40 protein-coding genes and 3 pseudogenes (1 of these 43 running past the window's edge) are annotated in these 57,671 nt (G+C 70.7%); 17 read left to right on the forward strand and 26 right to left on the reverse strand.

The window, feature by feature from the left end; all coding sequences use genetic code 11:
• The 10 genes from ACNAW0_RS05305 to ACNAW0_RS05350 form a co-directional block, all read right to left on the reverse strand.
• A partial coding sequence (locus tag ACNAW0_RS05305; RefSeq protein WP_416286572.1) for a helix-turn-helix domain-containing protein occupies positions 1-489 on the reverse strand: 489 nt, incomplete at its 3' end.
• Positions 486-767, reverse strand: a complete 282-nt coding sequence (locus ACNAW0_RS05310) for a hypothetical protein (protein ID WP_416286573.1) — start codon at positions 765-767, stop codon at positions 486-488. The genes ACNAW0_RS05310 and ACNAW0_RS05305, both read right to left, overlap by 4 nt.
• A gap of 389 nt (positions 768-1,156) precedes the next feature.
• Positions 1,157-4,249 (reverse strand): alpha-mannosidase, encoded by a 3,093-nt coding sequence (locus tag ACNAW0_RS05315; RefSeq protein WP_416286574.1) that lies wholly within the window; start codon positions 4,247-4,249, stop codon positions 1,157-1,159.
• Positions 4,250-4,372: 123 nt separating this feature from the next.
• Entirely contained in the window at positions 4,373-7,192 is a 2,820-nt protein-coding gene (locus ACNAW0_RS05320; RefSeq protein ID WP_416286575.1) for an alpha-mannosidase, read from the reverse strand.
• Complete coding sequence (locus tag ACNAW0_RS05325) at positions 7,189-8,823, reverse strand: ROK family protein (RefSeq protein ID WP_416286576.1); 1,635 nt, start codon at positions 8,821-8,823, stop codon at positions 7,189-7,191. The genes ACNAW0_RS05320 and ACNAW0_RS05325 overlap by 4 nt, the downstream gene beginning before the upstream one ends.
• Before the next feature lie 195 nt (positions 8,824-9,018).
• The gene (locus ACNAW0_RS05330; RefSeq protein WP_416286577.1) at positions 9,019-10,074 is read right to left on the reverse strand and encodes a LacI family DNA-binding transcriptional regulator; all 1,056 of its coding nucleotides are present in this window, start codon (positions 10,072-10,074) and stop codon (positions 9,019-9,021) included.
• A 140-nt stretch (positions 10,075-10,214) separates the two neighbouring features.
• On the reverse strand, positions 10,215-12,125 hold the full coding sequence (locus ACNAW0_RS05335; protein ID WP_416286578.1) for a hypothetical protein: 1,911 nt from the start codon (positions 12,123-12,125) through the stop codon (positions 10,215-10,217).
• 18 nt (positions 12,126-12,143) lie between these two features.
• Complete coding sequence (locus ACNAW0_RS05340) at positions 12,144-12,875, reverse strand: aspartate/glutamate racemase family protein (RefSeq protein ID WP_416286579.1); 732 nt, start codon at positions 12,873-12,875, stop codon at positions 12,144-12,146.
• Complete coding sequence (locus ACNAW0_RS05345) at positions 12,872-13,774, reverse strand: hypothetical protein (RefSeq protein ID WP_416286580.1); 903 nt, start codon at positions 13,772-13,774, stop codon at positions 12,872-12,874. Before ACNAW0_RS05345 ends, ACNAW0_RS05340 begins: the two co-directional genes overlap by 4 nt.
• Positions 13,771-15,339 (reverse strand): FGGY-family carbohydrate kinase, encoded by a 1,569-nt coding sequence (locus ACNAW0_RS05350; protein WP_416286581.1) that lies wholly within the window; start codon positions 15,337-15,339, stop codon positions 13,771-13,773. Before ACNAW0_RS05350 ends, ACNAW0_RS05345 begins: the two co-directional genes overlap by 4 nt.
• 175 nt (positions 15,340-15,514) lie before the next feature.
• On the opposite strand from ACNAW0_RS05350, the gene ACNAW0_RS05355 reads away from it, so the two are divergent.
• Positions 15,515-16,405, forward strand: coding sequence for a DeoR/GlpR family DNA-binding transcription regulator (locus tag ACNAW0_RS05355; protein WP_416286582.1), 891 nt, complete (start codon positions 15,515-15,517; stop codon positions 16,403-16,405).
• Positions 16,405-17,727: a 3-oxo-tetronate kinase gene (otnK, locus tag ACNAW0_RS05360; RefSeq protein WP_416286583.1), complete on the forward strand. Its 1,323-nt coding sequence runs from the start codon at positions 16,405-16,407 to the stop codon at positions 17,725-17,727. The genes ACNAW0_RS05355 and otnK overlap by 1 nt, the downstream gene beginning before the upstream one ends.
• Positions 17,728-17,764: 37 nt before the next feature.
• On the opposite strand, the pseudogene iscB reads toward otnK, so the two are convergent.
• From iscB to ACNAW0_RS05375, 3 genes and pseudogenes are all read right to left on the reverse strand, one after another.
• Positions 17,765-19,179, reverse strand: a pseudogene (gene iscB, locus ACNAW0_RS05365) (RNA-guided endonuclease IscB).
• Positions 19,130-19,516, reverse strand: coding sequence for an HIT domain-containing protein (locus ACNAW0_RS05370; RefSeq protein ID WP_416286584.1), 387 nt, complete (start codon positions 19,514-19,516; stop codon positions 19,130-19,132). The pseudogene iscB and the gene ACNAW0_RS05370 overlap by 50 nt, the downstream one beginning before the upstream one ends.
• 256 nt (positions 19,517-19,772) lie before the next feature.
• Entirely contained in the window at positions 19,773-20,483 is a 711-nt protein-coding gene (locus ACNAW0_RS05375; RefSeq protein WP_416286585.1) for a DNA alkylation repair protein, read from the reverse strand.
• Between the two features lie 113 nt (positions 20,484-20,596).
• On the opposite strand from ACNAW0_RS05375, the gene ACNAW0_RS05380 reads away from it, so the two are divergent.
• On the forward strand, positions 20,597-21,040 hold the full coding sequence (locus ACNAW0_RS05380) for an OsmC family protein (RefSeq protein ID WP_416286586.1): 444 nt from the start codon (positions 20,597-20,599) through the stop codon (positions 21,038-21,040).
• A gap of 73 nt (positions 21,041-21,113) precedes the next feature.
• On the opposite strand, the gene ACNAW0_RS05385 is transcribed toward ACNAW0_RS05380, so the two are convergent.
• Positions 21,114-21,767: a TetR/AcrR family transcriptional regulator gene (locus ACNAW0_RS05385; RefSeq protein WP_416286587.1), complete on the reverse strand. Its 654-nt coding sequence runs from the start codon at positions 21,765-21,767 to the stop codon at positions 21,114-21,116.
• A 94-nt stretch (positions 21,768-21,861) separates the two neighbouring features.
• On the opposite strand from ACNAW0_RS05385, the gene ACNAW0_RS05390 reads away from it, so the two are divergent.
• The 8 genes from ACNAW0_RS05390 to ACNAW0_RS05425 all read left to right on the forward strand — a co-directional run bounded on the left by ACNAW0_RS05390 (position 21,862) and on the right by ACNAW0_RS05425 (position 37,099).
• Positions 21,862-22,698, forward strand: coding sequence for a class I SAM-dependent methyltransferase (locus ACNAW0_RS05390; RefSeq protein WP_416286588.1), 837 nt, complete (start codon positions 21,862-21,864; stop codon positions 22,696-22,698).
• Positions 22,699-22,834: 136 nt separating this feature from the next.
• Positions 22,835-26,539, forward strand: a complete 3,705-nt coding sequence (locus ACNAW0_RS05395) for a S8 family peptidase (protein WP_416286589.1) — start codon at positions 22,835-22,837, stop codon at positions 26,537-26,539.
• Between the two features lie 137 nt (positions 26,540-26,676).
• The gene (locus tag ACNAW0_RS05400; RefSeq protein WP_416286590.1) at positions 26,677-27,663 is read left to right on the forward strand and encodes a helix-turn-helix domain-containing protein; all 987 of its coding nucleotides are present in this window, start codon (positions 26,677-26,679) and stop codon (positions 27,661-27,663) included.
• A gap of 55 nt (positions 27,664-27,718) precedes the next feature.
• Entirely contained in the window at positions 27,719-28,315 is a 597-nt protein-coding gene (locus ACNAW0_RS05405) for an MBL fold metallo-hydrolase (protein ID WP_416286591.1), read from the forward strand.
• 156 nt (positions 28,316-28,471) lie between these two features.
• Positions 28,472-29,440, forward strand: coding sequence for a helix-turn-helix domain-containing protein (locus tag ACNAW0_RS05410; RefSeq protein ID WP_416286592.1), 969 nt, complete (start codon positions 28,472-28,474; stop codon positions 29,438-29,440).
• A 166-nt stretch (positions 29,441-29,606) separates the two neighbouring features.
• Positions 29,607-32,276, forward strand: coding sequence for a S8 family serine peptidase (locus tag ACNAW0_RS05415; RefSeq protein WP_416286593.1), 2,670 nt, complete (start codon positions 29,607-29,609; stop codon positions 32,274-32,276).
• 307 nt (positions 32,277-32,583) lie between these two features.
• Positions 32,584-33,429, forward strand: coding sequence for a DUF6528 family protein (locus ACNAW0_RS05420; protein ID WP_416286673.1), 846 nt, complete (start codon positions 32,584-32,586; stop codon positions 33,427-33,429).
• A 136-nt stretch (positions 33,430-33,565) separates the two neighbouring features.
• Complete coding sequence (locus ACNAW0_RS05425; RefSeq protein ID WP_416286594.1) at positions 33,566-37,099, forward strand: phosphodiester glycosidase family protein; 3,534 nt, start codon at positions 33,566-33,568, stop codon at positions 37,097-37,099.
• 128 nt (positions 37,100-37,227) lie between these two features.
• Here the strand turns inward: ACNAW0_RS05425 and ACNAW0_RS05430 are convergent, their stop codons facing one another.
• The 6 genes from ACNAW0_RS05430 to ACNAW0_RS05455 form a co-directional block, all read right to left on the reverse strand.
• Positions 37,228-38,730: an alkaline phosphatase D family protein gene (locus ACNAW0_RS05430; RefSeq protein WP_416286595.1), complete on the reverse strand. Its 1,503-nt coding sequence runs from the start codon at positions 38,728-38,730 to the stop codon at positions 37,228-37,230.
• A 141-nt stretch (positions 38,731-38,871) separates the two neighbouring features.
• Complete coding sequence (ggh, locus tag ACNAW0_RS05435; protein WP_416286596.1) at positions 38,872-40,215, reverse strand: glucosylglycerate hydrolase; 1,344 nt, start codon at positions 40,213-40,215, stop codon at positions 38,872-38,874.
• On the reverse strand, positions 40,215-41,300 hold the full coding sequence (locus ACNAW0_RS05440; RefSeq protein ID WP_416286597.1) for an ABC transporter ATP-binding protein: 1,086 nt from the start codon (positions 41,298-41,300) through the stop codon (positions 40,215-40,217). The genes ggh and ACNAW0_RS05440 overlap by 1 nt, the downstream gene beginning before the upstream one ends.
• 37 nt (positions 41,301-41,337) lie before the next feature.
• The gene (locus tag ACNAW0_RS05445; protein ID WP_416286598.1) at positions 41,338-42,165 is read right to left on the reverse strand and encodes a carbohydrate ABC transporter permease; all 828 of its coding nucleotides are present in this window, start codon (positions 42,163-42,165) and stop codon (positions 41,338-41,340) included.
• Positions 42,162-43,094, reverse strand: a complete 933-nt coding sequence (locus ACNAW0_RS05450; RefSeq protein ID WP_416286599.1) for a carbohydrate ABC transporter permease — start codon at positions 43,092-43,094, stop codon at positions 42,162-42,164. The genes ACNAW0_RS05445 and ACNAW0_RS05450 overlap by 4 nt, the downstream gene beginning before the upstream one ends.
• A gap of 2 nt (positions 43,095-43,096) precedes the next feature.
• On the reverse strand, positions 43,097-44,437 hold the full coding sequence (locus tag ACNAW0_RS05455) for an ABC transporter substrate-binding protein (RefSeq protein ID WP_416286600.1): 1,341 nt from the start codon (positions 44,435-44,437) through the stop codon (positions 43,097-43,099).
• 130 nt (positions 44,438-44,567) lie between these two features.
• Here ACNAW0_RS05455 and ACNAW0_RS05460 point away from each other — a divergent pair, with 130 nt between their 5' ends.
• Positions 44,568-45,791 carry an ROK family protein gene (locus tag ACNAW0_RS05460; protein WP_416286601.1) on the forward strand — a complete coding sequence of 408 codons (1,224 nt, stop codon included), beginning with the start codon at positions 44,568-44,570 and terminating at the stop codon, positions 45,789-45,791.
• Between the two features lie 196 nt (positions 45,792-45,987).
• Complete coding sequence (locus ACNAW0_RS05465) at positions 45,988-47,490, forward strand: PucR family transcriptional regulator (RefSeq protein ID WP_416286602.1); 1,503 nt, start codon at positions 45,988-45,990, stop codon at positions 47,488-47,490.
• Between the two features lie 23 nt (positions 47,491-47,513).
• On the opposite strand, the gene ACNAW0_RS05470 is transcribed toward ACNAW0_RS05465, so the two are convergent.
• The gene (locus tag ACNAW0_RS05470) at positions 47,514-48,908 is read right to left on the reverse strand and encodes an NAD(P)/FAD-dependent oxidoreductase (protein WP_416286603.1); all 1,395 of its coding nucleotides are present in this window, start codon (positions 48,906-48,908) and stop codon (positions 47,514-47,516) included.
• 274 nt (positions 48,909-49,182) lie between these two features.
• Here ACNAW0_RS05470 and ACNAW0_RS05475 point away from each other — a divergent pair, with 274 nt between their 5' ends.
• Positions 49,183-49,563 (forward strand): cupin domain-containing protein, encoded by a 381-nt coding sequence (locus tag ACNAW0_RS05475; RefSeq protein ID WP_416286604.1) that lies wholly within the window; start codon positions 49,183-49,185, stop codon positions 49,561-49,563.
• A gap of 170 nt (positions 49,564-49,733) precedes the next feature.
• Positions 49,734-51,227: pseudogene (locus ACNAW0_RS05480) on the forward strand (purine-cytosine permease family protein).
• 98 nt (positions 51,228-51,325) lie between these two features.
• Here ACNAW0_RS05480 and ACNAW0_RS05485 read toward each other — a convergent pair.
• Together ACNAW0_RS05485 and ACNAW0_RS05490 are read right to left on the reverse strand one after the other, a co-directional pair.
• Positions 51,326-51,934: pseudogene (locus ACNAW0_RS05485) on the reverse strand (LysR family substrate-binding domain-containing protein); the annotation flags it as partial.
• A 5-nt stretch (positions 51,935-51,939) separates the two neighbouring features.
• Positions 51,940-52,140 (reverse strand): LysR family transcriptional regulator, encoded by a 201-nt coding sequence (locus tag ACNAW0_RS05490; RefSeq protein WP_416286605.1) that lies wholly within the window; start codon positions 52,138-52,140, stop codon positions 51,940-51,942.
• Between the two features lie 109 nt (positions 52,141-52,249).
• Here ACNAW0_RS05490 and ACNAW0_RS05495 point away from each other — a divergent pair, with 109 nt between their 5' ends.
• Together ACNAW0_RS05495 and ACNAW0_RS05500 are read left to right on the forward strand one after the other, a co-directional pair.
• A complete protein-coding gene (locus ACNAW0_RS05495) occupies positions 52,250-53,212 on the forward strand; it encodes an FAD-dependent oxidoreductase (protein WP_416286606.1) in 963 nt (320 codons plus the stop codon).
• Between the two features lie 367 nt (positions 53,213-53,579).
• Positions 53,580-54,749: an MFS transporter gene (locus ACNAW0_RS05500; RefSeq protein WP_416286607.1), complete on the forward strand. Its 1,170-nt coding sequence runs from the start codon at positions 53,580-53,582 to the stop codon at positions 54,747-54,749.
• Between the two features lie 17 nt (positions 54,750-54,766).
• On the opposite strand, the gene ACNAW0_RS05505 is transcribed toward ACNAW0_RS05500, so the two are convergent.
• The 3 genes in view from ACNAW0_RS05505 to ACNAW0_RS05515 are tightly spaced (at most 12 nt apart) and all read right to left on the reverse strand, a layout consistent with a single transcriptional unit that may run on beyond the window.
• Positions 54,767-55,726, reverse strand: a complete 960-nt coding sequence (locus tag ACNAW0_RS05505; RefSeq protein WP_416286608.1) for an ROK family protein — start codon at positions 55,724-55,726, stop codon at positions 54,767-54,769.
• Positions 55,727-55,730: 4 nt separating this feature from the next.
• On the reverse strand, positions 55,731-57,200 hold the full coding sequence (locus ACNAW0_RS05510; RefSeq protein WP_416286609.1) for a M81 family metallopeptidase: 1,470 nt from the start codon (positions 57,198-57,200) through the stop codon (positions 55,731-55,733).
• A 12-nt stretch (positions 57,201-57,212) separates the two neighbouring features.
• Positions 57,213-57,671, reverse strand: the end of a protein-coding gene (locus tag ACNAW0_RS05515) for an ROK family transcriptional regulator (protein ID WP_416286610.1). 687 nt of this gene lie beyond the right edge of the window; only the last 459 of its 1,146 coding nucleotides appear in the window; its start codon lies beyond the right edge, outside the window; its stop codon occupies positions 57,213-57,215.

Consider the following 57,671-nt stretch of genomic DNA (forward strand, 5'->3'; position numbering starts at 1 on the left):
TGTGACGTGCCGCCGGTCCGGCTCCACCCGGATGGTGCCGGTGGTGAACCGGCAGGCGAGCCGGGCGGTGTGCTTGGACTTGCGCCGGGGCATGCCCACGCGTTTGCCTTTGCGCTGCCCGCGCTTGGAGGTGGCGTAGTTGTCGAACGCCGCCGCCGCGTTCGCCAGGCCTGTGTTGTACGCCTCCTTTGAGTTCTCCTCCCACCAGTCAGCAAAACGCGGGTCGGTCTTCTTGACCTCGTTGAACACCTTCCGCAACGCCAGCAGCGACCACGGCCGCCACGGCGTCAACTCTTCCTCGGCGATGCCGTACGAGGCCTCGGCCTTGCGCTGCCACCACGACGCCATTACCCAGGCCACGGCCCAGTTGTAGGCGGCGCGAGCCGCACCACAATGCGACCGCAGCCGCTGCTCCTGCCCGGCGTTCGGGTCCAACGCGAAACGGAACGCCTGGAGCACGAAACCGGGACGCGGCTCGAACTTCTTCACACCGACGGCTCCTCGGTGGCCAGGGCGCGGGCGACGCGATTCTTGCCTGCCCGCTGCCCGTACAGCCGGACACACATCGATATCAGCACGTCGGCCATGTCCTTGACCAGGTCGTCCGTGGACTCCTCTGAGCCGAGGATCACCAGACGGGGCCCGGTAGCAGCCAGTGCGGCCTGCAGATGCTCCACACCGAACCGGGCCAACCGATCCTTACGCTCGACCACGATCACGGCCAGCCGGGTCGGCGAGGACCGGGTACAGCTAGCGGCACTTGCCATCCAAGCCGGGCACCGACCTCGGTCACGATCTCCGCCACGGCGAAGCCCTGGGCGTTCGCCCCCTCCAGCACCCGCACCGTCTGGCGATCCAAGTCGCTCTTCCGGCCACCACAGGAGACACGGCAGTAGGCGACGACACGGCCCGTCACGGCCGATGCCTCCTCCATAATCCACGTACCAGACGGCGCCTGCCCGACAGGCACAGGCACAGGCATCCTGCCGTCCCTCACCCACCGCCAAGCAGTCTGATAGGCAACGCCCTGCCGTCGCGCCCAGTCCGACAGACTCACACGATCACGATAGATGACCACATGCGACACAGCTGCCCATAGAATCAGGAGCTGTTGTTGACCCCTGTCACAGCAGGGCCATGGCCCGGGGTCGCGGGATCAGCGCCGCGTCGGGCGAAGCCGGAGGGTGACGACCTGGAACGGTCCCAGGGCGAGATCCACCGCGTTGCCCTCGACCGAGACCGGGGCGAGCGCGCTGATCTCGGCGTTGTCCCGTTCGAGCAGGTCACAGACCCGCACCTCGGCGAGATCGAACGACGCGGTGAGCCGGGTACGGGCGCGGCCGCCGAGCGCCTCGTAGAGCCGGATGATCACGTCACCGGACCGGTCGTCGGCCAGCTTCACGGCCTCCACCACGACGCCGGGGTCGGTCACCTCGATCAGCGGAGCGACCGGTCGCGCGCCCAGGTGCCGGCGGATCGGCAGGTTCGCCTGGTAGCCCTCGCGTACCGCGTCGGCGATCTCCGCGCCGCAGACCAGCGCGTACCCGAAGCGGTGCGAGCCCTGGTCTGTGTTCGGGTCGGGGTAGCGGGGACCGCGCAGCAGGGAGAGCCGTACCGTGGTCGGCTGCGCCCCCAGCACGTCACCGGGGGGTTGGCGGGTCACGTCATGGCCGTACGTGCCGTCGTTGACCAGCGCCACGCCGTACCCGGGCTCCCCGACGTGCAGCCACCGGTGCGCGCAGATCTCGAACCTCGCCGCGTCCCACGACGTGTTGGTGTGGGTCGATCGCTGCACGTGGCCGAACTGGATCTCCGAGCTGGACTGCGCGGCCTGGACGTCGATCGGGAAGGCGACCTTGAGCAGTGTCTCCTGTTCGTGCCAGTCCACCTCGGTGGTGAACCGCAGCACGCGCTCGCCGGCCGCGAGTGACACGGTCTGGACGTACGCCGAGTTCCGGTCGTCGCGGGTCACCCGGACCTGGGCCTGCCGGGGATCGTCCGCCTCGACCACGATCTTGGTGACCTCGGTCAGGTCGCGGCGCCGGTGGCGATAGAAGTCCTCGATGTCCCACGCGTCGAACTTGTTGGGCGTGTCCGGGTGCAGTTGCAGGACGTTGGCCGCAGTGCCGGGCCGAAGCACGTCGCGGTCGGCGACCAGGTCGCGGATCGCGGACACCGTCCCGTCCGCGTCCAGGCGCACCCGGAGCAGGCCGTTGTCCAGCACCGTGCCGTCCGGTCCGGACCGCACCGACACGTCCGGGGCACCGCCGTCCTGGCCCGCTGAGACCCCGAGCGCCGGTACGCCGTCCCGCTCGTGCGGCGCGGCGTTCGCGCTCAACGGCACCGACCCGGGGCCGGTCAGGGCCGTCAGCGCCGCGTCGATCACCGCTTCCAGCCGGTCCGCCAGCTTCGCGTACGTCTGCCGCGCCTCGCGGTGCACCCAGGCGATCGAACTGCCGGGCAGGATGTCGTGGAACTGCAGCAGCAGCGTTTCCTGCCAGATGGCGTCGAGTTCGGCGTACGGGTACGGATGACCGGTCCGCAGTGCCGCGGCGGTGGACCACAGCTCGGCCTCCCGCAGCAGGTGCTCGGTCCGCCGGTTGCCGCGTTTCATCGCCGACTGGCTGGTGTACGTGCCCCGGTGGTATTCGAGGTACATCTCGCCGCTCCACACCGGGGCGTCCGGGTATTCCCGTTCCGCCTCGGCGAAGAACTCCGCGGGGGTGCGGATGGCGACCCTGGGCGAGCCTTCGAGGTCGGCCACTCGCCGCGCCGTTTCGAGCATCTCCCTGGTCGGGCCGCCCCCGCCGTTCCCGTAGCCGAACGGCAGCAGCGACACGCTGGAGCGCCCGTGCTCGGCGAAGTTGCGCACCCCGTGCGCCAGATCCTTTCCGGACAGCTCCGAGCTGTACGTTTCGGCGGGTGGGAAGTGGGTGAAGACGCGGCTTCCGTCGATCCCCTCCCACCAGAACGTGTGGTGCGGGAAGCGGTTGGTCTGGTTCCAGGACATCTTCTGGCTGAGGAACCAGCGGAATCCGGCCAGCCGGGCGAGCTGTGGCAGCGCCGCCGAGTAGCCGAACGAGTCGGGGAGCCAGACCTCCCGGGGCTCGACGCCGAACTCGGCGGCGAAGAACCGCTTGCCCTGGGTGAACTGGCGCACCATCGCCTCGCCGCCCGGCATGTTGGTGTCGGACTCCACCCACATGCCGCCGACCGGGAGGAATTGCCTGGTGGCCACCTTCTCCGCGACGCGGCGGTACACCTTCGGGTGGTGCTCCCGCAGCCACGCGTACTGCTGGGCGGAGGAGCAGGCGAAGACCAGTTCCGGGTATTCGTCGGCGAGCGCCACGACGTTGGAGAAGGTCCGGGAAGTCTTGCGGATGGTCTCGCGTACGGGCCAGAGCCAGGCCGAGTCGATGTGGGCGTGCCCGACGGCGGTGATCCGGTGGGCGCTCGGCACGGCGGGGGAGGCGAGCGCGCCGGCCAGGCGGGCGCGGGCGGCGGCGGCCCCGCCGGAGACATCGGCGACGTCGAGTTCGTCGAGCATCAGTTCCAGAGCCCGGCGGATCTCGTGGTGTCGGGGGTCCGTCTCGGCCAGCTGCAGCGCGAGCTGGTGCAGCACCTGTACGTCCAGGACGAGCGCGTGCACCTCCTCGTCGAGCACCGCGAGTTCCGCCTGGTCCAGCCGGTAGAGCGGGCGGGCGGGCACCGTCTCCGGATCGCCGAGCGGGGAGATGCTGCCGTCGAACCGGGGGTTGGCGGCCGCCTCGATGTACACCTCGACCCGCTCGCCACCGGCGGCGGGCCGGGCGATCGGCACGTACGCCGTCCGTGGCTCGATGCCCTTGATCGGCGTCCCGTCGGCCGTGTACGCGAGGCCCTCGGACCGGAATCCCGGCCCGGCCCGCTCGAAGCCGAGATCGACGAGAAGCTCGACCCGGCCGCCCCGCATCCGCGCCGGCACCTCTCCGGTGAACCGGAACCAGGTGGTGCTCCAGGCGCGTCCCCACGGCTGGCCCACTGCGAAGGGCGCGTACGCCATGGCCAGCCCCTCGCTTGCCGGCACCGGCTCGCCGGGCAGGTGTGCCGCCTCGACGTGCACGGGTTCGGCGTCCCGGTAGAGCGCCGGGACGAGTCGTTCGTTGAGAGCGCGTTCGATCCGCTCGGTCAGGTCGGACAGCGACCGGTGCATCCGGAACTCCGGGGGTGGGGTGAGGGCGGGACCCCGTTGGGGTGGGATCGCAACCATATCCGCACACCACGCTTCGTGGCCACGCCGATGCGCTCAGATATGGGTGCCTCGCCGCCCGTCGCTCGCCAATCCCGGTGACCTTTTCGCCCGCATGCCTGGTATCGATCCCAGAGGGCGGATCTAGCCGCCGCCGTCGCGTCGGCGTTGGCTCGGTGCCATCCGTACGGCCGGCGACGTCGCGGCGGACGAGTCCCGGTCGGGCTCCATGTCGCGCCGCCCGGTCGGCGCCACCGGCATCGGCGACTCCGTCAACGCCCCGTGCGGGGCGTCGGCGAGATCCCACTCGATCAGGTCGACCTCCCGGATGTCGCCACCGTCGACCGGTACCCGGAAGGTGCGGAGCTGGCTTGGGCCGAAGTCGGCCGTGATCACCCGGCCCAGCATCGGCAGCTCGATCCGGCCCCGGCCGGGCCGGCCGGTGCTCTCCACCGCGCGGACGATCAGGTCCGGGGTGCCGGTGCCGTCCTCGCTTCCCTTGACCGCGGTCACCAGGATCTGGTCACCGCCGTCGGACAGGTAGCTCTGCTCGGCGGGCAGCGGGCCACGGTGGAAGCTCTCCAGCATGGCCCGCACCGGCGAGCCCAGCTCGGCGGCCCGTCGCGGCAGGTCCGCGGCACGCCAGTTGCCCCGATGCGGTACGAGAAGGTAGCGGAACGACTGGATTCCCTGGTCCTGGTACGAGTAGAAGCCGTCCGGATCGAGCTGCCGGGGATCGTGCCAGGAATAGACGGGGCTGCGTACCGCGGTGATCCCGATGCTCGGGCTGTCCCCTCCCGCGGAGCCCGGGGAGCCCGGCGAGACGTCGTACCCGTGCTTGGCGTTGTTGACCACCGCGAGGCCCGCCGGATGGCCGCCCACCGTCCCGCTGATGTCCACCCATGACTGGGCCGGGTTCTCCCCACCGTCGACCGGCTGCTCGATGGACCCGAACGGGATCTCGTAGGTGGACACCGGATCGGCCACGGCCATCGGGAAGCAGAGCTTGAGCAGGTGGGCCTGCTCGCGCCAGTCGATCGTCACCCGGACCTCGAGCTGGTCGTCGCGGTGCCCGAGGATGAACTCCTCGACCATCGTCGAGCGGTGCCACTCCCGTTCCACGCGGAGCCGGGCCCGTAGTGGTCCCGCTTCGCGCAGTGTGATGCGGGTGGTCCGCATGGGGGCGCCGGGCCAGCGGTACGAGACGACGCGGTGGCCCCAGGTATCGGTCGGGTCCTGGCAGATCTGGGTGTGTTCGCCCCGGGCACCGGCCACCAGGTCCACGCCGGTCCGCTTGTCCAGCAGCGCGGTCAGCCACCCGGTCTCCGGGTCGATCTCGACCCGGAGCAGCTCGTTCTCCAGGACCGTACCGGTGGCGTGGAGGAAGCCCGCGGGCCGCTCGCTGACCGCCGCGTCCGCCGGCGCGGGGCCGGAGCGCAGCCGGTAGAGCCGGTAGCCCAGCGGCGGCACCACCGCCTCGAACACGGTCGCGCCGCGTCCCTTGTCGTCCGTCGTCGCCACGGACTGGGTTCGCTGGGCGGTGGTCACCCCGCTGGCGGCGTCGACCACGTGTACGCCGGTGGGCTGGGCACCGTACTGCAGCTCGACCTGGGCCGTCACCGGCCACGGATGCGGGTTGAAGACCAGCACCGGCTGGGTGCCCTGCTCCAGCGGGATGTCCACGTTGCGGGCGATCACGTTGTGGGTACGCGTGATGATCCGCTTCGCCACGGCCACCGCCTCGCCGAGCTGGTCGCGGGCGTCGTCGTAAGCGCTCTCGATCGCCGATCCGGGAAGGACGTCGTGGAACTGGTTGAACAGGATCTGCTTCCAGGCGCGGCCGAGGTCCTCCCTCGGGTAGTCCAGCCCGAACAGCGTCGAACCCACCACGCCCCACCGTTCCGCGGCGAGGATCGCGGCTTGGGCCCGGCGCTGCCAGAGCTTGATCCCGGAGTGCGCCGAGTAGCACCCCGGGGCGTGCATCTGCAGGTCGTCCCGCCACACGGGGAGCTTGGCGAGGCCGGCGTCGCCCCGGCTCTTGGTGAACTCCTCGAAGTAGCGCGCCGGCGACGAGATGACCATTCGGCCGAACGAGCCCATCCGGTCGTACCGGTGGATGGACTCGATGTTGGCCCGGGTCGGCCCGCCACCGTGGTTGCCGACGCCGAAAAAGATCATCAGGTCGCCCAGCCCGTGGTCCAGCACGCCGAGCGACTTGTCGGTCTGGCCCGCCACGTCGCCCGGCGGGCTGCAGTATTCGAACGGGATCCGGTACGCGAGCACCCGGGAGCCGTCCGGGGACTCCCACCAGAAGGCGGTGCCGGTGAGGCTGGTCTCGTGTGGGCCCGGCCGCAGGAAGCAGTACGCGTGCATGCCCTGGCCGCGGAGGATCTGCGGCAGCATGCCGTGGTGCCCGAACGGGTCGACGTTCATGCCGACCGTGGCGGTGACCCCGAACTTCTCCTTGAGATAGCGCTGGCCGTACAGGCCCTGCCGAACGAACGACTCGCCGGACGGCAGGTTGCAGTCCGGCTCGACCCACCAGCCGCCGACCAGTTGCCAGCGGCCGTCCGCGACCCGCTCGCGGATCCGGGCGAACAGCTCCGGGTCGGACTCCTCTACCCAGCTGAGCAGGACGACCTGATTGCAGGTGAAGACGAAGTCGGGGTACTCCTCCATCCGGTGGATCGCCGACCAGAAGGTTGCCCGGGCCTCCTGGTAACCCTCCTGCCACGGCCACAACCAGACCGGATCGAGATGGGCGTTCCCGATCATGTGCAGGGTGCGGTCCGGCGTGGCGGTGGGGCGGTTCGTGGGGTGCGGATCGGCCGGCTGGTCTCCGGACGGGGCGTTCGATACCGGCGCCACCGGCCGCTGCGGGGGCGCAGCCGGGTGGGCGGTCGCGCCGGCGTCCGCGGGGTGCGTGGTGCTGCCTTCGCCCGCCTGTCCTTCGAGCCTGGTCACGCCGTCGGCTCCTCTCCGGCGGCCCACGCGTCGACCATCTCACTGATCACGTGCAGCATCAGGGTGTGCATCTCCTGGATCCGCTGGGTGCTCCTGGACGGGACGAGCAGGATGCGGTCGGCGTGGCTTGCGGCCGGTCCGCCGTCGCCACCGGTGAACAACACCGTCGAGGCGCCCTTCGCCTGCGCGGCGGCGAGGGCCGCCAGCACGCTGGGCGAGCGCCCCGAGGTGGTGAAGGCGACGACCACGTCGCCCGGTCCAGCGAGCGCCTCCACCTGTCGCCGGAAGACGTCCTCGTACGAGTAGTCGTTGGCGATACAGGTCATCGCGCTGGCGTCGGTGCTCAGGGTCACCGCGGGCAGCGGACGGCGGTCGCGTTTGTAGTGGCCGACGAGTTCGCCGGTCAGGTGCTGGGCGTCGGCGGCGCTGCCCCCGTTGCCGAAGGTGTAGACGGTGCCGCCGCGGGCGAGCCGCTCGCAGACGAGGGCGCCGGCCGCGCGGATCTCTCCGGACAGTGTGGCTGTCGCCTCGGCGACGGCCACATGCTCGCCCAGTTGCGTCTCCAGCCAGTCAGACATTTGCTTCTCCACGTGCCGGTTCCGCGCCAGTTCCCGGTCTTGCTCGAGTTCGGTGGCCAGGTCTGCGCCGGTGAGCAGGTCATGGCCGATCGCCCCGGCGCCCACCAGGCAAACCAGGTCGCCGAGTTCGGCCCGGACGACCCGGGCGGCCCGGGCCGCCGGCGCCATGGCCTCCCGCGCGACCAGTTCGCGGATGGGATCGATCAGCATGTCGCCCGCGCGGGTGACGCCTCCTCCGAGTACGACCATGTCGGGCTCGAAGACGTTCACCAGGTCGGTGACCGCCGCGCCGAGCAGGTCCGTGGTTTCCGCCCAGACCTTGCCGGCAAGCGGGTCGCCGGCCGCGGCGGCCGCCGAGACGTCCGCGGCGGTCGGGGCAGCCGGCAGCACGGCCAGCGGCGAGGGCGCGCCGTCCGTCAGCGCCTCGCGGACCCGCTCGGCGATAGCGGTACCCGAGGCGTATGCCTCGACGCAGCCGCGCCGCCCGCAACAGCAGAGCCGGCCGCCACGGTGAACGGTCAGGTGGCCGAACTCGCCACCATTGCCGGCCGCGCCGCGGTGCAGACCGCCGTTGATGATTGCGCCACCGCCGATGCCCGTCGACACGGTCAGGTACAACATGGTGCTGGTGCCCCGGCCGGCGCCGAACCGGTACTCGGCGATGGCCCCCACGGTGGCGTCGTTCTGCAGCGCGAACGGCACGCCGAAGGCGTCCGCGGCCAGCGGGCCGATCGGCACGTCGATCCACCCGGGTAGGTGTGGTGGGCATTGCAGCACGCCGGACGGCGCGTCCAGGGGCCCGCCGCAGGCGATGCCCACGGCCCGGACCTTCCCGATGTTCGCTCGCTCGATCGCGCGACGGCCCAGGTCGAAGAGCCGTCGCGTCACCACGGGCCAGCCCTCCTCGCGCCGGGTTGGCTCCACCAGCACGCCGTGGGTCGAACCGTCCGCCGACACGACGCCCACGGCCAGCTTCGTGCCGCCGATGTCGAGGGCCAGGACCGGATCCGAGCCGCCGGCGCGCGACGAGGCGAACTGGTCAGGGTCGGTCATGCGAGTCCTCTCGTCGGCTCCGCCCGTGCTAAGGGGTCTCGGCAGGTCGCCGGTTGGGCGGCCAGCAGCAGGGTGCCGCGTGTGGGATCGATCCCAGACCGAGATTAGGAGCGACTCGGAGTGCCGTCAAGTAATCAGATCCCGCCGAGCTAGGGCAAAATGACCCCGACTGGGATCAATTAGCCAACATCGGCTCTAGATCGACGAAAAGGCGGTCGGGGGAGCCGTCGATCCGCGCGAGGCCACGGTGGCCGAGAGCAGGACGGTACGCACCGGCGCGTGCGGAGACTGGATGCGCTCGAACAGTTGGGAGATGGCAGCCTCGCCGAGGGCGACCGGATCCTGCGCGACGGCGGTAACCCCGGGACGGACCAGGCTCATCCACGAGACGTCATCGAACGACACCAGGCTGAGTTGCTCGGGGATCGCCAAGTTCAGTTCCGCCGCGGCCCGCCAGATGGCCTCGGCCAGGACGTTGTTGGCGGCGAAGATCGCCGTCGGTGGCTCCGCCCGGCTGAGCAGTTTGTGGGCCTCGATTCGCGCCGCGTCGACGTCCCAACCGGCAGCCACCACCAGCGAATCGTCCAGCGGGACACCGGCGGCGGCGAAGGCGGCGCGGTAGCCGGCCAGCCGGTCCCGGCCGGTGGTCCAGTGCATCTCGTCGATCACCAACGCGATGCGCCGGTGGCCGAGATCCAGCAGTTGGGTGGTGAGCCTCCGGGCCGCGTTCTCGTTGTCGATCAGGACGGCGTCGCAGGCGCCGGCGGAGAACTGCCGATCCACCTCCACCACCGGGATCTGCTGCCGGGTCAGATAGGTGCTGACCTCCGCCGACACGGGCGTCACGATGACGCCGGCGACCCGGAGCGCGACCAACGCCTCGGCCGCCTCCGCCTCCACCTCCGGTGAGCCGCCGTCGTCGGCCAGCATCATCGTGTACTGCCGCCTGCGTGCCTGTTGGCTGATGCCGGCGGCGAGTCCGGCGTAGAAGGGGTTGTTCAGGTCCGAAACCAGGACGCCGATCGACTGGCTGGCCTGCTGGCGCAGATGGCGGGCGGTCGCGTCGGGCACGTAGCCGAGCCCACGGGCCGCCTGACGAACCCGGTCGCGCACGGGCGGTGCCACGTAACCCTGGCCGCTCAACGCCCGGGACGCGGTGGAGCGGGACACCCCGGCCGCCTCGGCGACCTCCCGGATGGTCGCCCGGCGCGCCAAAGGCAACCCGTCGGATGCCGGCAACCCACTCTTCATTCGCGTCACCTGCTCATCTTCCGCGGGGCAACCCACTCACGCAGGATAGAGCAACATCGAACCCAAGCTGCTGGCCGCCCTCTGTGGCGAGCAGGTCGAGGTAGCGGTGGCCGTGCAGGTGACCACCTCCGGCCCGGCCGTCACGCGACCTCCACCGGTGGCGGACCGACCTGCGCAGGCAGGGCCGGCCGGTCAGGCCCGCCGGCCGCGAGAGCCCGTCGCGCCCGGTAGTCCCGCCAGGTCGACGCGACCAGCGCCAGGTCATGGTCGGTCAGCTCTTCGCCGGAGTGGTCGATGCGCTCGGCGTAGTAGAGCGCGGGAACGCCGAGCCGGCCCTGCGCCACCACATACGAGCGCCACTCGGCCAGGCCGGTGACGGGCCACTGGTCGGTGTCGACGAGGTGGTCGGGCAGGCTCGCCGCGACGACGGCGTGCCGGAAGGCGAGCTGGTCCACGGCGGGGACGACCACGCCGCGCGGGTCGCGTTCGAGGATGTCGTTGAGCCGGATCATGTCGCAGACATCGCCGAAGCCGGGATGCGGCGTGTGGGTGACCACCAGGGCATCCGGCTTGGCCGCCTTCGCCGCCCCGTACAGCGTGGCCAGCATGCGGTGCAGCGCCGCGATGCCCCACGGCGCGTCCGGCGTGGCCCCGGGTCGGCGCAGCCCGCGCCCGGCCGGCGCGCGCTGGGTGAAGTCAATCTTGAAGCCGTCCGCGTCCAGGCCGTCCGGACCCAGCAGCCGGGTCACCATCTCGGTCAGGTGATGGAGGTGGGCGGGACTGCCGGGATCGGTGGCGACGGGTGTCCCGGCCGGATCGGTCACGCACTCCGACACCGGCAGTCCGGTGGGATCCCACGCCTTCCACCACAGCAGGACGCGCTGGCCGGCGGCGTGCCGCCCGGCGATCCAGCCGCGCAGGTCCGGCCAGCGCTCGGGGTCCGGCTCGCCGGTCCCGTACGCCAGTTGCCAGCGGTCGTCGATGACCACCGTGCCCGGTACCACGTCGTGGTCGGCCAGCCGGCTCAGCCAGCCGTCGTACCGGTCCTGGCGAGCCAGGTCGAAGGCGACGGGCAGCGCGTCCGGCACGCCGGCCGGGCCGGGTTCCACCAGGTAGCCCGGGCGGGGCGCCGGCTGGCTCGGGATACGCGCGGCGGCGCACTGCGCCCCCCAGCCGCAGAAGATCGGTTCGCTCCACCAGCCGGCAGGCGCGGCGGCGGGCCGGGCCGGCGCGAAGCCGCGCTCCACCAGGTCCGCCCGGTACGTCGCCAGCCCGCGCCACGGGTCGGCGGCCGGCCGCAGCACCAGCGTGGGGCTGACGAACTCCCCGCCCACCGACGTGTGCCCGTCGTAGTCGAGTTCGAGCAGGAATCCGCCGTCCAGCGGGGCGTACCGCAGCTCGGTGAAGCGCAGGTCCTCGACGGCGGCCAGCACGCCGGCGGAGAGCCAGCCGCCGTCCGGTACGTGCGTGGCGTGCTCGGCCGGCTCGCGGCCGAACGCCAGGCACAGCGGCGGCGGGGAGAAGATGCCGTGCAACCGTCCGGCGGATGCGTCGCCGACGATACCGAGTGCCGCGCCGGCGGACGCGGGCCGCACCACCTGGACCGGCTCGGTCGGCGTCGGGTTGAACACCGAGGCGAACCCGATCGAGGAACGGAACATCCCGCACGCCCCGGAGGGCAGGATCGCCCGGCCGCCCAGCAGCCGTACCTCGCCGAGCGTGCCGGTGCCCTCGACGCGTACCACCGTCTCGATCCGGTCGTCGAAGCAGCGCAACAGCACCGACTTGGCCGACCACGCGGTGCTCCGGCAAACGACCTCGACCTCGACCACGTCCTCGCCGTTCCGCCGGCCCGTGGACACCCGCGGCTCGCCGATGTCGAACGACTCGTCCGGCAGGTCGGCGCGGTCCACCGAAGCGAGCAGGCTCAACCGGGACCAGATCCGACCGTCCGGATCGGCGAGCATCGCCGCAGGCTGCCCGCCGCGTAGCTGTAACAGGTAGCCGGCCGCCGTGACGGTGTGGGTGCCGGGCCCGTGGGTGAGCTTCATGGGGGTGTCTGCTTCCGATTACTTGCTTTCATGATTTGCCCTCTGTCGCGGCCGCTCTTCGAGAGCGCGCAGCAGCGACGCCACGCCACCGGCCGGGGAACTGAGCACCGGCACCGAAACGTCGGAGAGCGCCGCCGCCCGGGCCATCGACGCCTGGGCCAGCACGACCACGTCCGCGTCGGCCGCGGCCCGGGAGACGGCGGCGGCGACCAGCGTTTCCACGCGTTCCCGGTCGCCCCGGTCGTGCGCCTCGGCCGCGCCGGCCACCAGTTCGGCGGTCACCTCGACGGAGCGGTGCGCGGCGGTCGCGGCCCGCTCCACGAGCCGCCCAGTCGGCCCGAGCGTCGAGGACAGCGTGGCGAGCACGGCGATCCGGCCCCGCGCGCCCCGCCCGGAGGCGATCGTCACCGCCTCGCCCGCCATCGCTGCGTCCACCCGGATCACCGGCACGCCCACCCGCTCGGCGGCAGCCTCCGCCGCCTCGCCGATCGAGGAGCAGGTGACCAGCACAGCCGCCGCCCCGGCCGATTCGAGGTGCCGGACGTGCGCGGTCACAGCATCCCGTACGGCTGGGGTGACCCCGTCGCGACGGGCGGTGTCGAGCAGCCAGGCGTCGGCGACGTGAATCGGCCGCACATCGGCGGCCGAGGCGCGGATCAGGTCGTCGAACGCGGTGGCGAGCGCCGGCACGGTGTGCAGCAGGCCCGCCGTCGCGGGCGTGCGCCTTCCCTGCCCGGCGTGCCCGGTCATGCCTTCCACCACGGGGTTGCCTCGCGGTCGACCACCTCGACGAGCCGATCGAGCCGGGGTACCGAGACCTCGGCGAGCGCCCGGTCCACGTCCGGCCGGCCGACCACGTCGCTCCACAGCGCCCGGCCGGCCAGGAATCCGCTGGCGCCGCCCTGGCAGGCCGCGCGTACCGCGGTGAGGAAATCGTCCCGTTCGACGCCCTGGGAAAGCACCACCCAGGGACCGGCGATGGCGCGGCCGAGGGCCTCGGCGGCCCGCCGGAGTTCGGCAGGAGTGCCCTTGCCGCGGCGCGGCACCTGCGCCTTGTAGAGGCTCGGCCGTAGCGGGGAGAGTTCCCGGGCCGCCTCGATGATGGCCGCGTCCTCGTCCCATCGGCCGGCCGACAGTTCCTCCGAGGTCGCCCGGACCACCGGTTCCAGCACCGACAGCACTTGCCGCTCGGCGGCGAGCGCGACGAACCGGCGGGCTAGTTCGACGCGCTCCTCGCGGCGGGCGTCGCGGCGCCAGAGCAGGAGCAGCTTGATTGCCCGTACGCCGGTGAGGTCGAACTCGGGCGCGGCGACGACCTCGTCCATCCAGGTTTCCTCGACCGGCTGGCCGGGTTCCTGGTCCAGGGCGTCCGCCGCGAGGATCAGGCCGCAGTCGTCGGGCAACATCCCGTCGCGGATCTGTTCGAAGCCGAACATCCGGTCGATGAGGAACCCGGACGCGAGCGGGCCGAGCGCGCGGGCGACGGCCGTCTTGAAGGCGATCATCTGGTCGTCGTCCGGCCGACCGGAGCCCGCGTCGGCGAACATCGTGCGCAGGCTCTCCCGCTGATCCATGGCGACCATCGCGAAGCCGCCCGACGGCCGGGCGATGGCGTCGAGCGTCGGGGGTGCGCTATCGGATCCGGTCACGTGACCTCTCCTCCTGTTCGATCGCTCGCCGCCGCAGTGCCAGCGTCGCGGCCGCCCGCCGCAGTGCCGGCGTCGCTGCCGGTTGCCGTCGTGCTGCCGGCGTCGCTGCCTGTCGCGGCGGTGCCGGAATCGGTGCGGGTGGCCGCCGCCACGAACCGGGCAAACGGCTGGTCGAAGTCGGTGCCCGCGCCTGCCACGGTCGGCCCGGGCCGCCAGCCCAGCGCCGGCACCACCGGTCCGATGCGGTGCGTCCGGGCCGCCGCGACGAGCGCCGCCCCGGCCGCCACCGGCTCTTCCGCCGGCACCACCCGCAGCTCGTCACGGAGGACGTGGGCCTTGACCCGGACCCACGCCGGGTTGGCCCCGACCGCCCCACCGAACAGGGTCACCGTCGTCGGCGCCGTACGCCCGGCGAGCCGGGCCTGCTCGGCCAGCATCCAGCGGGTCTGCAGGCACAGCCCTTCGAGCATCGCCCTGGCGAGATCGGCGGGGGTGTGCGCCGGGTGCCGCCCGAGGACACGCAGCCGGGCACCGGGGTCGGGCACCGGGGCCTGCCGCCCGGACAGGTACGGCAGGACGATGACGTCGCTCGGCCGGTCGCCTGACGCGAGCACCAGACCGAACAGCTCCGCTGCCGTGGCTCCGCCCGATTCGTGCTCCAGCCACCAGCCGATGGTGGCTCCGGCGCTGGACGACCCGGCGAGGATCGCCCGGTGCTGGCCGCTGACCGGGACGACGCTGCTCATGCCGGCCCGGGCCACCTCGATCGGGTCGGGCGTACCCGCGACGAGGGAGAGGACCGCCTCGGCCGTACCCAGCGAGTCGGCGACGTCGCCGGGTTCGCGGACGCCACAGGCGTACGCGCCGACGGGATGGTCGTGGCCGGCGACCACCACGGGTGTCCCGGCCCGCAGCCCGCAGGCGACGATGTCGGGATCCCGGACCGGCGCGGCGACCTCGTCCGGCGGCACGACGGCGGGCAGTTGCTCCGGGCGCAGCCCCACCTCGGCCAGCAGGTCCGCGTCGAAGGCGTCCGGCACCGGGGCGCCGGGACCGGGCAGGCGGTAGGCCATCGTCCGTCCGGCGAGCGTGTGGTCGGTGCACAGCCGGCCGGTGAGCAGGAGACAGACCAGGTCCGCCGCCCCGGCCCACGCTGCCATCTCCGCCCACTGGTCCGGCCGGTTGGCTCGCAGCCACATCCAGGTGGCCAGCGGCACCTTCGCGCTGGGCCGTACGCCGGTGGCCGCGACCAGATGCGTCCAGCCGAGCTGTCCGGAGAGCACATCGGCCTCGGCCCCGGCCGGATGCTTGTCCCAGCGTAACCATGGACCGAGCGGCTCGCCGGACGAGTCGAGTGGTACGCCCGTCTCCGCCATCGACGCGACACCCACGGCGTCCGGCGCCGGTGAGGCACGCAGCACCTGCCGGAGCAGTGCGAGCAGCACCGGCTTGACCGCGCGTGGCTCCGGCGTGGGGGCCGAGGCCAGGGCGCGTACCCGTACGCCGGCCTCGTCGACCGCCACCAGGGCGACCTTGGTGTTGGTCGTCCCGAGGTCGATGCCCACGCTGAGACAGGACGATCCCGCGCGTCCGGGCGGGTCGGCCGGCCGACCAGCAGCGGTTGCGCCGGGATGACGTAGGCCCCCACTCACCGGGCCATTGTGTTCGCTATCGAACGAACCGGCAACCCTGACTGTGCGGATATTGACAGACTGGCGGGCGCGAGGATTTCATGGACGGGTGCGCTACACCCAGGCACCCGAGCGCCGCCGAGAGCTGCTGCGCCGGGTAGGCGAGGCCGGCTACGTCTCCTCGACCGAAGCGGCAGCGGCGCTGGGTGTCTCGGAGATGACCATCCGCCGGGACCTCCGGGAGCTCGCCGCCGAAGGGCTGGTGAACCGGGTCGCCGGCGGCGCGAGCGTACCGGCCCACGCGGCCGGCGTGCCGTTCGAACAGCGCCGGGTGGCGGCGGCGGCGGAGAAAGCGGCGGTCGCGCGGGCAGCCGTGCCGCTCCTCTCGGCCGATGCGGTGGTGGCGCTCGACGCGGGGACCACCGTCGCCGCCCTCGCCACCCGGTTGCCGGGCGGCCGTACCGTCGTGACCCACTCCGTCCCGGTGATCGTGGCCTGCACCGGACGCGACGACATCGAGCTGATCGCCTTGGGCGGCGCCTACCACCCGCAGACCCGCTCCTTCACCGGTCCAGCCACCCGTCGCAGCCTCGACGACCTCGCGGTGGACGTGGCCGTGCTGTCCGCCGCGGCGGCGGGACCGGGAGGTGTCTACTCCGCGACCGCCTCGGACGCCGACACCAAGCGGGCCATGGCGCGCATCGCCCGCCGCGTCGTCCTGCTGCTCGACCACCGCAAGCTCGACGGGCGCGCCCCGATGCGGTTCCTCGACCTGGCGGCGGTCGACGTGGTCGTCATCGACGCGGGCGCGACCGCCGAGCAGCTGGCGCTGCTCCGCGCGGCGTGCCGACAGGTGGTGGTGGCGCCGCTCGACCCGGCTTGTTGTCCACCGCCCGGGGTGGGTGCGGTTGCGAACGAGCGGCCCGCCGACGACCACGCGGCAGGTGCTCGCCCGGTGGCCGCTCCCCGCGATCCGGCTACCGCCCCGGTCGGTTGTTGATGACCGTCCCGTGGCTCGGAGTGGTGGCCGACGACCTCACCGGAGCCTGCGACCTGGCGGACGCGGTGAGCGAACACGGCGAGTCGGCGATCGTCGTCGTGGGAACTCCCGGCGAGCCGCCGCCCGACTGCGACTGCACGGTCGTCGCGCTGAAGTCCCGTACCGCGCCGCGCGCCGAGGCCGTCAAAACATCGCTCGCCGCGGCGCGCTGGCTGTTCGAGGCCGGTTGCACCACGATCTACCAGAAGTACTGCTCGACGTTCGACTCCACCGACGACGGCAACATCGGCCCGGTGGCCGACGCGTTGGTCCAGCTCGTCGACGCGCTGCGCGAACGGTCACCGGGGGCCAGCCTTCCCGTCCTGAGCGTTGGCACCCCGGCGACGCCACGCGTTGGTCGTACCCTCTACCAGGGGCACCTCTTCGTCGGCCGGCGACTCCTGTCGGAATCCCCGCTGCGGGACCACCCGCTCACGCCGATGCGCGACTCCGATCTCGTCCGGGTGCTCTCCCGGCAGACGCGGGCCACCGTCGCGCTCGTCGGCCATGACGTCGTCGCCGCCGGTCCAGCGAGCATCCACGCCGCGATCGACGCCGCCCGGCGGGCCGGTGCCGGACACGTGCTCGTGGATGCCCTCACCGACGCCGACCTGGACAACCTGGCGGCCGCGTTGCTGCGGGCGCCCACCGGCAACGCCCCGCTCGTGTTTGGCGGCGCCGCCGGGCTGGCCGCCGCGTTGGCCCGTGGGCGGGGCGCCGCCGAGCGTGCTGCCGGGCCTGGCGCGCGCACCGTCCGGGCGGTGCCGAACGGCCGTCGCCTGGTCCTGTCCGGAAGCTGCTCGGCCAGGACCCGGCAGCAGGTGGACGCTTTCACCGGCCCGCGCGTCTCCCTCTCGCCGGTGGACCTTGACGCCGACTTCGGGCGTACCGTCGACGCCGTCCTGTCCGTCGTCGCCGAGGCGTACCGGGCGACCGACGAGCCCGTACTCGTGTCGTCCTCGGCCGATCCGGAGCAGGTCGCGCGGTACGAATCCCTCCTCGGGCCCGGGCGGTCCGCGGAACTGCTGGAGGCCGCGACCGGCGAGATCGCCGCCCGTGCGGTCACGGCGCTCGGGGTCCGCCGCCTGCTGGTCGCGGGCGGGGAGACCTCGGGTGCCGTGGTACGGGCGCTCGGGCTCGGCGCGCTCCGGGTGGGCCCGGCGGTCGGTCCTGGCCTGCCGTGGGTGGTTCCCGATCCGGGGCCGCCGCTGGCCCTGCTCCTGAAATCCGGAAACTTCGGCGAACCGGACCTCTTTAACGCGGCCTGGAAGCTTGCCCCCTGACTATGTCATCGGCGTTGCGGCGTGGAAGCCCGGCCGTTCAGGGTCGGGAGGAAACGCCGCTCCTCCTCTCGTGTGTAGGCCCATCCGTCGGCGCGTTGCAGCAGCCGGACGTGCCGGTGATGGATGCCCTGCATGAGGCCATGGCTGGTGCGGATGTTGAAGCTTCCGGTGGTTCGCACAGCGACCCGGCCAGTGTGCCGGCCCTTGTTCTTGCCGGCTGGTACGACAGCGTGCACCAGGTCGCCGGTTGGAACCCGTACACCGATTTGTTCCTTGGCATCCGCAGCCGGGGAAATCCGTATCGGTCGCAGCGTGTACGGGCGTACGAGCCGCGCCCGGTCGCGGTGGCCACGAGCACCTGTCCTGGGCAGGACCGCACGCCAGCGAGGACGCCGACGTGTAGGGCGTCGAGGGTGTGGGTTTTCGGCGCGCCGGTCTGGTGCCGGTTCCATTTGGTGCGCCCGCCGGTGCCGACCTCGACCGGCAGGCCGGTGGCGGCCAGCGCTTGCCACAGCGCCCGCCGGGTTGCCGACACGGCCGCGGCGTCCCGCAGCGGCAGTTTCGCTTGGCGTCGGATCCGGGCCAACACAGCGGGCCGGTCCGCGAGGAAGACGTCGACCGACATGGAACCCTTAGCCAAGTTGCACGGGGCGCAGGCCAGGGTCAGGTTCGACACCCGGTCCGAGCCGCCCCGCGAACGCGGCACGATGTGGTCGATGTTCAGCGGCACCCCCGTGGCGCCGCAGTAGGCGCACTCGCGCCCCCACGCGGCGAGGAGATACTCGCGTACCTCGTACCCGTGCAGGGTGCCGTGCTGGTACTCGACCCCGGCGATGTCCAGGTTCTGCAACAGTTGCGTGTCGAACGCGACCCGCTCCACATGCAGGCCGGTCACGGGGGCCCACCGACACAGCCGCTGGACCCAGGACATGAAGTTGTCGACCCGGTGCCGCAGCGACGGCGCCAACCACCCGTCCGGCTTGCGGCGGTTCAGGAAGCGGGGTGCCCGGTGGCGCAGGCCCCGTGACCGGCGGCCACGGCGGGCGCAGCGCGAGCGATCAGCTTGTCGCGGATCTGCCCGCCCCGATGGCGGACTTCGATCGCGAACAGGCCGGCCCGCACCGTGCTGTCGGCGCGGAAGACCGCGATACCGGTGAACTTCGAACCCGGGTCGATGCCGAGATCCACCCCGTCCACCTGCGAGTCGGCGACGTCACGGTCTTTGAGTCGGATCACGAACGGGGTGTGCCGGTGCACTACGGCACGCCCGGAGGCGAGCAGCTTCCGGGCACGGGCCGGGGAACACGGCTGCAACGGCCGGTGGTGCCGGTCGACAACGAACACCACCGGATGGGTGTGCGGAACCCGAGCGATCGGGAACCGGAGCGGGCCGTGAGGCCCTTCAGGGCCCTTCACGGCGAGAAGTTGACTGGTTTCGGTCAGCCATTGCACCCGGTCCCGGGGAGGTCAGCGGTCCACTGCATACGTGGAAGTGCGGATGTTTGGAGTCCTGGTACCGGCCGAGGTTGGTCAACACCCGGCAGGCACCATGCTCCCGCTCCACTTCGGCGGCGACCTGGCGGACCACCTCGATGACGCGATACAGGAGATCCTCGCTGGCCTCGCCCAGGTCCACCAGGGATGGCACGTGACGCTTCGGCACCACGACGATGTGTACTGGCCAGAAGGGCCGGGTGTGCTCGAAGGCAAGCACGTCCTCGGTCTCCATCACCACGGTCACCTTGGTGCGGCCGCTGAGCGCCTCGTCGCAGTAGAAGTCGTCGGTCATCGCGCCGGTTTCCCTTGTGAAGTCTGGTACTGCAGTTCGCCTTGTCGATCTTCACGCTAACACCGAGCATCATCCGGATGTACTGGCCGTCATACGCGCGAGGTCCTTTGGCTCCGTACCCGGCGCTGTAGCAGTTCCACGCGGCCGCGCACAGCGTGAGGCGACCTGGTCGCCGCGCTGCGGCCCGACGGCCGGGCAGGACCTCGACCGTCAACGGCGCGCCCGTCCACGGAGCCATCCGGCGAGCATCGATCATCTAGACCACGCCGGACAGGTACTCCCTACGTCGCTGCGGTTCGAACTTTTCGATCGCGTACCGCAGCATGACCCGGGGCATGACCCGGTAGCGTCGGGCCAGGAACTCCTCCTCCGCCGCTCTGTCACGGTTGCCCACCTCGCGCAGCATCCAGCCCACCGCCTTGTGGACGAGGTCGTGCGGGTCGTGCAGGAGCCGCTCACTGAGCCGGAAGGTCCAATGGAAGTCGCCGGCTTTTATGAACGCGAGAGTTGCCATGATGGCGATCCGTCGGTCCCACACCAGGCTCGACTCGGCCAACCGATCCAGTACGCTCCGGTCCTTGTCGATCAGCCAGGGGCCCACGATGTACGGCGCGGATGAGTCCACCAGGTCCCAGTTGTTGATGCGGCTGGTGTTGGCCAGGACCACGCTGAAGATCCGGCCCCGTTCCTCCTCGTCCCCCTTGACGAACTTCCGCACCAGGATGAAGAGCGACGTCAACCTCTCCTCGTGCACGCTGCTCGTCAACAGCGTCGCCGTTTCGGCCAGGGAGAGGTCACGCCAGTACCGGCCGGCCACCCCGCGCTGTTCTGGCACGGAGACGCCGATGGCCCGGTCGCCCTCGCCATACCCGCCTGGAAACATCTGCAGAAACCGGCTCACGCCCTCCGCCCGGCGATGGTCGGCGAGGCCGGCGAGTTCGTGACGGACGTCCGCGGTCGTGGCCATGATTGTGCAACCTACCCCGACCGAATGCCTGCTGTGCCGCGTCTACTTACGGGTCGCGCTGGTCGGCCAGGCCGGTGGCTCGGGGATCAGAAGACCTGGGTAGTTTCCCTGCCATGAGTGAGGACACCTTCCGCTCGGTGGAGATCGAGCGCACCAGCCTGGGAAAGTACGTTGTGCGGAACGTCCGCGGCGGATCGTTGTCGATGGGCACGGGCGAGGACGACAGCTTTACGCCGGTGGAACTGCTTCTGGCGGCCATCGGAGGCTGCACCGCGATCGACGTGGACCACATCACCAGCCGCCGTGCCGAGCCGGTCCGGTTCTCCGTCGAAGTCACTGGCGACAAGGTTCGGGACGAGGTCGGAGGAAACCGGATGCGGAACCTCAGGGCCGAGTTCACCGTGACCTTTCCGGAAGGCGGGGACGGCGACAGGGCGCGCGAGGCGCTGCCCCGGTCGCTGCAGCAGTCGCATGACCGTCTCTGCACCGTCTCCCGTACCGTCGAACTTGGCACTCCCGTCTCGATCGTCGAGGCTTCCGGCTCCGCCGGGGACTGAGGTTTCCGGGCATCACCCAGGGTTCCGGGGCGGGCGAGGCGTTCGATCACCCCCGTGGGCGAAGTGCTGGTGCTTACCGTGCCGCCGGCGGCCCCTGCTCCGAGCAGAGCTGGGCGTGCAGGGTCTGCCAGGTCCATTGCTCCCAGCGGTCGATCGGCCAGCCGCGGTCGCGGACGAACAGCAGGTAGAGCTCGGGGCTGAGCAGGCCGAAGAGGAGGTCGGCGGCGTGTTCGGCCGTCACTCCTCGGCGGATGCCCGGTTTGGTCACCAGGGCTCGGGCGGCGGCGGCGTGGGCGGCGAACCGGGGGTCGGCGTCCAGGTCCCAGAGTTCCGCGATCCCGGGGTCCGCCGCGGCGGCGGCACGCAGCATCTCGATGATCGGGGCGATCCGCTCCAGGATTCCTCGCGTGCCTTGGACGTGGAGGCGCAGTTGGGCGCCGGCGTTCTCGGCGGCGAGGGCCTCGTGGAACCACGGCCGATCCATCGTCGCGATCGGCTCGTGGTCGCCCACGATCGACACGTCGACGAGCTCCTTGAGTAGCGTTCGCTTGTTGCCGAATGTGAAGTAGATCGTCTGCACGGCGACGCCGGCCCGGTCGGCGATCTCCTGAAGCGCCGTCGCGCCGTATCCACGCTGGACGAACAGCTCGCGCGCGGCCTCCAGCATGCGCCTGCGCGTCTCCCCGGCCTTGCTGGCCCGCTTGTCCTTGCCCTTGACCTCACTCATGGCTATAGCCTATCTCTAGATCTCTGCTATAGAGTTCAACTCTAGTCATTGGTCGCCGTGAGTGGCCGTGACACGAGGCGCAGGAGGAGGACCCATGCACGGCATCGCCAACACCCAGCACGCGGAGGCGTGGAATGGTTGGGAAGGCGCCCACTGGGCGCAGAATCCCGCTCGTTACAACGCGATCGTCGCCGCCTTCAACGACGACCTCTTCCGAGTCGCCGCGATCGATGCGGACGACCGTGTCCTCGACATCGGCTGCGGTACGGGGCAGATCACGCTGCTGGCAGCGCGCCAGGCGTGCCGAGGGCACGTCGTCGGCGTCGACATCTCGGCGCCGATGCTGGAACGCGCCCGAGCCGACGCGGCGGAGCAGGGCGTCACCAACGTTCGGTTCGAGCAGGGCGACGCCCAGGTCCACCACTTGCCCAACGGCGGCTTCGACGTCGCGATCAGCCGTGGCGGGGTGATGTTCTTCGGCGACCTGGTGGCCGCGTTCGCCAACATCCAAGGAGGGCTGCGGCCAGGTGGGCGGCTAGTGTTCATGGGTCCGCAGGGCGGCACCCCCGACAGCGACTACGCCCGTGCCACCGCGGCGCTGGGGCCGCTGATGCGCGAACCGTCGCCCGCCGTGAGGGGGATGGGATCGCTGGTCGATCCGGCCCGCATCCACGAGGTACTGGGTGAGGCCGGGTTCGCCGACGTGAGCGTCGCTCCCGTCGAAGCGCTGATGGACTACGGCCGCGACGCCGCCGATGCGGCGGAGTTCATCCTCAGCCAGGGACCGGTGCGCTTCAACCTGGTGGGGGTCGACCAGGCCGTCATCGAACGGACGCGAGAGGAACTCCGGGAGGGGCTTTCGGTGTACGAGACATCGGAGGGCGTCCGTATCCCCGGAGCCGTCTGGGCGGTGCGGGCCGTCCGCCCCTGACCGATCTGGTTGAGCTACGCCCAGGTGCGCCCGCCGTCCAGGGCCGGCGTCTGCCTGTGGCGGAGTGGTGCCGTGGCGCGACTCCGCCAGCGCCAGCTATTCACCTGGCTGTTACGGCGGGGATAGAACGTTTCGCATGTCATTCCCCTTGCAACCCTCTGAGTTTGGCCGGGCGCGGCGCCGGTTGATCGCGGCGGCGGCAGCGGCGGGACTGGTCGCTGGCGGACTCGCCGCGATCCAGACGCCCGCGGTCGCGGCGAGCCCCGGTACGGCCCCCAAGGCCGAGACCAGGTCCACGCACACCATTACTCTGATCACCGGCGATGTGGTCACGGTGACCAGTTCCGCCGACGGCGCGGAGACGGTCGATGTCGACCGGCCCGACAACGCCACCGGCGGCGTTCACCTGCAGGAGAGCGGCGGCGACCTGTTCGTCCTGCCCGACGAGGCCCTGCCCCTGTTGTCCACCAACAAACTCGACCGGCGACTGTTCAACGTCACCGATCTCATCGAGATGGGGTACGACGACGCGAAGACCGCGAGCGTCCCACTGATCGCCACGTACGCGCCGGCGAAGACACGCGCGGCCAAGCCGGCCGTTCCCCGGGGCACGAAGCTGGTCCGCGACCTGCGGCAGGTCGACGCCGCAGCGCTGGCGGCGGACAAGAAGCAGGTCCGCACCTTCTGGACCACCGTCGCACCGGCCGCCTCCGGGTCCAGCCCCACGCTCGGCGCCGGGGTGGCGAAGCTCTGGCTTGACGGGCGGGTGTCCGCCAGCCTGAAGGAGAGCGTGCCGCAGATCGGCGCGCCCGAGGCGTGGGCGGCCGGGTACGACGGCCACGGGGTCAAGGTCGCGGTGCTGGACACCGGGGTCGACGCCAGCCACCCCGACCTGGTCGACCAGGTCGATGACAAGGTCAGCTTCGTGCCGAACGAGGACACGGCCGACGTCAACGGGCACGGTACCCACGTCGCTTCGACGATCGTGGGCACTGGCGCGGCCTCCGGCGGCACGTACAAGGGCGTCGCGCCTGGCGCGGATCTCATTGTCGGCAAGGTGCTCGGCAACGACGGTTACGGCCAGGATTCCTGGGTGCTCGCGGGCATGCAGTGGGCGGCCGAGTCCGGCGCGGATGTGGTCAGCATGAGTCTGAGCGACCCGACGCTGTCCGACGGGACCGATCCGATGGCGGTCGCGGTCGACACGCTGTCGGCGCAGTACGGCACGCTGTTCGTCATCGCGTCGGGTAACGCGGGGCCGCAGAGCATCGGCACGCCCAGCTCCGCGGCGAGCGCGTTGACTGTCGGCGCGGTCGACAAGCAGGACCGGTTGGCGTCTTTCTCCAGCACCGGGCCGTTGGTGCGTAGCGGTGCCCTCAAGCCGGACATCACGGCCCCCGGCGTCAACATCACGGCCGCGCGTTCGCAGCAGATGACCACCGGCACCGGCTCGTACTGGACGATCAGTGGTACCTCGATGGCGACTCCGCACGTGTCGGGTGCCGCGGCGATCCTGGCCCAGCGCCACCCTGACTGGTCCGGCGCGCAGCTCAAGGAAGCGCTGATGAGCAGCGCGAAGGGCTTGGCCGCGGGGTACACGCCGTATCAGGTGGGCACTGGCCGGCTCGACGTCGCCGCCGCCGTCCGCACGGGCGTGCGGGCGACCGGCTCGGTGTTCTTCGGCAACTTCAACTGGCCGCACGAGTCGACCGACACCCCGGTGACCAAGCAGGTGACGTTCACCAACTCGGGCAGCACCGGCGTCACCCTCAACCTGACCATGACCGGAAACGGCCCGTTCTCGTTGGGTGCCTCCTCGGTGACGGTGCCCGCGGGCGGCAACGCGACTGTCCCGGTCACCGGCGATCCGACGAAGCCGGGCACCGGCCAGTACACCGGCTACCTCGTGGGCACCGACGCCGCCACGGGCACCGCGGTCACGCGTACCTCCCTCGGTCTGCTCAAGGAGGACGAGCGTTACGACCTGAAGGTCAAGCTGGTCGGCCGGGACGGCAAGCCCGCCGCCTCGACCGTCGTGATCAAGAAGGCCGGCGAGTTCTATCCGTGGCTGCTGAACGTCAACGGTGAGACGACGCTGCGGATGCCGCCGGGCACCTACACCGTCGAGTCGACGCTGGACGTGCCGGGGGAGCGGCCTGACTCGCTCGGTCTCGCCCTGCTGGTGGACCCCGAGACCGTGCTCAAGGACTCCGGTGCCGAGGTGGTGCTGGACGCGAGCAAGGCCCGCCGGCTGGACACCACCACGCCGCAGCGCAGCCAGGACCGGCAGCGCAAGCTCGACTACACCGTCAAGTACTCCACCGGCGACAGCTTCCGCGAGGGGTTCGCGGTGCCGGTGATGTACGACGACCTCTACGTCACGCCGACCGACCAGGTCACCCAGGGGTCGTTCACGATGGTCACCCGGTGGCGCAAGGGCGAGCCGCAGTTGAGCGTGGACGTCCCTGGCCTGCCGTCGGCGGACGTCACGGTCCAGCCGGGGAGCACGCTCACCGCAGGCAGAGAAACTCTTTCCATGGTCTACGCGGGCACCGGTGCGGCGAGCGATTACGCCACGCTCGACGCGAAGGGCAAGGCCGTGGTGGTGACCCGCAGCGACGCGGTCAGCGCCAAGGATCGTGCCGCCGCCGCAGCGGCCGCCGGGGCGAAGCTGCTGCTGGTCGTCAACGACGGCGTCGGCGTGCTCAACGAATGGGTCGGCACGTCCCCGATCCCGGTCGCCACCGTGCACCGCGACGCCGGCGCCCAGCTGATCGCTCTGGCCAAGGCCGGCACGTTGCCGCTGATCACCAACCAGGTGCCGTACGCGAGCTACGTCTACGACCTGACCCGCAACTACTCCGGACAGGTGCCGGACCGGCCGCTCAGCTACCACCCGAACCGCCAGGAGCTCGCCCGGATCGACGCGCGCTACTACAACATCACGCAGGGGATGGAGGGCGGCGGCTACCGGTACGACATGACCTTCACCCCGTCTCTCGGAGGCCATGAGCGGGAGTGGCACCCCGCCACCCGCACCGAGTGGGTCACGCCGGACCAGGCCTGGCACGAGTCGCACGATCAGGGCAGCTGGACGGACACGGCCAACCGCAACACGTACGCCCAGGGCAGCACCACCCGGCAGGACTGGTTCGCCCCGGCGATCCGCCCGGCGTTCAACCGGGCGTTCGCGGTGCAGAACAGCCGCTACCGCGACAACATGACCATCAACATCCAGGCGTGGAGTCCGTCCGGGGACGGTTTGGAGCACGGCGGCAACCTGGACTGGGGCTCGGTGCCGGAGAACATGAAGCTCTACCAGGGCGACCGGCTGCTGTATGAGAACAGGTTCTCGTCGAGCATGCAGTGGCAGTCGGTGCCGGCCGGCACGCTTCCCTACCACCTGGTGCTGGACGCGTCCCGCCCGGCGGAGCAGTGGCGGTTGTCGACCCGTACGCACACCGAGTGGGACTTTGTCTCCAGCTCCAACACGTCGGACAGGTTCGAGCCGTTTGCGTTGCTGCAGATGGAGTACCGCCTCGACGCCGACCTGCACGGTGACGTGAAGGCCGGCACCACCGAGCAGATCCGCCTCAAGCCGATCCCCCAGGCGGGCGGCGGCCCCAGCACGGGCAACGTCACCTCGGTGACCCTGGACGTGTCGTACGACGACGGCGCCACCTGGCAGCAGGTGACGCTCAGCAAGGACGCCGGCTGGTGGAGCGGCGCGCTCAAGCTGGCGAAGCAGCCGGGCGGCTTCGTTTCGGTGCGAGCCACCGGCACGACCGACGCCGGCTTCAGCATCAAGCAGGAAATCATCCGGGCGTACGGCCTGCGGTGAGACCGCTCGAAGGGCCCCGGGACGGCAACGTCCCGGGGCCCACCCCGTCCCACCACCCGCCATCGGCAACCTTCCAAGATCACTCAGGGAGGCGCATACTCGTACCGCAGCGACGGGTCGAGGGGAGGCGTCCGCCGATGCTGGGTGCGCTGGGACTGAGCACCGACGAGGAGTGCGTCTACCGCAGGCTGGTCGGGCGTACCGCGGCCAGCCTGGCCGAACTCGCGGATACCACGCAACTGCCCGAAGGGACGGTCCGCGCGGCGCTGTCGCAACTGATGGCGGACGGGCTGGTGAAGCGCACGCCCGACGGCGAATTCTCGGCCGCGCCGCCCGCAGTCGCGCTCGGCGCGCTGATCAGCGAACGGCGGGACGGCCTGCACACCGCCGAGCTCGCACTCGTCACCCTCGCCGAGGAACACCGCGTGGCGATGGCAGGACGGAGCATCAGCGAACTGATCGAGGTGGTCACCGGAGTCGACGGCATCCAACACCGGTTCGCGCAGGTGCAGCACGCCGCCCGGACCCAGGTACGAAACTTCGTCACCGCGCCTTTCGTCGCCGTGCCCCCAGGCGCCAACACCCTGGAAACAGTGATGATGGACCGCGGGGTGGAGTACCGGGTCGTGCTCGAACGAGCCGCGCTCGCCGAACCCGGCATGATCGCCGAGACCGTCGCATCACTGCGCCAAGGCGTCCAGGTACGGGTGGTCGAGTCGCTACCCATCAAACTGATTCTGGCCGACGCCGAACTGGGTCTGGTGCCGCTGACCGTCGAATCCGGCGGCGAGCCCGGCGCCGTGCTCCTGCACCGCAGCGGTCTGCTGTCCGCCATGGACGCGCTGTTCGAAATCGTGTGGCGCCACGCCCACCCGCTCGACGCGTCGGCACTGGACGCGCTGCCCGATGACGACGCCACCGCAGTGGACGCGGGTGTCCCGACCGCACTCGACCGGAAGATCCTGGCACTGCTCCTGGCCGGACTCACGGACCAGGTCGTCGCCAGCCAGCTCGACGTTTCCTTGCGGACCCTGCAGCGTCGTCTGCGCCATCTGATGGACCTCGCCGGCGTCAAGACCCGAATGGAGTTGGGCTGGTACGCCGCCCGGCACAACTGGGCGTGACGGGGCCGCGCGAGGAATGACTCCCGGGCGGGCGGCCGGCGTACGTTTATACGCCATGCGGATCACCAAATTCACCCACGCATGTGTACGGATTGAGCACGACGGCCGGGTGCTCGTCATCGACCCCGGCACGTGGAGCGAGCCAGCCGCCCTGGCCGGCGCGGACGCGGTGCTGGTGACTCACGAACACACCGACCATGTCGACGTCCTTCGCCTGGCCGGGCTCGGCGTGCCGGTCTACGCTCCCGCCGAAGCAAACATTCCGCGCCTGGAGGTCACCGGCGTCTCCTCCGACGAGGACTTCACCGCCGCCGATTTCCGCGTACGGGCGGTCGGCGGCCGTCACGCATTCATCTACGGCGGCCAACCGGACTGCGCGAACCTCGGCTACGTCATCGACGAGGCCGTCTACCACCCCGGTGACTCGCTGTACGTCCCCGAGCAGCCGATCGAGACGCTGCTGGTCCCGGCCCAGGGATCGTGGATGAAGATGGCGGAGGCGATCGACTTCGTCAAGGCGATCAAACCGCAGCGGGCGTTCGCCATACACGACGCCCAGGTCAACGATCGCGGGCTCAGCAGCATCAACGGTTGGCTCACCGAGGAGACCGACAACGGCTACCGGTACCTGGCGCCCGGCCAGTCAGTCTGAGACCAGCGCCCGGGTGCCGCCGGTTCGTTCCCGCCGAACGCCGGACCGGTGGTCTCGCCCGTGCGGACGGGACGTTGGCATACGCGCAATGCTGGCTAAACTGCTGCCCATCCACAACTTGCCCATGATCAGGGCACGCGGGGTGGAGGTAACCGGATGCTGGAGGCCGTCGGCGTCGAACCCGGCGAGGAGCAGGTCTACCTGGCGCTCGCCGCCGGGCCCGCGGCCGACGTGGCGGAGCTGTCCCAGCGGACCGGGTTGCCCGAACAGGACGTACGCCGAGCACTGGCGGGACTCGTGGCCAAGGGGCTGACGGACCTTCCGGCCGACCCGGCGGGCGTGATCCGGGCGGCGCCGCCCGACCCCACCCTGAAACTCCTGGCGTTGCGCCGGATGGACGAACTGCGCAAGGCGCAGGCCGTCATCGCGGAGCTGACCGAGCGCTTCCAAGACCGAGACTCGACCTGGCGCGGTGCCGGTGCCGTCGAGATGGTCGAGGGACCCCGAGCCATGGCCGAGCGCTACGGCATGCTGCAGCGCGAGGCCACCCACGAAATCTGCTCGCTCGTCAGACGGCCGGCTGTCGCCGTACCGGCCACCGACAACGTCGGCCAGCGGGACGCGCTGCGGGCCGGGGTTCGCTACCGCGTGGTGTACGACCGCGACCTGCTGGACCCGGGTAGCCCGCAGATCCCGTTGCTGCTCGAGGAATGGGCGGCGCTCGGCGAGGAGATGCGGGTGGCCAGTGTTCCCTTCAAGCTGTCCGTCTTCGACCGGCGGCAGGCCATGATCGCCTCATCCGGTCCCGCGTCCGAGCAGCCCATGCTCCTCGTGATCCACGCCCGCCCCATCGTGGACTGCCTTGCCTGGATCGCAGATCGGATCTGGGAATCGGCGCTTCCGGTGCCCGCCGCGCTGTCCTCGGCAGCCGACGGACCGCTGGCAGCCGAGGACCGCCAGTTGCTGGCGCTGCTTCTGGCCGGCTACACCGACCAGGCGATCGCCTCACAGCTGGGGGTGAGCATGCGTACGGTCCAGCGCAGGGTGCACCGACTCCTCGCCATCGCCGGCGTGCATAGCCGGATCCAGCTGGGATGGCAGGCCGCCCGGCGAAAGTGGATCTAAAGACCCGACCTCCGGGCCGCAGCGGCGTGTGACAGCACAACGACCTGCCCAGCAGGTGGCGCATTTGTGTCATGGCAATGAACCGCCAGCTCAGGCCCTGATGATCGATGGCCTGCGATGGCAGTGTGTCCGGCATCAGCACATCCCGCCGCTGAAAGGACCCAAAGTGACGTCCCCTGTCGTACCCATATCGCGGCGTGCGCGACGCGCCGTCGCGGCACTGGCCGCCACCCTCGTGGTGGGCGGACTGTCGTTGTCCGCCGTTCCGGCCCACGCCGACCCCACGGCCGCCCCCGTCGCCGACAAGCTGGGCAGCCACGACCGGGCCCTGATCGCCAAGTACGCCGCCCAGCACCGGGCCCGGGCCGTCCCGGCCAGGGCCAGCCAGCCGGCCCCCGACTTCGTCACCCTGATGCTTGCCGTGAAGTCGGGCACCACCGAGGCGGCGGCCCAGCAGCTCACCGAACTCGGTGCCGACGTCACCCGGACCGACCCGGAGATCGGCTACGTCAAGGTGAACGTGCCGTTCGCCCTCGTGGACCAGGTCGTCGCCCTGGACAACGTGCTCCGGGTGGACGCCGACGAGCTTCTGAAGCTGGAGGAAACGACACCCGATGCGGGCACCGAGGGTGCCGGCGCCGGCTCCGGCGGCCTCCCGGCCGCCCCGACCGCATCGACGCCGGACAACAACCCGTACATGCCGACCGGCGAAACCGGCTCGGTCGCCTTCAAGACCGAGCATCCCACCTATGACGGCCGGGGCGTGACCATCGGCATCATGGACACGGGGATCGACCCGACCCATCCGGCGCTGGCCACCACCACGACCGGTGAGCGCAAGCTGGTGGACACGGTCGTCGGCACCGATCCGTTCAATCTCATCGACTTGCTGTTCATCGAGAACACCTGGACGCTGGTCAACACGTCGGGCACGTCGAGTGACCGGGTCACCGGGCCGACCGCCGTCAAGCAGAACATCACCTGGACCCTGCCGGACGCCGGCTGCGCCGACATGTACCTGAAGACGAGGCTCTACAGCGGCATCCGCCTCGCCGACAAGACCCTCACCGGCTACCAGGGCATCGCCTTCTGCGCGACGGACGGCTCCGTCTGGGTGGACACCGACGACGACCACGTCTTCGCCCCGGACGAGCTGATCAGGCCGTACCGCGTCAACCACCAGATCGGCTACCTCGGCACCGACAACCCGGCCACCCCCATCGACGAACGGCAGCCGTTCACCGTCGAGGTCAAGCAGCTCAGGCCGACCTACATCGGCATCAACATCAACACGATCGAGGTGGACCACGGAACCCACGTGGCCGGCATCACCGCCGCCAACGGAATGTTCGGCGGGCGGATGAACGGCCAGGCACCCGGGGCCAAGCTGGTCTCGATGCGGGCCTGCACCAGTGGCGGCTGCTCCTCCGCCGCCCTCACCGACGGCATGATCGACCTCGCCACCAAATACGGCGTGGACGTCATCAACATGTCCATCGGCTCCAGCCCCGCCCTCAACGACGGTCAGAGCGCCATGGCCCTGCTCTACAACCGCCTGATCGATCAGACCGGCGTCCAGATGTTCATCTCCGCCGGTAATTCCGGGGCCGGCACCAACACCGTCGGTGACCCGGCGCTCGCCGACAAGGTCGTCAGCGTAGGTGCGTCGGTCTCCAAGCAGACCTGGTGGGCGAACTACGGATCCTTCGTGCACCGGGTCAACGCCGTCTTCCCCTTCTCATCACGTGGCCCCCGCGAGGACGGCGGCTTCAAACCGGACATCACCGCGCCCGGCGCGGCCATCGCCACCGTCCCGCGCTGGATCGACGAGCCCCCGGTCGCGAGCACCGGCTACACCCTGCCGGTGGGCTACGCCATGCTCCAGGGCACCTCGATGGCCTCCCCGCAGGCCACCGGTGCCGCCGCGCTGCTGCTCTCCGCCGCCAGGCAGAACGCCATCAGTGCCACCCCGGCTGAGCTGCGCAACGCCATCTACTCGACCGCCGACTTCAACAAGGACGAGCCGGCGATCGCACAGGGCCGCGGCCAGTTCAATGTGATCCACGCGTGGCAGTACCTCGCCAAGGGCGTCGCGGACACCGACACCGTCACGGCCTCCGCGCCGGTCTGCACCACCCTCTCCGGTCAACTGGTCCAGCCGAACACCGGCAGCGGCCTGTTCAACAACTGCGCGCCGGGTAGCGGCGGCCAGGCGGTCGGCGAGTCCCGTACGTACGAGGTCACCCTGACCCGCACGAGCGGTCCGGACGCGGCGCTGTCCTACAACCTCGATCTGAAGGGCAACGACGGCACCTTCACCGTGCCGAAGACGGTCACCCTGGGGAAGAATGTCCCCACTGTCGTCCAGGTGGCCGCGGCCCCGGCCACTGAGGGCGTCCACAGCGCCGTGCTCACCGTCGACAACCCCAAGACCCAGGCCGTCGAGCGGTCGGTGATGCTCGCGGTCGCGGCCGCTGCTCCGCTCGTCGCCGGCAGCACCTGGTCGGCGGAGGGCACCGTCAACCGCAACGACACCATCGTCTACAGCGTCGCGGTCCCAGCCGGCACCAACAGCATGACCGTGAACCTGTCCGGCCTGGCCGCGGACAGCCAGACCCGCTGGTGGGCGTTCACGCCGGAAGGCGTCAACGGCGAACGGTCGGGCGCGGGCACCATCTACTGCTACGCCAACTATCTGGACGGCTACGGGTGTAACCCGCTGAGCCGTACCTACACCAACCCGAAGGCGGGCGTCTGGGAATTCGTCGTCGAGGCGCGCCGTACCAGCCCGCAGTTCGCGAACCCCTACCACCTGGAGGCGACCGTCACCCGGTGATGATGCCGCTATCCGCCGGAGGCCCAGGTCGACGCGTCGACCTGGGCCTCCGGGCTTTGCAGTCAGAGCATGCCCGTCGCTACGACATCGATCGATCGCCGGGCATGCATGTCGACAAGCGGACAAGGCTGTTTGAGGTGGACGCTGCTGGAGCTACCGTTCGGGGTTGGTTTAGTCAAATCGCCCTGATTGGGCACACGGGAGGACTGACGCCAGCATGGAGATCAACGAGAAGTGGGCTCATCGGCTACGGAAGCTGGGCCTCGTGGCCTTGTCATGCGCGGTCGGGTTCGGTGGCGCCGTCGCCATGCCAGCATCGGCCCAGGCAGCGACCGGACGGGTCGCCATCGTGGATCAGCGGAGCGGCGTGAAGATTTTCAGCCTCGGCTCCAGCAGTTGGAAGGGCAGTCCACTTTGGTCCTGGAGCCCGGCGCGAACCGCTGCCTGGTCGAACCTGTCGGACGTGAAGTTCCGATCGTACGGCGGCCGCAACGTCGTCCTGGTCACCGCATCCGGTGGTCGAGCCGCGATCATCGACTACTCGACACGGAAGACCAGGTGGACGGCGAGCCCCGGCGGTAATCCGCACGCGATCGAACTGCTGCCCAACGGCGCGGTGGTGGTCGCCTCCTCCTCGGGCAGGCTCACGGCGTACGGCAAGGGGAGGACGAGCGGCCGGACGTACTCGTTCCCAAGCGCGCACGCCGTGCTCTGGGAACCGGGCACGCGCCGACTGTGGGCGCTCGGCGGTACCCGACTGTGCAGCTACAAGGTCGGCGGCACCGCGACCAGTCCCACGCTGACCAACAAGTCCTGCCGGACCACGCCTTCCGGCGGCCACGACCTCTCGCCGGTCTACGGCACCTCGGCGGAGCTGTGGCTCAGCACCACCAGTCACGTCTACACCTACAACATCAACCGTGGGACGCTGCGCCGGGCCAGCGGCTACATCGACAACTCGCAGATCAAGAGTGTCGGCAACCACGCTGGTGGCCTGGTGGTCACCACCAAGGTGACGAAGAAGAACTCGGACGGCACCTGGGGCAACGGTAACGTCTGGCTCTACAAGCTGAACGGCTCGTACGTCGGCAATCGCTACCGCCCCGGCGCGGCCATCTACAAGGCGCGGCCGGTGGTGTGGAGCTACCGGTAAAGCGTTTCGCGGCACGAGCACCTGAAATCAGTGGGCCGCGCTGTTGCTGTCGGAGATGGCGTGGCCCCACCAGAGAGATCAAACTTCGCCAAGAGTTTCGTATGACAAGAGTGAATGGGGGCCTAATGTTCCTGGCATGGCTCACCATCCCTCGTACCGGCGGTTAGGCCGTCCTGTCGGGCTGCTCGCCGTATTCGCCGTCGTCGCCGCGCCACTGAGCGCACCTCCGAATGTGCTGCCCGGCGCCGGCCCACTGCCGGCCTCTGCCAACGGCTCCGACGTCGACCACGATCACGAGCACGAGAAGGGAGGACATCGCCCACCCAGCGGCCCGGTCGTACCCGTACCGCCCGAGGACGGTGCGATGCTCGCCGCCGCCGCCGCCGCACCGCCCGCTACGGACTCCGCCTGGCTACCGGTCAGCCACGGAGTCGAAAAGCTCGCCCCCGGAGTTGCTCTCAGCCGCGACCGCAGCTACGACAGCGCCGGCTTCGTGGACAGCTTTCTGCTCACCACCGACCTCAAGGGCCCGACGAAACCGAAGCTGCTCGCGGAGAGCGTCAGCGGCGCAATGGTGCCCACCGAGCTGGCGGACGCCTCCCGCGCGGTCGCCGGCACCAACGGCGACTTCTTCGCCATCAACGGCACCAACGCACCGATCGGCGGTGCCGTCCAGGACGGCGAGCTGATCAAAGCGGACCGTTCCGGCGGCACCATGGTTGGGCTCGACGCGGCCGGCGTCGGCCAGATCACCGACATGTTCCTCGAAGGTAGCGCCACCGTCGGCACCCGTACCTTCGATCTGGGCGGCCTGAACAGCAACGGCGTACCCGCCAACTCGGCGGTGTTCTACACGCCGAAGTGGGGCCCGGGCGACCGGGGGTACGTCAGCAGCAGCGGCTCGGTCGTCGAACTCGTCATCGAGCAGGGCAAGGTCACCGAGGTGCGCCGGGCCAAGACGGCCGAGCCCGTACCGAGCGACGGGTACGTGCTCCTCGCCGCCGGCAGTCTCGCCAACGAGCTCGCCGGTACCGCCCTCGATACGCCGGTCACGGTCGACTACCACGCTCGTTCCGACGCGCCCAACCCGTACTCGCTGGCGCTCGGCGCGCACCTGGTGATCCTGCGGGACGGCGTGACCCAGCCGATCAACCCGGGCGACACCAACAATCCTGCGCTCAAGCCGCGTACCGCCGTCGGCTGGACCGCCGACGGGAAGCTGCTCGTGTACGTGGCGGACGGCAGCTCCAGCCGCTCGCGTGGCCTGACCGCCTGGGAACTCGCCGACCGGATGAAGGCGGTCGGCGCCGTTGACGCGGTGATGCTCGACGGTGGCGGCTCGACCCAGCTGGTGACCCGCCGCCACGGCGATTCGCAGGTCAGCGTCACCAACGTGCCGTCCGACGGCAACATGCGCCCGGTGCCGAACGGCATCGGTCTGATCCCACCGGAGGGCTCCGGTGAACTGCGCGGCATCGACGTGCGGCTGCGCTCGGACCGGGTCTTCCCGGGCCTGTCCCGCGACGTCGCCGTGGCCGGCTACGACGAGACGTACGGGCCGGCGCCGCTGGACGACGTGAAGTGGCAGTCGGTGCCGGCCGACCTGGTCAAGCCGGACGCCGAGCGGGGGCTACGCGGATTCCACAGCGGAAGCGGCAAGCTGTTCGCCCAGTACCGCAGCGTCCGGCAGGCGGTCGACCTGCGGGTGCTCGGTGACCTCGACCAGCTCGAGGCCGACGTGCAGGCGCTCGCCCTCGAGCCCGGCGACCACCGCGACATCACCGTCACGGGCGTCGACGCGGAGGGTTTCCGCGCTCCGATCGAGCCGCGCGACCTCACGTTCGACTACGACAAGTCGGTGCTGACGGTCAGCCCGCAGCCGAACGGCACGGTACGGATCAGCGGCCTGGACGCCGCCGACGGCAGCGGCACGATCGTGACCGCGACCGTGCAGGGGCACGTGCTGCGCATCCCGGTGACGATCGGCCTCAAGGACGTACCGCTGTCGTCGCTGGCCGACGCCACCCAGTGGTCGTCGGCGGCGGTGCTCGCCACGGCCGGCGTCGCCTCGGTCGATACCAGTGACCGTCCTGGTGCTGCGCCCGGCGAGAAGGGCCTGCGGCTCAAGTACGACTTCACCAATCAGCGGGCGGGCACCTCGGCGGCGTACGCGGTGGCGAAGACGCCGCTGCTGATCCCGGACGGCGCGCAGCGTCTCGCCCTGTGGATCAAGGGTGATGGGCACAAGCACTGGATGCGGGCCACCATGGCGTCGCAGGGCTCGACGAACGTGCCGTTCACCTTCGCGACCGAGGTCGACTGGACCGGATGGAAGCGCGTCGAGGGCCCGATCCCGACCGGGTTCAGCGCGCCGATCACGCTCAGCCGCATCTACGTGGTGGAGACGGACACCAACAAGCGGGACGTCGGCCAGCTTGACCTCGCTCTGCTCGACGCGCGAGTCGGCGTGGCGCTGGACGTGCCGGACGTGCCGGACCAGCCGGACCCGGCGGTGCTGGAGCAGACCGACGGGCAGGCGGGGGAGGGCCGGCGCGGATGGCGCTTCGCGATCCTCTCCGACACGCACGTCAACGCCGACGGCGGCACCACGTCGTACGCGTACCGGCAGACCGGCCGGGCGCTCGACGAGATCGTGGCGGCCAAGCCGGACTTCGTGCTGCTCTCCGGAGACGGGGTGGACAGCAACCGGCCGCAGGACTTCGCCCTGTTCCAGCAGCTGCTCAGCGAGCACCTGCCGGCGGACATCCCGCTGCACTGGGCGGTCGGTAACCACGAGTCGGGTTCGACGGCCACCGGCACCCTCGACCAGTTCGCCGCCTCCACCGGGCGCCCGACCCGGCAGGTCTTCGACCACGCCGGCACCCGGTTCATCCTGCTCAACAGCACGCTCGCCTCGCTGCGGCGGTCCGACTGGTCGCAGGTGCCGTGGCTGCGGGAGCAGCTCGACGCCGCCGAGACGGATCCGTCGATCTCCTCGGTGGTGGTTTCGACGCATCACCCGGTGCTCGACCCGACCGGCACCGGCTCGTCGCAGCTGTCCGACCCGTACGAGGCGGAGCTGCTGGAGCAGTGGCTGGCCGAGTTCCGGGCCAGCTCCGGCAAGCAGGTCGCGCTGGTGACCGGCCACGCGCACACCGCGCACGTACGGCGCGCCGACGGCGTACTGGAGTTCAACGCGCCGGTTGTCGGCAAGGTTCCGTACGGCGACGCCGGCCATGGCGGGTTCGCTGCCTGGTCGCTGGTCACGATCGACCCGAACCGGGCGAAGGTCAACCCGGATCAGCCCGACCCGCAGGGCTTCGGCTGGTTCCAGGCGGACGTGCGGCCGGTGCTGACCCGGGTGGAGTTGCACGCGCCGGAGCAGGTAACGGTCGGTGAGACCGCGCGGGTGACGGCCAACGCGATCGACGAGGGTCAGGGCGGGCGTAACGTGCCGCTGCGCTACCCGATGTCGGCAACGTGGGCCGGCGACATGAACCTGGCGGTCGTCGAGGACGACAAGGACTTGTCGCAGGCGCTTAAGAGCCCCAAGGTCGTCGCCGTGCTCGACATACGGTCAGGAATGCTGACGGGTGTCCGCACGGGAACGGTGCAGATCGCCGTGCAGGCGGGGGCGATGGGCGCTACCGCCACCGTCACGGTGAACTGACGGCACCGTATTCGGCCCCCCACCCTGCAGCAGGGTGGGGGGCCGATCTTGTTTCGTCCGGCCGTATCCGGCCAGGCCGTGTACGGGCATCTGTGCCGAAGGGTGCGCCGGAATTGGCACGGGCGGGGCTAGACCAGCTTTACACCGGGGCGTCCGGCCTCGATGTAGAAGCTCTGCGCGTCCCAGGTCGGGGCGTCCGGCCGGGTGACGAACTTGACGTTCCGCTGAGTCGCCGTCGCGCCGGTCGGGGTGAAGGTGGTGCGGATGAAGCCGCGGTAGCCGTCGACGTACCGGATCCACGGACGCTTGAGCCAGTTGTCCTTCGTGGCCTGGTCGCCGGGACCATCGCCGGTCGAGGTGATCGATGTGACGATGAACTCCGTGCCGACGATCGCACTGGTGGGATCCGGGACCGAGAGAAGTGAATCCTGGACGAGGGTCCAGTGCAGGTCCCCGGAGAAGATGACCGGGTACACCTGGCGGTCGTTGTACGCGCGGTAGATCCGGTTCCGGGTGGGGCTGTTCTGGTTGACGCCACCGAGCTGCTGGCCCTGCGCGAACACGTGCCACGTCGCGCCGGTCGAGTTGATGCCGTCGATCAGCCACGCCTCCTGCTCGTTGCCGAGCTTCGAGACAAGCGGGTCGTTGTCGCCGATGCGGTACTGACGGCTGTCCAGGAGGTCAAGCTGCGCGAGGCTGCCGATGGTGAACCGGCGGTAGATCCGCTGGTCGGGGCCGACGGGCGGAGCGCAACGCGTGGGGGTGTTCTCCCACCACGCCTGGTAGCCGGCGGCGCGTCGGGCGAGCTGCTTCTGCCCGTGGTCGATACCGCCGGCGTAGTCGTTGGTGACCTCGTGGTCGTCGCGGGTGATGGCCCACGGGAACGCGGCATGTGCCGCCTGTAGGTCAGGGTCGAGCTTGTACAGGGAGTAGCGCAGCCGGTACTGGTCCACGGTGTTCGCGGCGGCGCGCACCTCATCGGGCACGAAGGTTCCGCCGCGGGGCGCGGCAGCGGTGATCGCGCCCTCGTAGATGTAGTCGCCGAGGTGCAGGACGAGGTCAATGTCGTCCTGTGCCATGTACCGGTACGCCGTGAAGTAGCCGGTCTGCCAGGTCTGGCAGGACGCGTGACTGATAGTGAAGGAGTTGACCTGGGCGCCGGCGGCCGGCAGGGTCCGCGTGCGGCCGACCGGGCTCAACTCCGGCCCGCACTGGAAGCGGTAGAAGTACCAGCGGTCGGGCGCGAGTCCCTGAACGTCGACCCGGACGCTGTGGTTGTACTCCGGCAGGGCGAACACCTCGCCCTCGCGGACGATCTGGGTGAACGCCTCGTCGTGGGCGACCTGCCAGTGGACCGGGATCTTCTTCGGCGGCATGCCGGACCCGACGGCCAGCGGATCCGGGGCGAGACGGGTCCACAGGATGACCGAGTCGGCCAGTGGGTCGCCGGAGGCCACGCCGAGCGTGAATGGGTAGCCGGGCAGGTTGCCGATACCGCCGGGCGCGGCGGTGGCGGCGGTGGGGATGGCAGCGCCGATCGAGGTCGCCGCGGCGGCCGCTCCCGACAGGATCAGGAACTGGCGGCGGCTCGGCTTGGAGATGGAGGAACGATCGTCTTCGTGGTGGGACAAGGTCGGCATCCTTCGCAGCGGGAGGCATCAGGAATGCGCAGGTGTACGCAGCTGCCGACGCTCTTGGATCTTGGTGACATGTCGGTGGGATGCCAGGTGAGCAATGGGCCAACGGCAGCGGAACATCGGCCACCGGCCCTGCTAGGCGGCGGGGCCGAGCGTCCAGTCGAGGGCCACGGCAGCGGTCCACGACTGGTGGGCACTGCCCAGCGCCTCCCCGGTGAGCGGTTCGTAGTACTCCCCGAACTCCAGATCGGCCAACTGCCGCAGGGAGTCCTCGCGGATCCGTGCGGCGAGGGCCGGGGCGACCCCCTGCCGCTCCAGTGCCCAGCAGAACAACCAGTTCATCACCGGCCATTGCGGGCCCCGCCAGTACGTGCGGGGACGGAACGCCGGCGACGTGGGCGAGGTCGACGGCGGTACGGCGTACCGCAGCGCGGGGTGGTCGCACCACTGCGGGCCGGACAGCAACGCCGCCTGGCGGCGCACGACCGACGGGTCGGCGCCGCACAGCAGCGGCGCGAATCCGGCGATGGTCTCGGTCTCCACCCACGTGTCGGCGCGGATGTCCTCGTCGCGGGCCAGGCCGGTCTCGTCCGACACGGTGGAGAGCACACCGGCCCGGAACCGGGCGGCGAGCGTCCGCAGTTCGGCGGCCTCGTCGGTGCGGCCGAACTCGTCGCCGACCTCGGCGAGTTCGTCGGCGGCGAGCGCCAGGATCGCGGACATGAACACGTCGGTGATCCGGAAATCCACCGTCTCGCGTACCGCGTCGTCGTCGTACCGGGCCTCGCGCATCTGGTGCACCAACCACAGGTAGCGCCGGTACTCGGCGTCGGTCGGCCGCTGGCTGGCATCGGCGACGTGCTGCAGGTCCCGCCGCGACCGGACCTCCAGGTCGACCTTCGGCGCCACATTGGCGTACGTCGAGTCCCAGCGTGGCGAGTTGTCCATGCCCGACTCCCAGCTGTGGTAGATCTCCAGGAGCCCGCGGCGGGACGGATCGCGCGCCTCGGCGAGCCACCGGTGCCAGGCCAGCCAGCGGTCGAACGTGCCTTCGGCGAATCGTTCCGCCAGCTCGCGGTCGGCCCCGCCGTTGCGACGGCCGGCTGCGAGGACGTGGCGCACCGCGATCGCGTGGACCGGGGGCTGGCAGATGCCGGAGGTGCGGACGTCGCGCGGTGCCGCGGCGGCGCAGGCGGAGTCCCACACGTCGGGGCCCGGGAAGTAGTCGACGTCGGGCCCGAAGACGATGTGCGGCAGCATTCCGTTGCGCCACTGGGCGCGCAGCAGCGTCCGCAGTTCGGCGATGGCCCGGGGCACGGAGACCGTGGCCAGGCCGATCGACACGAAAGCCGCGTCCCAGCTCCACAGGTGCGGGTAGAGCTGTGGTGCGGCTGTGGTCAGCTCGCCGAGGTCGTCTCCGCGCAGGATGTAGGCCGCGCGGGCGGCGAGCAGTTCTCGCGAAACATTGATCACAGCCATCACGTCACCAGCGCCAGTGCGGTCTCGGGGTCGAAGCAGCGCAGACTCGCCGGCGCACAACGCAGCCACACGTCCTGCTCGGGCGCCACGTCGAAGTTCGGCGGCGCCTGCACCTTCAGCTCGTGCTCGCCGAGCCGTACGGTGAGCAGCACGCTGGCGCCCGTCGGCTCGACCACCTCCACCCGGGCCCGGATCCGGTCCGCTGCCTGGGCCTTCGCCACGTCGATGTTCTCGGCCCGGACGCCCACCACCACCGGCTGGTGGTCGAAGGCGCCGAGGTGGTCGGGCGCGGTCAGCCCTTGGTCGCCCACGAGCAGCCGGGTGCCGTCGTCCGAGCGCCGCACGTCGGCGGTGAAGAAGTTCATCGGCGGCGTGCCGAGAAAACCGCCGACGAAGCGCTCCTCGGGCCGGTCGTACACCTGCAACGGGGAGCCGATCTGTGCGATGCGCCCGGCTCGCATCACCGCGATGCGGTCACCGAGGGACATGGCCTCAGCCTGGTCGTGGGTGACGTAGAGGGTCGTGGTGCCGATCTGGCGCACGATCTTCTTGAGCTCGGCTCGGAACTGCAGGCGGAGCAGCGCGTCCAGGTTGGACAGCGGTTCGTCCATGAGCAACACACCGGCGTCGACGACGATCGCGCGGGCGACGGCCACCCGTTGCCGCTGCCCCCCGGAGAGCTGGGCCGGGTAGCGGTCGAGCAGGTCGGTCAGCTCGAGGATCTCGGCGGCCCACCGTACGCGTTGCTCGATCTGCTCCGCCGGGGCCTTGCGCATGCGCAGCCCGAAGCCGATGTTCTGCCGCACCTTCAGGTGCGGGAAGATGGCGTACGACTGGAAGACCATCGAGACGTGCCGGTCGCGGGCCGACAGCCAGGTGACCTCCCGGCCGCCGATCGAGATGCTGCCGCTGTCCGGGGTGTCCAGTCCGGCGACCATCCGCAGCAGCGTCGTCTTGCCGCAGCCGCTCGGCCCGACGAGCACGAGGAATTCCCCGTCCGCGATCGTCAACGAGATGTTGTCGGTCGCCGGACTCTTGCCACCGGGATAGGTCTTCGTCAGGTCGCGAATCACGATCTCGGACATACCGCCCCCTCGCTGGCGCGGCTTCTCCTGGCGGTGGTCATCGCAGTGTCGTCCCCCACATGTTGATCAGATACTTGCGCATCAGCGCGACGAACACGATCGCCGGCAGCACGAGGGCGAACCCACCGGCGAAGCGGTACGCCAGCGGCGAGTCGGCGAGCGTCGAGAGGACCTGCGCCGGCAGCGTCCGCTGGTTGAGGGTGAGCACGGCAGCGCCGAGCACCTCGTTCCACGACATCACGAAGGTGAACATCGCCGAGGCCGCGATCCCGGGCAGCGCCTGAGGCAGGACGACGTGCACGAACGCCCGCAGCGGCGTCGCCCCGAAGATGAGCGCGGCCTCCTCGTGGTCGTTCGGCACGGCGTAGAACACGGCGGAGGTGATGAGCACCGTGGTGGGCAGCGCGAGCGCGGTGTGCAGCAGCGCGACGGCGTAGGTGGTGTCGTACAGGCCGGTGGTCAGGAAGACCTTGGCCAGCGGCACGGACAGCACGACGATCGGCAGGGCCCGGGTCAGGAGCAGGAACAGTTGGTACGGCTGGCGTCCGCGAAACGCGTACCGGGCCAGCGCGTAACCGGCGGGCACGCCGAGCAGCAGCGCCGCCGCGAGGGTGAACAGCCCGACCTGGAGCGAGTTGAGGAAGCCGGGGATCACCCCGGTGGTGGACAGGAACCGGGACAGCGTCTCGGTGGACAGTTCGGTGGGGAACAACGGCAGCGGGAACCGGTTGAGCGATTCCCGGCTGGACAGCGCGGCGAGGGTGATCAGGTAGACCGGCACGCCCATGAAGAGCGTCACCGCGACGCAGGCGACCTGCAACAGCACGCCTCGGCGGCGCCGCGCGCGCCTGGGATCGGGGTTCATCGGGTCACCTCCGTCGTCCGGTCACGCAGCAGACGCAGGTACGCGATCGAGGTGACCATGGAGACCGCCAGCACCACCAGGGCGATGGCGGCGGCGACGTTGGGATTTTGCAGGGTGTAGTACCAGCGGTAGGCCTCGCCGACGAGCAGCGGGAAGTCGCGGCCGGCGAGCGCCTGCGCCACCGCGAAGGTCTGCAGGGCCAGGATTGTCCGCAGGATCATCGCCACCTGCAGGCTGGGCCGCAGTTGCGGCAGGATGACCCACCGCAGGCGCTGCCAGTAGGTCGCCCCGAAGACCGAGGCGGCCTCGTCGTAGTCCCTCGGGATGCCCTGCAGGCCGGCCACGATGATGACGAGCACCAGCGACGTGGCCCGCCACAGCTCGGCGAGAAGGACGGCGACGAACATCGACGTGGGGTTCTCGTACGACAGCCAGGCGTAGCTGTCCACGCCGATCGTGTGCAGGACCGAGTTGAGGTACCCGTGATCGGTGAAGATCGACAGCCAGACCAGGCCGGCGGCCAGGTCGCTGATCGCCAGCGGCAACACCCAGATGTAGAAGTAGAATCCCGCGAACTTCGGCTTGGCCCGCAGCAGGAGGGCCATGGCCAGGGCGAACGCGAACTGGAGCGGGATCAGCACGACGATCAGCAGGACGGTGTTGCGCACCGCCGGCCACAGGTACGGGTCGTCGAGCATGCGCCGCAGGTACGCCAGGGTGGGGCCCTGGTCGCCGGTGAACGCCTGCGCGACACCGACGACCATGGGCCAGGCGAACAGCACCGTCAGGAAGACCAGCGACGGCGCGATCAGGAGCACCGGCGTGGGCAGCCTCGCCCGGCGTTCGTGCACCGGCACCGGGCCGGGCTGCGCGCGGTCCCCCGGCTGGCCGTCACCGACCGTGCCGGGGCCCGCGGCGCCCGAACCCACGCTCACTGCACTCGGCACGGCTGCCCGTCCGGGTCGGGCTTCCAGCAGGGAACCTTCAGCTCGTCGAGGATGGTGTTGAGCTGCTTGGCCTGGTTGTCGAGGACCTGCTGGACCGGCTTCTTGTCGAGGCAGATCTCCTTGAAGCAGTTCTTGAAGATCTGGGAGACCTCGCCGTCCTTGGCGCCCAGTCCCACCGGCGGCAGCGACACCAGCGCGTCGCTGGCCTCCTGCTGGGCGCGTACGGCGGTGGCCTCGAGGCTGATGGCGGGAGGCAGGTCGCGCGGCGGGGTGGCCTGCGCGACGGGGAAGAAGGCATTGTCCCGGAGCACCTGCAGCTGCGTCTCCGGCGTGGTCAGCGCCTTGATGACCTCCTTCGCCCGATCCACGTCGGGCGCGCCGCGGGGGATGGCGAGACCGGCCACGACGAGCATGTAACCCAGCCCCTTGGGGCCGCGCGGGGCGGGCACCATGAGCCAGTCGTCCGGCTTGTCCTTCGGGGCGTCCACCAGACGGGCCACGTGATCCCAGGCGATCAGCACCTCACCGCGTTGCAGCGGTTCCTGCATGAAGTCGTAGTTGGTGGAGGCCGGAGCCGCGTTTGCCCACAGTTCCTTCATGTACTGCCAGGCCTGCGCCGCCTCAGGGGAGCGGAAGGTGGTGATCTGCCCGCCGGTGAAGCTGGGCAGCAGGTAGCCCTGGAAGAAGCGGTGGTACAGGCCCTTCGGCCCGGCCGGAAAGCCGAAGATCGGCTTGCCGCCGTTGCCCGCCCGCCCGGCCTTCACCCAGGCCAGCAACTGGTCGTAGGTGAGCTTCTGCGGGTCCACCCCGTTGGGCAGCCACTGCAGTGCCTTCTTGTTGACCGCGACGACGTACGACGCCTGCATCCACGGGATGTACTTGGTGGTCCCGCCGCCGAGTTTGCCGAGTGTGGTCACGTCGGCGGCGAACCCACGGTCGGTGAGCGACCCGGCCAGGTCGTCCAGGTCGAGCAGGCGCCCGGCGTGTGGTGCGAGCTGGCCGTGCAGGCCGCCGACCAGACTGACCTGAACCTTGCCCGCGTCGACCTGCGACGTGATCGTCGAGGCGAAGACGCCCTCGTCCACCGGGTTGTAGGCAACCTTCGCAGCGGTGACCCGGCTGCCGAGAATCGCCTCGAACCGCTGCCGTTCCTCGACCGGAGTGAACTGGGTGGAAAGGAAAGTGATACTGCCGCTGCCACCGCCGGAGCCGGTGGTGGAAACCCCACCGCAGGCCGACAGTGCCGCGGCGCCTGCCGCTCCGAGGCCGAGCCCGAGTACCGTACGTCGGCTGATCAGCGCGTTGGGTAGGGTGCTCTTCGCCATCATTGACTCCCTGGGCACGTCTAAATCCGATGTAACCGGGTCTTTCGGCTAGCCTTTTGACAAGAGCTTTTGCAAAACGGGCTCACACAAGTTCCCAGGTCTATTCACGACTGTCAAGAGGTGTTAACAGATGCAGCTCCGAAGCAGCCCGAACACGTCGCGCCCGACAGTCGGCGCGACCCCCGGACACGTCCTCGAACTGGTCCGGTCACGTCCGGCGTGGACCCGACAGCAGCTGCTCACCGCCACCGGGATGTCCCGCCCCACGCTGCAGGACCGGCTGGCACCCCTGTTCGCCAGCGGTCTCATCTACTCCGCGGGCTTCGAAGCCTCCGAGGGAGGCCGCCCCGCCGAGCTGATCCGCTTCGACGACCGGCACCTCGTGATCCTGACCCTCGACGTCGGACACACGCACGCCCGCGTCGGCATCAGCACCGTGCGCGGCCAGGTGCTGCGCTTCCGCGACAGCCGCCTCGACGTGACCAGAACCCCGCCGCCCGCGGTGCTCAACACCCTGATCGGCCTCGCCGCCGAACTGACCGTCGACGCCCCGGACGAGCGGGTCGCCGGCATCGGCATCGGACTGCCCGGCCCGATCTCGCTGGTGACCGGACTGCCCGGCCAGACCACGACCCTGCCCGGCTGGGAGCACTTGCCGATCTTCGACCTGCTGCGCGAACGGTGGAACGTGCCGATGGTCACCGAGAACGACGCACGCGCCCTCGCGCTCGGCGAGGCGACCCGACATCCGGAGTCGACGGTGCTCGGCCTCAAGTGGGCACATGGCATCGGGGCCGGGCTGATCATCAACAATCGGAGCCTCGGCGGGGACGACGGCGCGGCCGGCGACATCGGCCACGTGAAGCTCAGCCGCGGCGGACCGGAGTGCCGCTGTGGCCGGCGGGGATGCCTCGCGGCGTACGCCTCGGGCCACGCGCTACTTGCCCGGCTGGCTCCGGTCGGGGTGCGTGACCTCGACCACCTCGCCGAGTTGGCGAACGCGGGCGACCGGAAGGTCCGCGCAGCCCTGGACGGAGCCGCCCGCCGGGTGGGAACCGTGTTGGCCGCGCTCATCGCGCTGGCCAACCCTCGGACTCTCGTCCTCGGCGGAACGATCGGCACACTGCCGCGGGTCGTCGACGCGGTGGCGGCCCGGGTACGCGAGGTCACCCTGTCGCGAAGCGTGGAGTCGCTACAGGTGCTGCCCAGCCAGCTCGGCCCCAGCGCCGGAACGGCGGGACTGGTCCATCTGGTCGTCGAGCGGGTGCTCTCGGCCGAGGCCGTTGACCGGTCACTCGCCGCCGAACCGGGCTCGCCGCACGCGGCGATCATCCGAGCGCCGGAGAAACCGTAAACCAGATCATGCCCTGGCCGACAGGCGCGGCCGGGATCCGGGCCGGCGACCACCGGCAGCGGTAAGGCCCCGAAGTGAGCCCCGCCTGGTCAGCAGGTCCCAATCTTGGCGAGCCGAGGGTCAAGTTTCGGGATCAGATGGTGCATCGTCTCTTGTTCTCGACCTACCCTGGGACGTCATGCCCTGAGGAGAATCTATGGCCATCACCGTAGGTGAGCTCGTCGGTGTGCCCTCCCTCGGGACACGCGTGGTGGCCGGCGCTTCCGGCCTTGATCGCAGGATCTCGTGGGCGCACGTCTGCGAGCTGCCAGAGCCGTGGCTGTGGCTGGGCGACGGTGAGCTTCTCATGACGACCGGGATCGGGATCCCGGTCGATGCCATAAGGCAGGTGAAGTATGTTACCGAGCTGTCCGCCGCCGGCATCGTCGGTATCGCCATCGGCGATCGGATGAAGTCGCCTGACCTTCATACCGACATGGTCGCCGCCGCGGACCGCATCGGCCTGCCGCTTCTTCTCACCGAGGCCGAGGTGCCGTTCGTGGCCCTCGCCCGTGTGGTGGCCAACGCCAACGACAGGGAAGAACAGGCGCGGCTCGCGACGACCGAACGGCTCTACCACCACATGCGTTTCTTGTCGCAGGTCGATGGGACCCCGCAACTCCTCGGTGGTCTTGGTGTAGAGCTCGGCGCGACCCTCGCGCTGGTCTCGGCAGGGGCGACCATTTGTGCCGCAGACGGCGATACCGGGAGTCCCTCCGTGGCTGCGGCGCTGGCCCAGTTGGCATCGACGCAACCACGGCCGGGCGGGGCCGTGATCCGCCTTCATCACGGTGCGCTGGCGGTGCGGCTTCCTGGGCCGCAGGCAGCAGCCCTGGTGGCGGTACCGCTCCCGGATCACCTGCTTGACATCGGGCTCGTGCAGCATGCGGCGGCGGTTGTGTCGGCGCAGCGGTCCGCGGCCACCGCGGGACGCGAGCGCGCCCGGCGCCTGGGGGCGTCGTTGCTCACGCGCATGATTGACGGCAGCATCGACTCTGCGATGGCGCTGGATGAGCTCACCGAGAGGCGTCTGGATGGTCGCCGGGTGGTCGCGGTGATCCCGGTTGACAATGCGAGCGACGCGGTCTGGGCGGACCTGCACCATCGTTTCGATGACGCGGGGATCGCGAACGCGTTGCTGACCCGGGGCGGGCTGCACGTCGCCCTCCTGCCGGAGGACGAGGAGGCGCTGACCATGCTCCTCCAGGCGTTGCCGCCGTCGGCGAGCGTGGGGGTGAGCGCGCCTGTCGACCGGGTTGCCGACAGCAGGCCTGCGCTCCTGCAAGCAACCTGGGCCTTGCATCAGGTCAGGGACACCGATCGCCGCGTGGGTCGGTACGCCGTCGACCGGCAGTTCTCCGGATTCCTGCCCACCAGCTTGGCTGACTGTGAGGAGGCGGCGCGCCGTTGCCTTGGACCGCTTCTTCGGTACGACGAGACGAAGGGCAGCCAACTGGTCGTGTCGCTACGCGTCTTTCTCGAGGAAAACCGGTCGTGGGCGCGCGCCGCCTCGCGGCTGTATGTCCACAAGCAGACCCTGGTATACCGGATGGACCGAGTCGAGGAGCTCACCGGCCGGAAGCTCAGCTCGACCGCGGACGTGGCCGAGCTGTGGATGGCACTGCAAGCGGCGATGGCCGCCGGGCTGCACGGTTTCTAGGTCCGCGACCATCCGACCCGTCGTCAGTGTCCCAACATCCGCCAAAAGGACGAGGCCATCCGCGACGGCTTACCCGACCGGGCCTCCGTCCGGTCCGCCATCGCGAAGATGAGCGTGCCCGCGTTGACGCCCAGCCACCGCAGGGGCTCCGGCTCCCACTTGGGGGAGTGTCGGAACAGCCAGGGCAGGTCGGTCAGCTCGGACGGTGTCTCGGTGATCAGGTTGGCCAGGGTCCGGCCGGCGAGGTTGGCGGTCGCGACCCCGTCGCCGACGTAGCCTCCCGCGTACGCGATGCCGGACTCGCGGTCGTAGCCGGCCGATGGGTACCAGTCGCGTGGGATACCCAGGTTCCCACCCCACCTGTGGGTGAAGGTGGTGCCGGTCAGCATGGGGAAGAGGTCAGCCAGAATCCCACGCAGCATGGTGTGCACGCGGTCGTCCAGGTCGAACTCCGGCATGACCCGCGAGCCGAAGTGATACGGCGCGCCGCGTCCCCCGAATGCCAGGCGTCCATCGGCGGTACGCTGCCCGTAGATCCGCAGGTGACGCTTGTCACTGAAGGTCTGCCGGGAGCGCAGGCCAATCTGGTCCCAAACCTCCTCCGGCAGTGGCTCGGTGGCCACCATCAGCGAGTACATCGGGACCATGTCGCGGCGCATCCCCGGTAGCAGCGAGGTGTACCCCTCGGTGGCCCGGACCACGACCTTGGCGCGGACCTCGCCGTGTGCAGTGACCAGCCGTCGCTGACCGATGCCCTCGACGCGGGTACGATCGTAGATCTTCACCCCGGCGGCCTCTATTACCTGAGCGAGTCCGCGCACCAGCTTCGCCGGGTGAACAGCTGCGCAGTGCGGGGTGAACGTGCCACCGTACACACGCGTCGCCCCCACCTGGGCGGTCGCCTCCTCCGCCGAGAGTAGCCGCATGTGGTCGGTGCCGAAGCCCCAATCCCGCCAGCCCTGGACCTCTCGCTGGGCGCGGATCCACTGAGCCTCGTTGCGGGCCGCAGACACGTAGCCGCCCTGCGCGAAGTCGCAGTCGATGCCCTCGGTCGCGATGACCCGCCCGATCTCGGTCACCGTGGCGTTCATCGCGTGCTGCATCCTGCGCGCCGCATCCGGCGAGCTGCTCCCGGCGATTTTGTTTAGGGTGGCCGGGAAGATCGCCGAACACCAGCCGCCGTTGCGGCCGGACGCGCCGAACCCGACAACCTCCGCCTCCATTACGGCGATACGCAGGGACGGGTCGGCTTGCGCCAGGTAGTACGCGGTCCACAGGCCGGTGTATCCGCCCCCAACGATTGCCACGTCGACGTCCGTCGAGCTGGGCAACGACGGTCGGGGCTCCCAGGACAGTGACGGGTGGTCGTGCCACAGACTGAGTCGGCGGTAGGCCGGGTGCGAAGCCTCGGTGCTCATTGTCCTTCTCGCTGTTTCATGGGCGTCGACATCCGGATGCCTGCCTGGCTCCGTATCGGGTCAGCGCCGACGGGCACGCTGGGTTCCGAAGAGGATCGGCCGGGAGCCGGGCGCGAGGCAATCGTGCCGGGGTCCTAAACCGCGGTACGGGTTTCATACCCGACAACGAAGTTGCCCCGTCTCGCCGTTCTCTTCACCGTGGCCGCGTGTCAGCAGGCCGAGCAGGTCGTAGGGTCCGGCGGAACCGTCGATCACCTACGAAGGAGACTTCGCCGTGAACGCGCCACACTCCCCGGCCGAACACTCCACCACCCCGCACCTTGTCGACCTCAACGACGTTCCGTGGCCCGAACTGCAGCCGGATCCCCGGGCGGTGGTAGGAGACCCGCAAACCCGGACGATCACGCTCGTCGACTCCGGGAACCACGAGGCGGGGCTGTGGGAGTGCACGCCCGGGGAGTTCGCGTCAGATCACCGGGGCTACATCGAGTTCATCCACGTCATCGACGGCGACGCGGACCTGGTCGGGGACGACGGTTCGGTCGTCACGCTGGCTCCGGGGACCATTGTCACGATTCCGGACGGATGGAGCGGGCGCTGGCGCGTGCGGCGGACCGTGGTGAAGTCATTCGCGATCATCCGGGACGGGAGCTGACCGCCGGCCGGGCGGGCGATCCGGGTTAGCCGGCGTCGTCCGAAAGCACAACGTCGGCGCGGTTCTTGGTTCGCCAGCACGATGGCGGCGGCGCCGAGGCCACCCCTACTGTCCCCGCAACCGGGCCCTCGCCCGTACCCGTCAGCGGGCTGACCTCTCATGGAGACCTCATGTCGGAAACAACCAGATCCCCGGAGCGGCAGGCGCCGTCGGAGACGGGTCCGAGTGTCGAGGCGGCGCCGATCCGTGGCATCGAGTTCCGCTCCATCGACTACGTGCCGGCCCGTGAGCGGCACGGTCGGCTCAGCGACCAGGCCACGATCTGGTTCGCCGGCAGCGCCCAGTTGCTCAGTCTGTCCACGGGCGCCATCGGCATCTGGTCAGGGCTCAACCTGTTCTGGACGCTGATCGCGCTGGCGCTCGGCACCGTCCTCGGCACGATCCCGGTCGCCGCCCACGCCAGCCAGGGCCCGCACCTCGGGCTGCCGCAGATGGTGCAGTCCCGGCCACAGTTCGGCCGTTACGGGTCGATGTTCATCTGGGCAGTGGCGGTGCTCGTGTACTGGGGGTACGTCGTCTTCGGCGTCAACACCATGGGAGCGACCGCGCACTAGCTGGGCATGGGCCCGGGCTGGCTCTGGATGGTCATCCTGGGCATCGTCGCGATGGTGTTCGCCGTGTACGGATACGACTGGCTACACGTCGGTCAGCGGATCGTCACGATCCTGCTCGTCGTCGCGTTGCTGGTGTTCACCGTGGGCGCCTCGGTTGGCGGTCACATCCCCGCCGCGCAGTTGGCCGCGTCGGACACCTTCGACCTGACGAAGTTTCTCGTCGTCGTCTCGGCGGCGGCGGTCTACCAGCTGTCGTGGGCGTTCTTCGTCTCGGACTACTCCCGTTACATGCCGGCGAACACCAGCCACCGCTCGATCATCGCGTACACCGCACTCGGCGCGGGTCTGGGCGTCTACTGGATGGAGGCTCTGGGTGCCATAGCGGCCGCCATCTTCCCGGAGGCGGGGCTCACCGGCGCGTTGCAGGATGCCTCCGACCAGGTGTTCGGCGGCCTAGGCATGATCGTGCTGGTTCTCGGCGGCATCTCGCTGGCCATCTTCACCGGCATGTGCGTCTACGGCGGCTCGCTGACGCTGATCAGTGCGGCGGACAGCGTGCGGCGGGTCTCGCCGAGCCGCGCTATCCGGGTCGTCACGATTCTCCTGATCGCGGTCACGGCGACCGTGGTTGGTCTGCTCATCCCGGACGACTTCCTCAACGGGACGTTCTACACCGTGCTCGCCGTGCTCGGGTACCTGATGGCGCCCTGGACCGCCGTCAACCTGGTCGACTACTTCGTGGTGCGCAGGAACAGGTACTCGGTCCGGGAGATCTTCAACCCGGCCGGGATGTACGGGCGGTGGAACTGGCGCGGCCTCACCGCGTACTGGATCTCGTTCGCCGTGATGATCCCGTTCATGTATCTGAGCTTCTTCCACGGCGTTATCGCCGAGGCGCTCAACGGCGTCGACCTGGCGTTCTTCGTCGGGATTCCGGTGGCCGGCCTGCTGTACTGGCTCTTCTGCCGATCGTTGGATGTGGAGCGGGAATGGGCCATCATCCCGACTGCGGATCGTGACCTGGACGCGTTCGGCCAGCCGATCGAGTGATCGGCCGCAGCTGACGCAGCATCTGCCGTGGCAGTGGGCAGGGCCGGGTTCGTGCTGTCGCCTGGCCAGGCCAGGGCAACATCCACGGTGGGCGCCGGGGCGGTGAACCGGCGCAGCCGCACATCGCGCAGCCGCAGCGCACGGGCCCGGCCGGCCGGGACGGCCGCGACCACGTCGCCCTGCGCCACCGCCCGCAGCAGCTGCTCGTCGTCCGGCTCCTGCCGCACGAGCCGGAAGCCGCCGTGCGGCCAGACCTGGGCGATCGTACGGTCGAACATGCCGGGGCCGTTCTCGCGCGGCCACATCACGGCCGGCAGGTCGACCACCTCGGCCCGGCTGATCCGGCGGCGGCCGGCGGCGAGCGGGTGGCCCGCGGGCAGGGCCAGCAGCAGCTCCTCGGTGTCGATCGCCCGGCAGGCCAGCGCCGGCTCGTCGACCGGCGGGCGGACGAACGCCACGTCGAGCCGGCCGGCGAGCAGGCCGGCCACGTTCGGCGCCGTCCAGGCCGTCTCCGCGACCACCTCGACGTCCGGGTGGGCGGCCCGGAACCGGGCGACCAGCGCGTCGACCCGACCGCCACGCGCCGACCGGGTGTACGCCAGCCGGAGCCGGCCGCCCCGCCCGCGTACCAGGTCCCGGATGCGGGCGGTCCCCGCGTCCACCTCGGCGAGCAGCCGGGCGGCCTCGTCGGCGACCCGCGCCCCCACCTCCGTCAGTGTGCAGCCCGGCTGGTGCGATGCACGAGCGGCACGCCGAGCTGGCGTTCCAGGGTCCGGATCTGCTGGCTGAGCGCGGGCTGGGCGACGCGCAGCCGGGCGGCGGCCCGGGTGAAGTGCAGTTCCTCGGCGAGCACCGCGAAGTAGCGCAGCCGCTGCAGGTCCGAGCAGGCGTCCAGGGTCGGCACGTCGGACATGCACCGATCATAAGCGCCGCTTATCGCCGGCTGCCCGATCGGTTTTGGACAACGGCCCGCCAAGACGGCGACGATCCGAGGCCAACGGCACGAGCGACGGGAGCGGACGATGGCGGCGGCGACGGACGTGGTGGTGGTCGGCGGCGGGGTCGTCGGGATGACGGCGGCGGTCGCTCTTCAGCAGCGGGGGGCGCGGGTGACCGTGCTGGCCGCCGACGACCCGGCGGACACGGTATCCACGGTGGCCGCCGCGGTCTGGTACCCGAGCCACACGGACCAGGACCCGCGGGTGCTGCGCTGGGCGGGCCAGACGCGTGCGGAGCTGGAACGCCAGGCGGCCGACGGCGTGCCGGGGGTGGTCGACCGGCCGACCCGGATGCTGCTGCGCCACCCGTACGTCGGCCCGCCGTGGTGGGCGCAGGCGTGCGGGGACCTGGTGGCCGAGCCGGCGCGGGCGCCGTACACGGCGTTGCTGCGGTTCACCGCGCCGACGGTGGAGATGACGCCGTACCTGGCCTGGCTGCGGCAGCGGCTGGAGTCCGGCGGCGGACGGGTGCTACGTCGCCGGGTGCGGCGGCTCGCGGACGCGTTCGACACTGCGCCGATTGCCGTCAACGCGACGGGGCTGGCCGCCGGTCGGCTCGCGGCCGACCCGGCCGTGCACCCGGTGCGCGGGCATGTGGTGCTGGTGGCGAACCCGGGTCTGACCGTCTCGGTGCGTGACGAGGACGACCCGGCTGGGATCACGTACGTGCACCCGCGCCGGCATGACGTGGTGCTCGGCGGCACGTATCAGCCGGGGGTGGGGCACACCGCGGCCGACCCGGACACGGCGGCGGCGATCCGGCGCCGCTGCGTCGCGCTGGTGCCGGAGTTGGCCGACGCGCCGGTGCTCGACGAGCGGATCGGGCTGCGGCCGGCCCGGCACGGTGGTCCGCGGGTCGAGGTGGACCCGGACCCGGCGGGCCCGCCCGGCAGCCGGCTCGTGCACGCGTACGGCCACGGCGGGGCGGGGGTCACCCTGTCCTGGGGGTGCGCCGCCGAGGTGGCGGACCTCGCCCTGGGCGGCTGACCGGGCGCACCCGGCACAGCGGGGCCGGCGCCCGGCAGGCGCGGCCGCTGTCACGGGGCTGGTCGGCGGCCTAGACTGTCGGGGTGGTCCCGATCGACGCCGTCGCCGCAGCGTACGGCTGCTGGATCACCCCCGATTTGCCGCTGTACGGCAACGACTACGAGCGCTCCGACTTCGCTCCCTGATCCGCCGGGCTCCGCTTGTTTTCCGGTCCACGTCCGCCATTTCTGGGGAGCGCCCTGTCATGCCCGTACCTGACCACAGCCGCAGTGCCCCGCCAGCCGGAGGCCTGTCCACCGCGGATTCGCCGTTCGGCTCGACGCCGAGCGATGCCAAGACCTCCTCCACCTCTGCAAACACCTCGGCCTTGGCCATACTCCGGGCGCCGCAGACCGCCCGGGTGCTCGCCGCCAGCCTGCTCGGTCGGATCCCACTCGGCGCCGCCCCGCTGGCCTTGTTGCTCTTCGCCCGGGAGGCGATGACGCTCACGGTCGCGGGTCTGCTGGTCGGCGCGTTCACCGCCGGCACCGCGGTTGGTCAGCCGATGTTCGCCCGGATGGCGGACCGGTGGCGGCAGCCGCCGGTGTTGAGGCTGGCGGCGATGGTTTCCACGATCGGGTTCGCGCTCACCGCGGCGCGGGTCAACCTGCCAGTGACCGTGCTCGCCGCCGGTCTGGCCGGGCTGGGCGCGCCGCCCTTCGAGTCGTGCCTGCGGGTGCTGTGGCGCGACCTGCTCCCCGCGCAGCAGGTGCAGACCGCGTACACGTTGGACATCGCCGTACAAGAAGCGATCTTCATCCTTGGTCCGGTGGTCACGCTCGCCGCCGTCGCGCTGGCTGGCCCGGGCGGCGGCCTGGCGGCGGCAGCACTGTTCCAGGCCGTAGGCACGCTGTGGTTCGCCACCACCGGCGCCGTCCGCCGCTGGCTGGGCGAGCCGGCGGTCCGACACTGGGCCGGCCCGCTGCGCGTCGGCCGGTTCCGGCTGATCCTCGGCGCACTGCTGATGGTCGGCGCGGCGGTGGGCAGCGTGACGGTTGCCGCGACCGGGTACGCCGAGTCGTTCGGCGCCCGATCCTGGGCGGGTTGGCTGCTCGCCGCGCAGGCGACCGGGGCGTTGCTCGGCGGCCTGCTCTACGTGCGCTTCACCATGCTGCGTCGGTACGTCACCCTGCCCCGTGTGGTCGGGATCTTCGCCGCCGGTTACCTGCCTCTGCTACTCACACCGGCTCCGCCGGTCATGTTGGTGCTGATGGCGGTGAGCGGGCTCGCGCTGCCGCCGCTACTTACCGTCGCGTTCGTCGCGATCGACGAGGTTGCCCCCGCCGGTACGGCGGCCGAGGCATTCGCCTGGGCGGCGACCGCCTTCTCGGTCGGCAGCGCGGGCGGCGCGGCGGCGGCTGGGGCGCTGCTGGACGCGGTGGGACAGCTCATTGCCGGCTTTCTGCTCGCGCCGCTGAGCGCTGCCGGGGCCTGCGCGATCCTGCTGTTGGGCGGCAGGCCCCGCCATACCCGGGCGGGCAGCCTGCAGTCTTGCTGAGGACTGGCGCGCACGCGCTAATGCGGCACGAGGTCGGGTGCGCCCCAGCCGTCGGGAACGGGCAGGCCAGCCTGCCGTCGGGCCAGGACAGCGGCGCCGACCTGCGCGGCCTGGGCACCGAAGGCGGAGCGCAGCACCGGGGGCGGGGGCCGCCAGGCGAGGGCCGCGCGTAGGGCGTCGCGTACCGGGTCGAAGAACAGCGCGCCCGCGTCGGCGAGCCCACCGCCGAGAACGATGCGGGCCGGGTCGAGGGTCAGGGTGAGGGTGGCCAGGGCGGTCCCCAGAGCCTGGGTCGCGTCGTCCCAGACGGTGCGGGCGACCGAATCGGTGGCCACCGCGCCGGCGATGGCTCGGCTGTCCAACCCCGGGGTACCGCCGAGTCGGGCATAGCGGCGGGCCAGCCCGCCGGCGGAGGCGTACACCTCCAGGCATCCCCGCTGCCCGCAGCTGCACGGCTCCCCGCCGGGATAGACCGGCATGTGCCCGACCTCGCCGGCCGAGCCGGTCGCACCCGGCACCGGCGAACCATGCACCACCACCGCCGCGGCGATGCCGGTGCCCAGCGGCAGCAGCAGGAAGTTGTCCAGTCCACTGGCCGCTCCGGCCACCGCCTCGGCGACGCCGGCCGCCCGCGCGTCGTGCCCGACCGCCACCGGCAGCCGGAGGTCGTCCCCGACGAGGGTGCGCAGCGGCACGTCGCGGAACCGGAGGTTGGCGGCGTACCGCACCACCCCGGCAACCTCGTCGACGAGGCCCGGCGTGACCACGCCGATCGCGGCGGGTGTGCTGCCGAGGGCGAGCGCGTCGTCGCGCAACCGGAGGCACAGGGACCGGACCGCCTTGACCGGGTCGTCGTCCGCGCTCGACGGCACGACCAGCGAATGCCGGAACTGGCCGTCCTCGCCGACCACGGCCCCCTTGACGGTCGTGCCCCCGACGTCGACGGCGAGGACGCAGTGGTCTTCGGGCTGCGTCACGCGATCACCCGGCCACCACGGTGAGGTCCGCGGCGAAGTCGCGGTCCAGGGGGAACACCGGTCGTACCACATTCTGGTACGGCAGCCGCGCGAGGTCCTGGTCGACGCCGCCCGGCGTCAGCGCGAGCAGCCAGTCGCCGGCCGCGTCGAACAGCTCCGGCTCGAGGTAGCCGATCTTCACCACGACGAGATCCACCGCGTCGACCGCGATTCCCAGCCGGGCGTACGACTCCAGCAGGCGGTACTGCATCCGGCGGGAGGTGACGAAGACGCTGAGCCCGCCGACCCGTACGCTGACGCACCGCCCACCGTCGGGATCGTCGGCGACCGCCTCGAGGATCCCGACGAGGGGGAGCGGGCCCGGGGCACGTGAGTCGATCCGGCCGCCGACCGTCACCCGCACGGGTGAGCCGAGCGGCTGGTCGGCGATCTGTGCCACGGCCTGCGGGTCGACCAGCGAGGCGAACACGGCACGGTGCGAGCCGTCGCGGATCTCGGGGCGGGCCAGCATCCGCTCAAGGGCATAGGTGACGTCGTCGGCGCCGCCGGCACCCGGGTTGTCGCCCGAGTCGCTGATGAAGAACGGTCGCCGGCCGGGATCGGCGACCGCGGCCAGGGCGGTGTCGAGGCACTCGTCCATCGAGCCGGTGGGGGCGACGAAGGAGAACTCGTCGCGGGCCGCCCAGAAGTGCCCGCCGAGCTCACGGGCCGCCTCGCTGGTGGCGGTGGCGTCGGTGCCGGTGACGACGACCGCGCCCTGGCAGCGCGGCTGGTCGGCCCAGGCGAACCCGATCCAGATCGCCGCGTCGATGATGCCGTCGCGGGCCTCGACGTCGGGGATCCTCGCGTAGAGTCCCCGGGCCGGCTCCTCGCGGGTGCTGGTCATCTCGCCCGGTAGCAGGATCGGCACGTGGACCATGGCCTTGTGCGGGCGCTGCTGCCGGCGCAGCGCCTCGACCAGGTTCCGGGCGGCGCGCTCCCGGGTCTCCCACACGTCGATGTGCGGGGCGGTGCGGTAGCAGGTGAGCAGGTCGCAGGCGTCAAAGAGCACCTGCGAGACGTTGCCGTGCAGATCCATCGCCGCGGAGATGAACGGCTCCGGGCCGATCACCGACCGGATGGCGGTGACCAGGTCGCCCTCCGCGTCGTCGCGTCCGACGACGCTCATCGCGCCGTGGATGTCCAGCAGCATGCCGTCCACCGGGCCGGCGGCAGCGAGCTTCTCCACCATCTCGGTGGCCCAGGCCTCGTAGGTTGCCGGGTCCACCGCCCCGCCGGGCAGGGCCCGCGCGTGCACGAGCGGGGTCCACTCGACGTCGACGGCCCAGGACTGGGCGGGGGAGAGCCAGTCGTACCGCGCCAGCAGCGCCTCGTCCCGGGTGACCTCGAAGTCGTGGGCGGCGCTCAGGTGGGGCGAGAACGTGCTGGACTCGATGTGGATGCCGCCGATGGCGACACGGAGGGGACGGGGCACGGGTGTTGCTCCTCAGGAGGGTCGTACGTCGGCCGTGGTGCGCAGCAGGTGCCCGAGGCCGACCAGGGCGGCATCCGGGCCCGCGACGCTGGCTTCGATGGTCAGGGACTGGGTCATGGACGGTAGGCAGCGCTCGTAGAGCATCCCCCGGGTCGCGGCCACGTAGACGTCGAGGCTGGACAGCGCGCCGCCGATGACGACGGCGTCGGGGTTGAGGAAGTTGACCAGGCCGGAGAGAGCCACGCCGAGCAGCCTCCCGGCGTGGCGCACCATGGTCACCACGGTCGGGTCGGCGTCGCTGACCGCCGCCATGATGTCCCGGACGGTGGTCGCCGATGAGCCTTGCTCGGCCAACTGGCGGGCCAGGGCGGCACCGCTGGCGACGGTCTCCAGGCAGCCCCGGCTGCCACAGGAGCACTCCCGCTCGCCGCTGTCCGCCACGCGTACGTGGGTGACGTCGCCGCTGAGGCC

It is taken from the genome of Micromonospora sp. SL1-18 (genome assembly GCF_047921505.1).
In the GTDB taxonomy this organism is placed as follows: domain Bacteria; phylum Actinomycetota; class Actinomycetes; order Mycobacteriales; family Micromonosporaceae; genus Micromonospora.

Bases quoted from the DNA above. Each gene is read 5' to 3' on its own strand.
- ACNAW0_RS05310 (WP_416286573.1), bottom strand. From the start codon at position 767: ATGGCAAGTGCCGCTAGCTGTACCCGGTCCTCGCCGACCCGGCTGGCC.
- ACNAW0_RS05315 (WP_416286574.1), bottom strand. From the start codon at position 4,249: ATGGTTGCGATCCCACCCCAACGGGGTCCCGCCCTCACCCCACCCCCG.
- ACNAW0_RS05325 (WP_416286576.1), bottom strand. From the start codon at position 8,823: ATGACCGACCCTGACCAGTTCGCCTCGTCGCGCGCCGGCGGCTCGGAT.
- ACNAW0_RS05330 (WP_416286577.1), bottom strand. From the start codon at position 10,074: ATGAAGAGTGGGTTGCCGGCATCCGACGGGTTGCCTTTGGCGCGCCGG.
- ACNAW0_RS05335 (WP_416286578.1), bottom strand. From the start codon at position 12,125: ATGAAGCTCACCCACGGGCCCGGCACCCACACCGTCACGGCGGCCGGC.
- ACNAW0_RS05340 (WP_416286579.1), bottom strand. From the start codon at position 12,875: ATGACCGGGCACGCCGGGCAGGGAAGGCGCACGCCCGCGACGGCGGGC.
- otnK (WP_416286583.1), top strand. From the start codon at position 16,405: ATGACCGTCCCGTGGCTCGGAGTGGTGGCCGACGACCTCACCGGAGCC.
- ACNAW0_RS05370 (WP_416286584.1), bottom strand. From the start codon at position 19,516: ATGACCGACGACTTCTACTGCGACGAGGCGCTCAGCGGCCGCACCAAG.
- ACNAW0_RS05375 (WP_416286585.1), bottom strand. From the start codon at position 20,483: ATGGCCACGACCGCGGACGTCCGTCACGAACTCGCCGGCCTCGCCGAC.
- ACNAW0_RS05380 (WP_416286586.1), top strand. From the start codon at position 20,597: ATGAGTGAGGACACCTTCCGCTCGGTGGAGATCGAGCGCACCAGCCTG.
- ACNAW0_RS05385 (WP_416286587.1), bottom strand. From the start codon at position 21,767: ATGAGTGAGGTCAAGGGCAAGGACAAGCGGGCCAGCAAGGCCGGGGAG.
- ACNAW0_RS05390 (WP_416286588.1), top strand. From the start codon at position 21,862: ATGCACGGCATCGCCAACACCCAGCACGCGGAGGCGTGGAATGGTTGG.
- ACNAW0_RS05395 (WP_416286589.1), top strand. From the start codon at position 22,835: ATGTCATTCCCCTTGCAACCCTCTGAGTTTGGCCGGGCGCGGCGCCGG.
- ACNAW0_RS05400 (WP_416286590.1), top strand. From the start codon at position 26,677: ATGCTGGGTGCGCTGGGACTGAGCACCGACGAGGAGTGCGTCTACCGC.
- ACNAW0_RS05405 (WP_416286591.1), top strand. From the start codon at position 27,719: ATGCGGATCACCAAATTCACCCACGCATGTGTACGGATTGAGCACGAC.
- ACNAW0_RS05410 (WP_416286592.1), top strand. From the start codon at position 28,472: ATGCTGGAGGCCGTCGGCGTCGAACCCGGCGAGGAGCAGGTCTACCTG.
- ACNAW0_RS05420 (WP_416286673.1), top strand. From the start codon at position 32,584: ATGCCAGCATCGGCCCAGGCAGCGACCGGACGGGTCGCCATCGTGGAT.
- ACNAW0_RS05425 (WP_416286594.1), top strand. From the start codon at position 33,566: ATGGCTCACCATCCCTCGTACCGGCGGTTAGGCCGTCCTGTCGGGCTG.
- ggh (WP_416286596.1), bottom strand. From the start codon at position 40,215: ATGGCTGTGATCAATGTTTCGCGAGAACTGCTCGCCGCCCGCGCGGCC.
- ACNAW0_RS05440 (WP_416286597.1), bottom strand. From the start codon at position 41,300: ATGTCCGAGATCGTGATTCGCGACCTGACGAAGACCTATCCCGGTGGC.
- ACNAW0_RS05445 (WP_416286598.1), bottom strand. From the start codon at position 42,165: ATGAACCCCGATCCCAGGCGCGCGCGGCGCCGCCGAGGCGTGCTGTTG.
- ACNAW0_RS05455 (WP_416286600.1), bottom strand. From the start codon at position 44,437: ATGGCGAAGAGCACCCTACCCAACGCGCTGATCAGCCGACGTACGGTA.
- ACNAW0_RS05460 (WP_416286601.1), top strand. From the start codon at position 44,568: ATGCAGCTCCGAAGCAGCCCGAACACGTCGCGCCCGACAGTCGGCGCG.
- ACNAW0_RS05465 (WP_416286602.1), top strand. From the start codon at position 45,988: ATGGCCATCACCGTAGGTGAGCTCGTCGGTGTGCCCTCCCTCGGGACA.
- ACNAW0_RS05470 (WP_416286603.1), bottom strand. From the start codon at position 48,908: ATGAGCACCGAGGCTTCGCACCCGGCCTACCGCCGACTCAGTCTGTGG.
- ACNAW0_RS05490 (WP_416286605.1), bottom strand. From the start codon at position 52,140: ATGTCCGACGTGCCGACCCTGGACGCCTGCTCGGACCTGCAGCGGCTG.
- ACNAW0_RS05495 (WP_416286606.1), top strand. From the start codon at position 52,250: ATGGCGGCGGCGACGGACGTGGTGGTGGTCGGCGGCGGGGTCGTCGGG.